Genomic DNA, 54098 nt, shown 5'->3' on the forward strand with positions numbered 1-54098 from the left:
GTTGTCGCGGCGCTCATCGAGCAGCGCCTCGTCGCTCACCGTTCCAGGGGTGATGATACGCACCACCTGACGCTCGACCGGACCCTTGCTGGTCGCCGGGTCGCCGATCTGCTCGCAGATCACCACCGACTCACCGAGCTTGACCAGCTTGGCCAGGTAGCCCTCTGCCGAGTGGAACGGTATCCCGCACATCGGGATCGACTGGCCGGCCGACTGGCCGCGCGCGGTCAGGGTGATGTCCAGCAGCTTGGCGGCTTTCTTCGCGTCTTCGTAGAAGATCTCGTAGAAATCGCCCATGCGGTAGAACATCAACTGGTCCGGGTGCTGATTTTTCAGCCGCCAGTACTGTTGCATCATTGGAGTGTGCGCGGAGAGGTCAGACATTCGGGGCCTTACAGCGTGATTCGGTGGGCGATTTTGAAACCGGCAATGTTACAGGCTTTTGCCCGGCGATGCAGGGACGATACGCCAATGGATTGCCGCGCTCTGCTGAGGCGCGGGCTTGTCTGTGCGCTTTCGCATCAATTGCATTTGCGCACAACTCGTTGCATTATGCGTCTTATGCAAAAACGCAACGTAGCCTCCGTACTCAAGACCTTGCTCGACCGCCACGGCCTGTCTCCGACGGAGCTGCACCGGCGCACGGGCGTTCCCCAATCCACGCTTTCGCGGATTCTCAGCGAAAAGATCGTTGATCCGTCGGACAAACACGTCTCCAAAATCGCCGAGTATTTCGGCGTCAGCACCGACCAGTTACGTGGCCGCGCCGAACTCGGCGAGTCGCGTGAAGCGGCGCAGCCAGCTCATGGTCATGCCGACATGAGCGATATCAGCCTGTGGGACGACGAAACCCCCGTCGAGGACGACGAGGTCAGCGTGCCCTTTCTTCGCGAGGTCGAGTTGGCAGCAGGATCAGGAAGATTCGTCATCGAAGAGAGCGAGCGTGCGCGGCTGCGTTTCGGCAAGCGCAGCCTGCGCCACAATGGCGTCCAGTTCGACAACGCCAAGTGCGTGACCGTGCGCGGCAACAGCATGCTGCCGGTGCTGCGCGATGGCGCCACGGTAGGGGTCAATACCGGTAAATGTGCGATCGGCGATATCGTCGACGGCGACCTCTATGCCATCAATCACAACGGCCAGTTGCGTGTGAAGCAGGTGTATCGCCTGCCAACCGGCATCCGCCTGCGCAGCTTCAACCGCGATGAGCACCCCGACGAGGATTACACTTTCCAGCAGATGCAGGATGAGCAGATCAGCCTGCTGGGCCACGTCTTCTGGTGGGGGATGTACGCCCGCTGAGTGAACATCGTCAGATCAAACCCGCTTCGGCGGGTTTTTTTTCGCCTGCAGAAAAGTCCTACAACCAGCGTCATGCATGGCCTTCATGCATATCAGCAAATCCTCATGGGAAAATCTATGAATAAATGCATTGACTGCATATGCATATGCGCATAACGTGTTTCTCAAGCCGGGCAGAAACCGGTTGTTGCAAAGGCAGCGATGAACAGGCCTCAACTGTTCAGAGGGTTGGCAACTGGCCCGGGTGTGCAGCGTAAAGCACCACGAACAGTTTTCCGGCGGGCAGGCGGCCGCGGTCGGAGTTAACAGTTTTGGACATGACCGCAGGTGTCACCAGCAGTGGCCTGCGGTTGACCACGCATTACTGAAAAGCCGGCGATGGCGGTCGAATAGATCGGTTATTGCCGTATGTACAGTGAGAAACGAGAGGGTTACTCCGAAGGGTGCGGACATCCCAGAGTAGTTGCCTGATCGCAGACTTTACCTGCAAGCCAGTGGGCCCTGACTGCTCGCGCAAGTGAGTGGGAGGGGGTGAGCAGGAACTCAATGGTTTTGCCGGCGTTAAAGGACTTGCGCTGCGGTAAATGCTGCAGAAGTCTTACCCCGTGAAGGCGCGCTCACTTGAGTTCCAGACAAAGCGTTCCCGCTGGGGGATTCTGAATTATGTAAAGGCTACGAGCCTTGAGTCATCGCCATTGAGCGGTTCAGTTCGGCATGCGCCGCATCAGTAAACCTCGTTCATTATCGATACCGAGTTATGCATATGAAATATTTGAAGACTACAATCCTTTCTGCTGCCTTGGCGGCCTCCGCTGTATCCTCCTCCGTTTGGGCAGCGACTGCTCAATCGTGGAATCTGGCGCGTGATATGTATCTGATGACTGAAGGTGCGCCCGCTGGCTCACCATGGTCGTTCATGCAGAATAAAGGGGCTTCGAACGTTCCAACGAGCTACACGCTGCTGCCAACGTTCGATGCCACCACTTGTAGCGATACTCCGATGACCTGTTGGCGTGAGGCGGCCAGCCGAGCTTACGTAGCAGTAGTGAAGCAGACCTACACTTTCACAGGTTCTGGCGGAAGTTTCGTGTTCAAGCAGGGTGACGTGGTTACCCACCCCGGCATTAACAGCCAGAGCATTATTCGCTGGACCAGTCCGGTGAGCGGAAATATCAATGTTTTAGGTAGTGTCAACGATCTACATGGTTCTTGTGGTGATGGCATTGCCTGGTCGCTAAATCTAGGAGACACCATTCTGCAGTCCGGTAATCTTGCCAATCGCGGCAGTTCCACTTTCAAGGCAAATGATGTAGCCGTAACCGACGGTGCTGCCCTCTATCTGGTAATCGACAAGAAGAGCAACTATTCCTGCGATGCCACCAGCCTAGATCTGATGATCACTAACTGACCCAATTGCCCATAGCTGGTTTAGGGGATACCCGTAACCACCTACAGTTTGGATGTAGAAGGCTACTGCTGGGACCGAAAAGTTCTGGTCCAAACAGCCAGAAATCTGTGCTTAAGCGCCTCAACTTCTCCATAACGGCATCTGGCAGTAACTAGGGCCGACACTCGACGTTGTAGTCCTGCACATATCTTTAGATCTCCCATGCACCAAAATCGCAGAGTGACATTGGCCCTTTCGAACTTGCCCAAGTTCATGTGCCGTCTATCTCTATCGCTCCAACCCACGTTGGCAAAGTCGGTGTTGTACGGCGAGATGGCTTGCTGGTTGGCATGGAAATGGCCTGGCTGTTTCTATCGATTTACTCTGTTACCAGCAGCAACCCTTAGCTTCGGTATTCACCACAGTGCTATTCACACAAGTATCTGAACGCAAGTCGCGCTAACTAGAGAATCCGTTATCAGCCTTCCTGGTATCGGGGTTTGTTGTGCACATTTAAACAATGCCGATGAAGGCAGCAGTCGGCATTGGCTAACGCCGCCTCGCCAGAACCTGTGCAACTACTCGTCTTGGCAGCGATCAGTCCCCTGTCAGCAACGGGCGGGAAGTGGGCTGCGCTACGCGCAGGTATCGGAGCGACGTTTCTGGATTACCGGCTAAAGCGTGATGGCCTCAGGGCATAGAAGATTTCTCAAACCCGGTATCCGGCGGATCGTAAGGCTGATCCGTCAACTGAAAAGCAACACGCGATGGCGGGCTTTTTGGAATGCCGAGTTGAAGCGTAAACCGACCTGTCGACAGTCGTCGGCGGGCATCACACAGGAGACAGGACAGTGACGAACGAGCAACAAGCGTTACTGGAAATGCCGCTCTGGCTGGTAATCGTCCTGGCGTTGCTGGGCGGTGTTTCCGGCGAAATGTGGCGGGCCGACAAGGCTGGAGCAAAAGGCTGGTCGCTGATGCGCCGGCTGGCGCTGCGTTCCGGGGCATGCATGATCTGTGGCGTGTCGACGGTGATGCTGCTGTACGCCAGCGGCATGTCGATCTGGAGCGCCAGCGCCTTTGGCTGCCTGACGGCGATGGCGGGAGCCGATGTTGCCATCGGCCTTTATGAACGCTGGGCAGCCAAGCGGCTTGGGCTGCGCGACGGCGTGCGGGCAGATGTGCGAGAGGAGCCCTGAGCATGAGCGAACTGACAACATTACATGCGGCAGTGACCGCAACCATCCGTGAGGCGATCCCGGAACTTGCGTCAGTCGATGCATATTCATCTGTAGGCAATAACACGGCATTACCCGCACTGCGCCATGGCGTGGTGCGCATGACGGCCGACCCAGCCCCTCGCGATGGGCGCTCGGTGCTGCTTGCCAGTTTCGAAGCGGACATTACCGCCGCGGATAGCGCCCAGGCCGAGGCGCGTCTGCAGGGCAGCCTGCTGGCTGCGCAATTGATCGACGTGCTGCGCCAGCAGTTCTGGGAGCTGGATTTCGTCGAAGCGAGCCGTAATGTCGAGGCGCAGTTTGATGGCAGTGGCTGGACGGTGCGCTGGGACCAGCCGGTGCTGCTTGGCGAGCCACGCTGGGACTGGCCCGACCAGCCGCCTGGGCAGTTGATGCTGGGGATCAGCCCGGAAACCGGCCCAGGCAACGAGGGCAATTACTTCCCGCCGCAGGATCTGTCATGAGTTATTCAAGTTCAATGCACGACCGTATGTTGGCCTGCCTGGTCATCCCTTGCCGCGTCGTGGCGGTGGATCCTGCCGCAGCTCGAGTGCGGGTCTCGGATGGCAGCGGCTGGAGCAGCGCCTGGGTGCGCTGGCATGCATTGGCCGCAGGCCAGGCCCGTCACTGGCGCGCGCCGAGCATCGACGAGCAGGGCGTGCTGTTGAGTCCCAGCGGCGAGCCGGCCCAGGGCACCTTCTTCCCTGGGCTGTATGGCAACGCGGGAAGCCCGCCAGATAACCGCGATCACCTCGAGGTGTGGCATTTCGCCGACGGCGGCTCACTGGCCTACGACTGGCAAGCGCGGCGCTACGACATCCACTTGCCGACCGGCAACGCCAGCATCCGGGTCGGGGCCAGCTCGCTGCAGGTCAGCGATGGCGCCATCAGCCTTGACGCAGCGGCGATAACCCTCACCGGTAGCGTCTCGATCAAGGGCCCGCTGGTGGTCAGCGGTGATATCCATGGCGGTGGCCAGATCATCGACACGGCCGGCAACACGGCCAATCACAAACATTAACAGACCCGCCGATGCGGGTTTTTTTCTGCCAGGAGACTGCTATGCAAACCTGCCCATGGGGCTCGGCCATCGCTGTCCGGCCCTCGCCTGGAGGTGCGCCATGATCGGTATGGACCGGCGCACCGGCCAGCCGTTGGCCGGCATCGCCCACCTGCGTCAATCGATTGAAGACATCCTTTCTACCCCCCTCGGCAGCCGTCGTATGCGCCCGGAATACGGCAGCCAACTGCGCCGCTACGTCGACCTGCCTGTCAACGAAGGTTGGAAAAGCGCCGTCCAGGCTGAAGTCGCCCGTGCTCTGGGACGTTGGGAACCGCGTTTGCAATTGGAGCGAGTCAAGGTGATTGCGGTGATCGGAGGTCAGGTCAGCATGAGTTTGCGGGGCCGCTATCTGGGGGCTGACGCCATGCTCGAGGTGCAGGTATGAGTCAAGTCGACCTGGCCCAATTGCCGGCCCCTCAACTGCTCGAAGACCTCGACTACGAGGCCCTGTACCAGGCTGATCTGCAGACCTTTCGTGCGCATCTGGGGGACGCTTGGACCGCACAGCTGGAAAGCGACCCGGTCTGCAAGCTGCTGGAAGTCGGGGCCTACCGCAAGTTGCTCAACCGGGCACGCATCAATGACGCGGCCAAGGCACTGCTGTTGGCTTACGCCCAAGGCAGCGACCTCGACCAGTTAGCGGCCAATGTCAGCCTGCAGCGTTTGCTGATCCAGGCTGAAGACCGGACTCAGGTACCGCCGCTCGAGGCACTGTTCGAATCTGACGCGGCGCTGCGTGAGCGGGTGCAGTTGGTCTACGAGGGGCTCACCACTGCCGGGCCGCGCAACAGTTACATCCTGCACGCTCGCAACGCCTCGGGCCTGGTCGCTGACGCAACCGCCGAGAGCCCGTCGCCTGCCGTCGTCGATGTCACTGTGTTGAGCCTGGAAGGCAACGGCGTGGCAGATGCGCAGTTGCTGGCCCAGGTCGCCGCTTACCTCAACGACGATGACATTCGCCCGGTAGCCGACCGCGTCACCGTGCGTAGCGCCGAGGTCTTGTCGTACCGCATTGATGCCACCCTTTACATCGCTGACAGCGGCCCTGAGTCGGAGGCGGTGCTCGCCGAGTGTCGTCGTCGCCTGCAAGCCTGGATCAACCCGCGCCGGCGCCTGGGCGTCGAAGTTGCACGCTCCGGGATCGATGCACAGCTGCACATCGGCGGGGTCAGTCGGGTCGAACTCAGCGGCTGGGCCGACATTCGTCCGAGCAAGTCCCAGGCGGCGTGGTGCACGGGCTTCGATCTGAAGCGAGGCGGCTGATATGGACAGCCTGCTGCCGCTCAACCGCACCGCGCTGGAATGTGCCATCGAAGCCGCAGGCGATGAAGACCTCAAGGTCGACTTGCGCCTGCTCTACAGCCCTGAAAATTGCCCGCCGCACTTGCTCTATCAACTCGCCTGGGCCTGGTCGGTCGACCGCTGGGACGACAGTTGGAGCGACGCGATCAAACGCTCGGTGATTCGCTCCTCGTTCTTCGTACATGCCCACAAAGGCACCCTTGGCGCGCTGCGGCGGGTGGTCGAGCCGTTTGGCTACCTGATCGAAGTGGAGGAGTGGTGGCAGGCCAAGCTGGCTGCTGTGCCGGGAACCTTTGCTTTGAAGATCGGCGTTTCTGATGCGGGCATCAGTGAGCAGACATATGCCGAGTTGTCGGCGCTGATCGATGACGCCAAGCCGCTCAGCCGCCACCTCACGGGGCTGGTGATAAGTCTGGAAAGCCGTGGCGCACTGCATCTGGGCTGCGCGATTCAGGACGGTGACGAGCTGGATATCTATCCGCTTGCGTCATCGGTCATTGCGGTCACAGGCGCCATTGGTCGCGGCGGTCGCGAACATTCAATTGATATCTTGGACATTGCACATGGTTGATCAGAATTCACAGTTCTACGCCATCCTCACTAACGTGGGTGCGGCGAAACAGGCCAATGCCGATGCATTGGGCATCGCTTGGAAGATTACGCAGATGGGGTTGGGAGATGCCAACGGCAGCGACCCGACTCCAAATGCCACTCAGGTCAGCCTGATCAACGAGTGGCGACGTGCGCCGTTGAATCAACTCAAGGTGGATGACAAGAACAGTGCTGTCATCGTTGCCGAACAGGTGATTCCTGCCGAGGTGGGTGGGCGCTGGATTCGCGAGATTGCGCTGTACGATGCGGACGGCGATATGGTCGCCGTGGCCAATTGTGCACCGACCTACAAGCCGCTCCTCAGCCAAGGCTCGGGACGTATCCAAGTGGTGCGGATGAACCTGGTGGTGAGTAGTGCCAGTAACGTCCAGTTGAAGATCGATCCTAGCGTGGTACTTGCCACTCGTGAGTGGGTCACCGAGGAGTTGGCGAGGCAGGATTTCAAGCATTCGGTGGTAACGGCCACCACGTCAAACATCGTCCTTGGCGGCTTGCAGACGGTCGACGGGGTGGCGTTGCTGCCCGGCAACCGAGTGCTCGTCAAGAATCAGACCGTGGCGAAGGACAACGGGCTGTATAGCGTGGCTGCCGGGGCCTGGACCCGAACTGCAGACGCGGACACCAGCGCCAAGGTGACGCCGGGCCTTTTGGTGCATGTTGAGAAAGGGACACTTAACAGCGACAGCATCTGGCAGTTGGTCACTGATGCGCTGATTTCCCTCGGCGTTTCGGGCTTGAGCTTCGAGATGGTGTTTGGCCGCACCGGCGTGGCTGCCGGTACTTACCGCAGCGTCACGGTCGACAAGAACGGTCACGTCACGGCGGCCACCACCCCGACCACGGTCGCCGGCTATGGTCTTACGGACGTGTACACCAAAGCTGAGGTCACTGCCGCGCTCGCGCTCAAGGCTGGGCTGGACAGCCCGCTCTTCACCGGAAACCCACGGGTGCCCACAGTTGCGCCTGAGTCCAATGACTACAGTTCGGTTAACACTTATTGGGCGCGCCGTATGGTGGCGCAATTCAACGCCCAATATGGTCTCGGCCATACCACCAGCGGCGCCATACCTGCGACTAAAGAGGAATTAAACAGCCTGCCGTCTGGCAACTACTACTATCCCTCAGTGATATCGCCATACCCGCTGCTCGTATTCGTACAGCGTATGGCGTATGCCACTAATCGTGGGTTCGAGATTGCCAACTATCCCTACCAAAAGCGGATTTTAGGGAGGGTAAGTAACAACGATGGCACCTGGCAGGAGCCGTTCGAGCTGGCGAATCTGGAAAGCCCTGGGTTTACAGGTATCCCGACAGGGCCAACTGCAGCCAAGGGTTCAAACACGCTGCAGATCGCCAACACCGCATTCGTCCAAACTGCTATTGCCGCTGTAGTCGATTCAGCACCGGGTGCGCTCGACACGCTAAAGAAACTAGCCGCGTCGTTGGCCAATGATCCCAACTTTGCCACCACGACGACAAGCGCACTGGCAGGCAAAGCAAACAAAAGCACCACGTTGGCAGGCTACGGCATCTCCGATGCGTTGGTGGTCAAGAACGATTACACAAGCAGGCAGCAGCCGCAATTGGCGTCACCTACCGCAGGGATAGGCTCGTTGGATGTGGGCCTTGTGATGCGCGAGGCTCAGGAGGTAGGTGCGGCCCAGATTACCGATGAGTACGCGCCGGGGATCGGGTTCTTCTGGGCCGCTCGCAAGGCGGGTCGATTGATCATGGACGCTGCCGGAGTCTTGAAGTGGAGCGGCAACCCGCTACTGACAGGAACGATTGCCACTCAAGCCGAGGTCAACCAAGGGGCTACTGAAATCGCGGTGGTGACGCCCAAGCGCATGCGTTTTGGCTTTGCCGCGAGCATGACGTCAAACGGTTACCTGATTTTGCCAACTTGGCTAGGTGGTATTGTTTTTCAATGGGGCACGGTGCCATCTTCTGCTGTTGCGGGTACTCAGAAAAACTTCGTGATCCCGTTTCCCACCAAGTGCCTAAGCATGGTGGGTTCGCCTTGGGGCAATCTTTCGTCAGCCTTTGAGGCAGCAGAGTTTTGGGCAGCCACTGAATCAACGTTCTTCAGCGCCAACTCGGCGGCCCAAACTAACTCCTACTTTGCAATCGGATATTGATCTATGAAACGGCTTTACAGCATGAGCACGGGTATGTGCTACCTCGTAGGCATTCATAAGGCCATTCCAGAAGATGCCGTGGAAATCTCCGATGACTGCTTTGATTCGGTGATCGGTAACCCTGAGCCTGGCAAGCTCCGAAGCCATGATGAACAGGGGCTGCCAATACTGATTGACCCGCCGCCGCTTACACAGGACCAGCAGGCAGAGCAAGAGCGGCAATGGCGCGATGCTGAGCTGGCTACGCGGCAATGGCTGCGCGACCGTCACCGCGATGAGCAAGATCTGCAGCGCGAAACGACCCTGTCAGCCAACCAGTTCGCCGATCTACTGGGCTACCTGCAGGACCTGCGCGACTGGCCTCAGTCCGAACATTTCCCCGTCGTCGAGCACAGGCCGATAGCACCGTCCTGGATCGCCGACCAATCCCAATAACGCCCCGCACCGACGGGGCGTTTTCTTTTCCGCTGTACCCCTAGGCCTCGCTGACGCGGGGCCTTTTCATATCTGGAGAGTCTATGTCTGGCTTCTTTCACGGCGTTACCGTAACAAACGTCGACACCGGCGCACGCACCATCGCTCTGCCGTCGTCCTCGATCATTGGTTTGGTCGATACCTTCACCCCGGCGCCAGCGCTCACCGCGCAGCCCAACGACCTGATACTGATCACCAGTGAGCGCGAGGCGATTGCGGCGTTCGGCGTTGACGCGGCAATCACCAAGGCTTGCCAAGCCGTGTTTACCCGCGCCAAGGCGGTGATTGTCGCCTGCGGCGTGGCCAAGCTCGAGGACGCTGCCGAGCAGACTTCGGCGATCATCGGCGGGACGTTGGTGGACGGCAAGCGTACCGGCCTGCAGGCGCTGCTCGACGGCAAAAGCCGCTTCAACGCCCAGCCGCGCCTGCTGGTCACCCCCAAGCACAGCGCGACCCAGGCGGTCGCGACTGCCCTGGTGGCACTGGCTGACAAGCTGCGCGCAATTGCCATCATCGACGGCCCCAACACCACCGATGAAGCGGTCATCGCCTACGCCGGCGAGTTCGGCGCCAAGCGCGCTTACATGGTCGATCCGGGTGTGCAGTACTGGGACACCAGCAAAAACGCCACGGTCGATGCACCTGGTTCGGCGTATGTGGCTGGGCTGTTTGCCTGGACTGACGCGGAGTACGGCTTCTGGGCCTCGCCATCGAACAAGGAGTTCGTCGGTATCACCGGCACCGGTCGCCCGATCGAATTCCTCGACGGTGACGAAACCTGCCGGGCCAACCTGCTCAACAACGCCAACATCGCCACCATCATTCGCGATGACGGCTTCCGCCTGTGGGGCAACCGCACCCTGTCGGCCGACGCGAAATGGGCCTTCGTCACCCGTGTGCGGACCATGGATATCGTCATGGACGCGATCCTCTATGGCCACAAATGGGCGGTCGATCGCGCCATTACCGCGACCTATGTCAAGGACGTCACCGAGGGCCTGCAGGCGTTCATGCGCGACCTGAAGAACCAGGGCGCGATCATCAATTTCGAGGTGTTCGCCGACCCTGAGCTGAACACTGCCAGCCAGCTGGAGCAAGGCAAGGTGTACTGGAACATCCGCTTCACCGACGTCCCACCTGCTGAAAACCCCAACTTCCGCGTTGAAGTCACCAACCAGTGGCTGACCGAAGTCCTCGATTCCGTCGCTTAAGGAGCGCATTTACATGGCAATGATTCCCGAAACCCTGGCCAACCTTAATCTGTTCGTCGATGGCGTCAGCTTCCAGGGCGATGTACCCAGCCTGACCCTGCCCAAGCTCACCCTGAAAATGGAAGAGCACCGCCCAGGCGGTATGGACATGCCGGTCGAAATGGACCAAGGCATGGAGAAACAGGAGGCGGCGTTCACCACCACCGGCGTGCGCCGCGACGCCCTGAAGTTCTTCGGTCTGGCTGATGGCAGCGGCTTCAACGGCACCTTCCGCGGCGCCTTCAAGGGCCTCAAGGGCAAGATCAACCCGGTGGTGGTAACCCTGCGCGGCGCCCTCAAGGAAGTCGACATGGGCGACTGGAAGTCCGGTGACAAAGCTGAAATCAAGCACAGCGTGGCCGTGACTTACTACAAGCTCGAAGTCGATGGCCGGTTGGTCTACGAGATCGATGCACTGGGCATGAAGCGCGTAATCAATGGTGTCGATCAGCTGACCGCGCAACGCATTGCGCTCGGCATTTAAGGAGAAGCCCATGGCTCAAGCAAAAAAACTGCCGCAATGGCTGACCCTGAGCGCTGAACGCGTCAGCGTGCAGCTGTCCCGGCCCAGCCAGGCCAATGGCGTCCAGGTCGATAGCCTGTCCCTGCGCGCACCCACCGTGCGCGATATTCGCAACGCCCAGGCGGGCGGCGCCAATGATGACGAACAGCGTGAACTGAACCTGTTCGCCTCGCTGGCCGAGGTCGGTGTGAAGGACCTCGAAGGCCTCGCTCTGAAGGACTACAGCCGTCTGCAGGCGGGCTATTTTCGCCTGGTGCAAGACGACGAACTTTGACCCGGCCCGGCACAAGGCCGCTGCCAAGCGGCTGGCCAAGGAGCTGAACTTTTCCGCAAGCGAGATCATGACCATGTCGTATGGCGACATGGTCTGGTGGCTTTCGGAGTGAGCAGGAGTAAGCCATGGCAGAGACTATAGGGCCATTCAAGCTGGGGCTCAGCGTTAACTTCAGCCCGCCGTTGGGGGTTGCGCTTGACGCACTGCGCATCAGCATCGATCTGTTACGCAAGCAAATGAATACCACGCGGCTCGGTTTGATCATTGGCGCTTGGGCCGGTGTCGGGCCTGTGCTTGAACCGGGGCGTCAAATCGGCCGCTCGACCGAGCCGGATCATTCGCAGGGGGCAGGCGCACAGCGTCTGGCGCTGGCTCCTGTGAACGATCAGCTGGGTCGTCTGCATCAAAACCTGACCCGGCTGAACCAGGTAATTTCTGGACTGGCTGTGGTCAATCAACAGACATCCAGCGCGGCGGCGAATGACTCATCCAGGTCGCAGCAGCGCTCCGCGGCGCCTACGGAGGAAGCTCCTGATAAATCCAAACTCACATGGTATGCGGCGGTCGCCACCCTGTTTGCTGGCTCGGGCTATGTAGCGAGCCGACGAGCTCCCGCCCATAGACGACGGGAGGGGCGCCAAGCCGGCAAAGAAGTTGCCAGTGAGGACTGGCTCGACGTTGTCCTTGATGTTGGCAAGGCATTGGCCACAGGCGAGGATGGCAAGGAGCAAGCCGAAGGGGCTGGCACGGCTGCTGGGGGATTTTTCGGGAAGGTAATCGGCACAGCATCGGGAATTTTCTTTTCAGACAATAAGCGTGTTCAAAAGCGTTCAGCGGCGATCGGTACCGCCTTGGGTGAAGTGATCGGTCATCGGGTAGGCGGCGAAGTGTTCGATGCTTCCCAGGGCCAGCCAAAGCCGGCTGCTGCCAAGGCATCTGCGGTCGCGCCTGCTGGGCAAGCAAATGACGCAGACACCGGGCAGCAGGAGCAACAGCCGCAGGTCGAGGAGGCCACGCAGAATGCGACGGCACCGATGACTAAGTTTGCCGCGGTAGTCGGCGTGTACAGTCGGGTGGCAACGACAGCGATTGATGCGGTCACAGGCAAAGATTGGCTCGCCATACCACCCGCCCTTTCAGACAAACAGTCTGCAGAGGCAAGCGTTTCAAGTGCTGCGCCAGATCTGTTGCAATTGATCTTTGCCAAGGTGGGTGCCAGTTCTGCTTTTTCGCAGCCAGGGAGGGGCTTGAAACGGCTGCCAGGTCTGGTACTGGCGGATACCACGCTTCAGCTCGCCAGCGCTTACAGCAGTGATGCGACACCTGCGCAGAAAGGTGAAGTCTTTGGCAGCGCTCTGGGCGGCCTCAGCGGAGGCCTCGCCGGTGTCGCAGCAGGCGCTGCACTCGGCTCGTTCGTGCCGGTGATCGGCACCGCAGTCGGCGGTCTGGTAGGCGGTGTGCTGGGGAGCCTGGGGGGCGAGCAGATTGGCGGTTGGCTGGCCAGGCTAGTGACCGCAGAGGCGCCTTCAGCAGAGCAGCCCAAGCCCGATCGCGAATCCGGCCCGGTAGCTCCCGTCCCGACTATCAATCAGCAAGTCACCTTCACCGCCAACATGCCGGTCACCTTCAACAACAGCCTCGACGACCCCGCCACGCTGCTCCAGCTGCAGGCGATAGCCCGCAGTCAGCTGGAAGAGCTGATGCGTCAGGCCCGCGCAGTGCAGATGTTTGAAATACCCCACGTTGGTTGAGGAGCACTCATGAGTTATCAGGAACAGCTGCAGGCCGGCCTGCACGCGCTGGTCAAGGCGGGTGAAGCGGGGCGTCGGCGTATCGACGCCATGCTCGAGCCGATGGATCAGGCCATCGACCATGTCCAAGGCGCCGTCGCCAGCCTGGAGGGCCTGCCGGTGGTGGGGCCGGCCATCGGTGCGCGCCTGCAACGCAGCATGCGCGCAATCACCACGGCCCAGGCCAAGGTGGCCAAGGTCATCGACAAATACGACCAGACCCTCAGCGTGGTGCGCCAGGTGCGTGATCGCCTCGGCACCTTCGCCGAGCAAGTGGACAAAGCCGGGGCCGCGGTGCGTCGGGTGGTGGGGGGAGTGCGCGCGGCAGTTACCGGCGCGCTCTCGACCCTGGGTTTTGCCCCCGACAGCACCCCGGCAGCGGAGGCGGTCACGCCGTTTGCGCACCTGCTTGTGCTGCAACCGCTCAAACCTGGTGCCGCAGCGTACTACTTCAATCTGGATACTGCCGCCTTCGACCAACTGCGGCGTCAGACTCGCTTTCGCTGGGCAGGTCAGGAGCGCCTCAGCCGCGCCAGCGCGCAACAGGCGGTGGGCCTCGGCGAAGAGACCATCAGTATCCGTGGGGCGATCTTCCCGACTTTCAAAGGCGGGCTCGGCCAGTTACAGGCCCTGCGCAGCATTGGCCGGCAATTGCTGCCGCTGTCGTTGATCAGCGGGTACGGCGAGGTGCTCGGCACCTGGTGCCTGACCAGCGTTGAAGAAGAGCAGAGCAGCCTGCTGGCCGGCGGGATCCCGCGTAAACAAACCTTCTCACTGGAGTTCATCAGCTATGGGCAAGACCTGCATGACGTCTGAGGGGGACGTGCTCGACAGCCTCTGCCAGCACTATTACGGCCACCTCAACGGCAGCGTCGAAGCAGTGCTGGCGGCCAACTACGGCCTGGCAGATGAGACCCAGCCGTTTGCCGGCGGGGTGCTGATCAGCTTGCCAGACCTCCCGCACGCCGCTGCCGGCACAACGGTCCAGTTGTGGGACTGACCCTGCTTTGGAGCCACCCCATGCAACCACAGTTTCGTATCGTTGCCGACGGCAACGACATCACCACCCTGATCAACCAGCGCCTGCTACTGCTGCGCACCAGCGACAAGCCGGGCATGCAGTCAGATGATTTCGAGCTGCGTATCGACGCTCGCGACGGCGCACTCGCATTACCTTCCCGAGGCGCCTCGATCGAGGTTCATCTCGGCTATGCCGGGCAACCGCTGACCCGGCTTGGACGCTTTACGGTCGATGAAGTGGAGCTGTCCGGCCCGCCTGACACCCTCGTCATCCGCGGCAAGGCCAGTGACCTTTGCGGCAGCGGCAAGACCACCCGCAGCGGCAGTTGGGAAGCGCTGCCGCTACAACGGATCGTCAATGAAATTGCTGCGCGTAACGGCTGGCAGGCGGTGTGCCCGCTGACCGCACTGGTCGCGCGGGTCGACCAGTACGCGGAGTCTGACCTGGCCTTCATCACGCGTCTGGCGCGGCTCTACGATTGCACCGCCAAACTTGCCAATGGCCAGTTGCTGGTGCTGCCTCGCCAGGCTGGCAAGAGCGCCAGCGGCAAGCCGCTGGGCGTGGTCACGCTTGACCGCAGCATGGTCAGTAAATGGCAGTTCCGCCTGGATGACCAGCAGACCCACAAGGCCGTGCGCACCCGCCACCAGGACCCTGCCAGCGGCGCGCTGCAGGTGGTCGAACTGGCCAACAGCGCGGTTTTGCCGGGCGATCAGCCGGTGCATACCGACCGCCACGTCTACCCCAATCGCGCCGCCGCCGAACAGGCCGCCAGGGCGCGGCTGGCCAGCTTCAATCGCGGCACTGCCAGCCTGCGCCTGGAGATGGCCGGGCGAACCGATCTGTTTGCCGAGCGCAGCATCGAAACCAGCGGCTTTTGTGCCGGGCTGGACGGGTTGTACCTGATCGATTCGGTTGAACAGCAGTTCACCAACAGCGGTTGGCAGACCACGGTGCATTGCAATGGAGGCAGCCAGGGCAAATCCAACAACAAGGGCGTCGCGCCGCGGGGAGGCACGGCTATCAAAGCCTGAGCAACGTGTGCGCGGCTCATCGTCGCGGCTCAAGCCCAGGACCGTGTCCTGGGCTTTTTTTGTTAAACAAGGAGGTGCAGCATGCTTACCGAAGGCCAACTCACCCAGATATTTCCCCTTGCCGGCCAGCGGGCCGGCACCTTTCTCGCAGCGCTCAACGGGGCTTTGCCGCGCTGGCAAATCGATCATCCCAGGCGCATCGCGGCGTTTCTCGCGCAGGTCGGCCATGAATCCGGCCAACTGCGCTATGTGAAGGAGCTGGGTGGCGATCGCTACCTCTCCCGTTACGACACCGGCAGCCTTGCGCGGCGTCTGGGTAATACACCGCAGGCCGACGGTGATGGCCAGCTGTACTGCGGTCGCGGCCTGATTCAGATCACCGGCCGCAACAGTTATCAGGCCTGCAGCCGGGCCCTGTTTGGCGACGAGCGCTTGCTAGCGCAGCCGCAGTTGCTCGAGCAACCGCGCTGGGCCTGCGAGTCGGCGGCCTGGTTCTGGCACTCACGCGGGCTCAACGCGTTGGCGGATCGCGGTGAGTTCAACCGCATCACCCGTCTTATCAATGGCGGCCTGAATGGCCTGGAAGATCGCCTGGCGCTGTGGGCCCGGGCACGCGAGGTGCTCTGTTGAGCCGCGCCTCGCTGGGGCTCTTTCTGCTGCTCATGCTGGCGTGCGCTGCGCTGGCCTGGCAGGTCCAGGGGTGGCGATATGGCCGGCAATTGGCCGACCAGGCGGCCAGCCATGCACAGCAGATGCGTCTGCAGGCCGAGACGCTTGCCGGCCAACTGCTGGCCACGCAAGCCTCACAGCGCGACCTGCAGCAGCGTCTGCAGGTTAGCGAATCTCGCTATTTCCAGGAGCTTACCAATGCCGAACAGACTCAGGCTCGCCTGCGTGATCGGATTGCCACTGCTGATCAGCGGTTGTCAGTCCTGGTCGAGCGCGACAGCGCTTGCACCACTGTGCCCACCGCCGGCGCCCCCGCCAGCGTGGATCATGGCGCCGTACGCGCCCGACTTGAGCCAGCGCATGCTCGACGAATTATCGCCATCACCGATACCGGCGACCGCGGATTGATCACGTTGCGTGCCTGCCAGGCCTACGTCCGCGAACTCACGCGCTGACCCCTTGTCTGACCCTCTCAGGGTGATAGGGTAGGGCGCATTCCCGTCAGGAGCCGACCATGGACCCAATCACCGTTCTTTCAACTCGTCTGGGCGAGCATCTGCAGCAACTCAATGCGCAGGTCACCACCGCCGAATCCTGCACCGGTGGCGGCATCGCCGAGGCCATCACGCGGGTTGCCGGCAGTTCGGCGTGGTTCGAGGCCGGCTACGTGACTTATTCCAACAGCCAGAAGACTCGCCAGTTGGGCGTGCCAGTGCAGTTGTTCGAGCAGGTCGGCGCGGTTAGCCGCGAGGTGGTCGAAGCCATGGTGCGGGGCGCGCAGGCCGGCAGTGGCGCGCGCTTTGCCGTGGCCGTCAGCGGTGTGGCCGGTCCTGGTGGCGGTTCAGCAGAGAAACCGGTTGGCACCGTCTGGCTGGCCTGGGCTGATGGCGACCGCGTCAGCAGTGTGCGCAAGCAGTTTGCCGGCGACCGTGAAGCGGTGCGCCGACAAACGGTGATAGCCGCGCTAGACGGCTTGTTACAGCTTGGCACCGAGTAAATTGCCAACAGGGGTTTGCTCAGGCGCGTTGCTGTGGAATAATACTGGCTACTTATACAGTTATTCGGGCCGTCAGGGCCAGTCGATCACGTGAGGATTTCAATGGACGACAACAAGAAGCGCGCCTTGGCTGCGGCCCTGGGTCAAATCGAACGTCAATTCGGTAAAGGCGCAGTCATGCGCATGGGCGATCAGGATCGCCAGGGCATGCCTGCTATTTCCACCGGCTCGCTGGGTCTGGACATCGCGCTGGGCATTGGCGGTCTGCCGAAAGGCCGTATCGTCGAAATCTACGGCCCAGAGTCTTCGGGTAAAACCACGCTGACCCTGTCGGTCATCGCTGAAGCACAAAAAGCCGGCGCCACCTGCGCCTTCGTCGATGCCGAGCATGCGCTGGATCCAGAGTACGCCGGCAAGCTGGGCGTCAACGTCGAAGACCTGCTGGTCTCGCAGCCGGACACCGGCGAGCAGGCGCTGGAAATCACCGACATGCTGGTGCGTTCCAACGCAGTAGACGTGATCATCATCGACTCCGTGGCAGCGCTGGTACCCAAGGCTGAAATCGAAGGCGAAATGGGTGACATGCACGTCGGTCTGCAGGCACGTCTGATGTCTCAGGCGCTGCGCAAGATCACCGGTAACATCAAGAACGCCAACTGCCTGGTCATCTTCATCAACCAGATCCGAATGAAGATTGGCGTGATGTTCGGCAGCCCGGAAACCACCACCGGTGGTAACGCGCTGAAGTTCTACGCTTCGGTACGTCTGGACATCCGCCGTACCGGCGCGGTCAAGGAAGGCGACGAAGTGGTCGGCAGCGAAACCCGCGTCAAGATCGTCAAGAACAAGGTTTCGCCGCCGTTCCGTCAGGCCGAATTCCAGATTCTGTACGGCAAGGGTATCTACCGTAACGGCGAGATCATCGACCTGGGCGTCGCCCACGGGATGATCGAAAAATCCGGTGCCTGGTACGCTTACCAGGGCAACAAGATCGGTCAGGGCAAGGCCAACGCCGCCAAGTACCTGCAAGATAACCCAGCCGTCGGTGCGGACCTCGAGAAGCAGATCCGCGACAAGCTGCTCAACCTGGGTGCTGTTGCCGCAGCCGGCAAAGCAGCCGCTGCTGCCGAGCCAGCGGGTGCCGACGCCGACGCAGAAGCTTGACCCATGCCCGCCGTACTCGACACCCCGGTTGCGGTTCGGCGGACAGCCATGGACCTGCTCGCGCGACGCGAGCATGGTCGCGTGGAGCTGACGCGCAAGTTGCGTCAGCGCGGAGCTACAGATGACCTGATCGAGCCTGCGCTCGATCGGCTCACCGAAGACGGCTTACTCAGTGAAGCCCGTTACCTCGAGAGTTTCATTGCCTATCGTTCCAACGCCGGTTATGGCCCTGCACGTATTCGTGAAGAGCTGACCCAGCGTGGCCTCAACCGTGCTGATGTCGAGCAGGCCCTGCGTGACAGCGGGGTGAACTGGGCTTCACGGTTGCAGGATGTCTGGCAGCGCAAGTTTGCCGGGCAGCTCCCTCATGATCCGCGCACTCGCGCACAGCAAACCCGTTTTCTGGTCTACCGTGGCTTTGCCATGGACATGGTCGGCCGCCTGTTGAACGGCCGAGACCTCGACGACTACTGAATCTCCATGATCAACTGGCTTTCAGCGCTTGGCGGGCTCGTTGAGTGGTTTGTATCGGCTCTGGCCTGGCCCAGTTCTCGCTCAGGTTGATAAAGTCGATCAACTCCCGCAAGCGTCCCTGGTCACGTCCGGTGAAGGCAAAAGTGAGCCGAGTCAGATGATCAAAGCGATCCATTTCATGTTCTGCGCTCGCATCGGCCTGCTGCTGGAAGCTGCCGCTCAGGCGTAGATCTGCAAATGCCTCCTGGGCGTCGAACAGTGCGGCTTCACTGAGCGGGTGATGCATGCGAATGACAAACTGATTCTTCAGCCAGCGGCTGGAGTGATAATTGTTGTAGAACTGGGTGATCTCTTCCACTGCCTCTTCAGCGCTGTGCACCAGCCGCATCAGCTTCAGGTCACGGGGGAGAATGTAGTGGTTTTCTTCCAGTTGCCGGCTGAGAAACGCCAGGCAATCTCGCCAGAAGGTCCCTCCGGGTGAGTCCAGTAGCACCACCGGCACCAATGGGCTTTTGCCAGTCTGGATCAAGGTCAGGACTTCAAGTGCCTCATCGAGCGTGCCGAAGCCGCCCGGGCAGAGCACCAGGCCGTCCGCTTCCTTGACGAAGAACAGCTTGCGGATGAAGAAAAAGTGGAACGGCAGCAGTTTGTCGGTGCCATCGACGGTGGCATTGGCGTGTTGCTCGAAGGGCAGGGTGATATTGAATCCCAGGCTGTTCTCGGTGCCGGCACCCTCGTGCGCCGCAGCCATAATGCCGCCCCCGGCACCGGTGATCACCATCAGTTTGTTGCGCGCCAGGCTGGCACCCAGCTCACGGGCGAGGGCATACAACGGATGCTCCAGCGGCGTACGCGCCGAGCCGAATACGGTGACTTTGCGCCGGCCGCGGTAGCGCTCGAGGGTGCGGAAGGCGTGGTCAAGTTCGCGCAGGGCCTGCAGGGTGATCTTGGCGTTCCAGCGGTTGCTGTCGTCATGTGCCATGCGCAGCACGGTCAGCATCATGTCGCGGTAGAGCGGCAGGTTGGCGCTGTTGGGCGCCACTTGTTGCAGTTGTAGATCGATGTTGCTCAGGTCGATGCCGCTGTCCTTGAAGTGGGTCAACAGCAGCTCGTTGGCTTGGTAGGGCATACAACTCCTCCTTGTGCAGCAGGACCTTCAGTGCCGGTTTCTGCCAGGCGGCGCGTGGGCCGGGCTTGGCAAAAAGGCACAAGGGCTGAATAACAATTTAGACGTTGTGACGTGATCGTGCTGGAGCCGTCCGCTGGTCGGGGCGCGAGCCACTGGCGGTGCGATCCTGTTCACTTGGAGTGCGGGGCAGTCACCTGCAACCAGCAGCACAGCGCCAGGCGCGGGAGGTGGCCGGATGCATCGTTTGGTTATCGAAGTCGACCAACAGCTATACCGGCTGCTGGAAAACGCTGCGCGCGCATCATTGGAGTCTGGAGGTCGAGTGTCGGCGCCGGTTGGGCGGCGCAGAAGGGCACTCGAGGTATCTGCAGGCGTTGCTGGCAGAGTTGCGCGCCGAAGATGAGCAGCGGCGCGCCAAGTGAGACCGTCAGCAGCAGGCGATCACTTCTTCTTGTTGCCGGCCGTGCAGCTGGCAGCATCAAAGGCCTGGTCCATAACCGGGCTGTTGCTCTTGTACACCGTGAAGCGGTAAACCAGCACCGCGCCTTTGGACAGCAACTGGCGGTAGCCATTGTTGCGGCAAACACTGTCACCCAGTTGGCTGCGCACTTGCTGCGGGTTGCTCTGCATGCGCTCGGCATGCTCCTGGCGTACGCTCAGGTGGTTGATCAGCGCTTTGCCTTCAACGGTGTAACCCTGATCGAGGATGTCTTCGTTGATAGCGCGAGGGGTGCCAACGCTGCTTTCCTTGGCGACCTTCTGCAGCAACTGGCTCAGCTCATACTCTTGCTTGGACGCGGCCTGAGCTGCGAGGGGCAACATGAGCAGCAGGCTCAAGGTCGGGACGATAACACGCAGCATGGATCTCTCCTGATTCAATGACTGGCGCTTTGACCGGCACCTGCGGCTGGCGTTCCGTTGGCGCCGGGTGATCGATTATAAGGCGCGCAGGCGCTGCACGGCAAAACAGCGCTGCTCTGATAGACTGGCGCCTTCGATTTGTGCCGAGTTGTTGAAGTGATCATCGTTAATCTGTCCTGCGGCGTGGCCTCGTGAGCCACGCGGTGGCGCGGCTGCGCGCCGAGCGCCTGGCCCGTAGCGTCAAACCCTTTGTAGCCCGTGGTTCGCGCGCGGTGCGCTGCGTCCATTGTCGGGTCATTGCCAGTCACTGCCTGTGTGCGCTGAAGCCTGCCGTCACGGCCGAAGCGGGCGTGTGCCTACTGATGCATGACACCGAGCCGTTGAAACCGACCAATACCGGTTGGTTGATCGCTGATTTGATCGAAGACACCTCGGCCTTTGGCTGGCAGCGCACGGCGGTCGATCCTGGCTTGTTGGCGCTGCTGGAACAGCCGCAGTGGCAACCGTACATCGTCTTCCCTGGCGAGTTCGTCGCCGAGCAGCGGGTGGTCAATGAGGTCAGCCTGCCGCCAGGTAAGCGTCCGCTGTTCATCCTGCTCGATGCGACCTGGACCGAAGCGCGCAAGATGTTCCGTAAAAGCCCATATCTGGACCGCTTCCCGGTGCTCAGCCTGGAAGCCGAACAGATGTCGCGCTACCGCCTGCGCCGCTCCAAGCGCGATGATCACTTCTGCACTGCCGAAGTGGCGGCGATGTGTCTGGAGCTGGCGGGTGACGTGCGTGCGGCGCAAGCACTGGATGCCTATCTGGACGTGTTCAGCCTACATTACCTGAGCGCCAAGCGGCATTTGCCACTGGACTTGCAGGATGAACCGCATCAGCGCTTGCATACCTTCCTATAGTCCAAGGGGCAGCCAGCCGGGTTTGCGTCATAATGACGAGCACCGTGCCCCGGCACAGAACAGGATCGATTGATCGATGGCCACTTACGAAATCCTCATCGCTGATGACCACCCGCTGTTTCGCAGCGCCTTGCGCCAGGCGGTCACGCTTGGCCTGGGCCCGGACGTGCGGCTGGTCGAGGTGGCGAGCATCGCCGAACTGGAAACCCACCTCAGCGATAAGGCCGACTGGGATCTGGTCCTGCTCGACCTGAACATGCCAGGCGCTTATGGCTTCTCCGGCCTGGTCCTGCTGCGCGGGCAGTATCCGCAGATTCCGGTTGTGATGGTCTCGGCCCAGGAAGAAGCGGCGGTGGTGGTCAAGTCGCGCGAGTTTGGCGCCAGTGGCTTCATTCCCAAGTCGAGCACCCTCGAGCAGATTCAGGATGCCGTGCAAAAGGTTCTCGACGGTGAGGTGTGGTGGCCGCCACAGGCTTTTGAGAAGGTCGATGTTTCGGCGGAAGCCAAAGCCGCCAGTGAAGGCCTGGCCAGCCTCACGCCGCAGCAGTTCAGGGTGCTGACCATGGTCTGCGAAGGTTTGCTGAACAAGCAGATTGCCTACGAGCTGAGCGTCTCCGAGGCGACCATCAAGGCCCATGTCACGGCGATCTTCCGCAAGCTCGGCGTGCGTACCCGGACCCAAGCCGCGCTGCTGCTGCAACAGCTTGAATCAGTTGCCAGCAATTAAAAGCTGCGGCTTCACGCTTTTTTGACCCGGCTCCGGCTAGCCTTCTGGCCTTTTTCTCGGTGAAGTGACACCCATGTCGCCATTCAAGGGCCAGACCGGCCTTAAACGTATCTTCAATGCCGCTGGCTATTCGCTGGACGGGCTGCGCGCAGCATTCAAAGGCGAAGCGGCCTTTCGCCAACTGGTGCTGCTCAATGTGGTACTGGTGCCAACTGCCTTCTGGCTACCGGTAAGCCGCGCCGAGCGGGCCATCATGATTGCCGTGTGCATGCTCGGGCTGATCGTCGAGCTGTTCAATTCGGCGATCGAAGCGGCCATCGACCGCATCTCGCTGGACCGCCACCCGCTGTCGAAAAACGCCAAGGACATGGGCAGCGCTGCACAGTTCGTGTCGCTGCTGATGGTGGCGCTGGTCTGGGGCGTGATTCTGCTCTAGGCAATCGGCGGCAGGACGATCTCGTCGCTGCGACGCACACCGGCGGTGAAGTTGCGGCACAGTTCAAGAAACTCGCGCATGGCTGAGGTCTGGTACTTCTGTTTGTGCCAGATGAAGTAGAACTGCCGTGACAGATCCAGCTCCGGTGTTTCCACGGCGACCAGGCTGCCACGGCGAAATGCATCGCGCAGGGCCAGCCGCGAGATACAGCCAATGCCCAGCCCCGACTCGACTGCGCGCTTGATCGCTTCGGTGTGCTCAAGCTCAAGGCGGATGTTCAGGTTGGCGCGGTGGTGGCGCATTTCCTGATCGAACGTCAGCCGCGTGCCCGAGCCCTGCTCACGCAGGATCCACGCCTCCTGGGACAGTGTGGCAATGTCTGCCCGGCCAGCTTTGGCCAGTGGATGCTGCGGTGCGCAGAACACCACCAGCTCGTCCTCGACCCACGGCTGCACCTCAAGGTCTGGGTGGTTGCAGTCGCCTTCGATCAGACCCAGGTCAATTTCGTAGTGTGCAACCTGTTGCACAATGTGCGCAGTGTTCTGTACATGCAGTTTGACCTGGCTCTCCGGGTGCATCTGCATGAAGCTGCCGATCAGCAGGGTCGCCAGGTAATTGCCGATGGTCAGGGTTGCGCCCACCGACAGCGAGCCGAAACCGGACTTGCCGTTGAGCAGGTCTTCGATTTCCTTGGCCTGGTCGAGCAGGGCCACTGCCTGGGGCAGCAATTGGTGGCCCAGTGCATTGAGGCTCAGGCGTTTGCCGGCGCGGTCGAACAGTTGGCAGCTGGACTGGCGCTCCAGTTCGGTCACCGAAGTACTGGCCGCCGACTGCGACAAGGCCAGCACGCCGGCGGCTCTGGACACGCTCTGGTGCTGGGCTACCGCGACAAAAACCTGCAGCTGACGAAGTGTAAATCGCATATCTATATAACCGATAAGACATATCTTGATAATCAACTTAACAGATATCGTCGCTGCCTCTAAACTATTGCGTAACTGTGCGCTTGGTCCGCGCTGCGTCTTTCTTCAGGAGCCACCTTAGATGAGCAACATGAACCACGAACGTGTCCTCAGTGTTCACCACTGGAACGACACCCTGTTCAGCTTCAAGTGCACCCGTGATCCGGGCCTGCGCTTCGAGAACGGTCAGTTCGTGATGATCGGTCTGCAGCAAGAAACCGGCCGTCCGCTCATGCGCGCCTATTCGATTGCTTCGCCGAACTGGGAAGAGCATCTCGAGTTCTTCAGCATCAAGGTGCCGGATGGCCCGCTGACCTCGCAGCTGCAGCACCTCAAGGAAGGCGATGAGATCATCATCAGCAAGAAGCCTACCGGCACGCTGGTACTGGATGACCTGAACCCAGGCAAGCACCTGTACCTGCTCAGCACCGGCACTGGCCTGGCGCCGTTCATGAGCGTTATTCAGGACCCGGAAACCTACGAGCGCTTTGAAAAGGTGATCCTGGTTCACGGTGTGCGTTACGTGAATGAGGTCGCCTATCGCGAGTTCATCACCGAGCACCTGCCGCAGAACGAGTTCTTCGGTGAGGCGGTACGTGAGAAGCTGATCTACTACCCAACCGTTACCCGCGAGCCGTTTGAAAACGAAGGCCGCCTGACTGATCTGATGCGCAGCGGCAAACTGTTCAGCGACATCGGTCTGCCACCGATCAACCCGCAGGACGACCGTGCGATGATCTGCGGTAGCCCAAGCATGCTCGACGAAACCAGCGAAGTGCTCGACAGCTTCGGTCTGAAGGTGTCGGCGCGGATGCGCGAGCCGGGTGACTACCTGATCGAGCGCGCTTTCGTCGAGAAGTAAGGCGAGCGCGACAAAAAAACGCAGACCGAGGTCTGCGTTTTTTTATGCCTGCGATTTGCCCGGTGGGCACCTGCGGTCAGCTGTCGAGGGTGACTTCCAGCACCTGGATACGGTCCGGCTGCGGGTAGTGCCAGCGCACCTGTACATCCCAGAACTTGACCCCGTAGACGCGCTCCGGTGGCGGTACCTGGTAGGCCGGGCGCGGGTCCTGGGCCAGACACTGCTCAATCAACTCAACCAGCGGCTCACCTAGGCGCAGCGCATGCTCAAGGGCTTGCAGCAAGGCCGCGTCAGCCCAGGCCACGCTGATCGGTGCAGGCGCCGCACTGGCCATCAGATTGCTCGCATCGCTGACGCAATCTGCGTAGGGCACGTACGGTTTGATATCCAGCACTGGCGTGCCGTCGAGCAGGTCGATCCCGGACAGCAACAAGCGCCCAGGCTCTACCCCTTCCAAGCGCACCACTGACTGGCCGATACCGTTGGGCCGATGCGTGGCGCGGGTGGCGAACACGCCCATGCTCTTGTTGCCGCCCAAGCGGGGAGGGCGGACCTTGAGCCGTGGCTTGTCTTCCAGCGCCTGGTGAAACAGAAACAGCAGCCAGACATGGCTGACCTGCTCCAGGCCGGCCACCGCATCACCCTGATCGAATGGCGGCAACAGCTCGAGCACGCCACGCGCCGCTGGTGCCAGCTGAGGCTGGCGGGGGATGGCGAACTTCTCCTTGAAGCAGGAGCGGACAATGCCAACCGGGGCAACGCTATGCTGCATGCTCACTCAGCCGTGCACGCGCTGGGTCAGGCCCTTGAGGAAATTGCGCAGCAGTTGGTCGCCGCACGGGCGGTAATTGTCATGGCCAGCCTTGCGGAACAGGGCGCTCAGCTCTGGCTTGGTCACCGGGAAGTCGACCGATTTCAGAATCGCATGCATGTCGTCTTCTTTAAGCTCGAAGGCGACCCGCAGTTTTTTCAGGACGGCGTTGTTGGTCACCGGTACTTCGATCGGCTGCGGTGGGCGCGACTCGTCACGGCCGCGGCGATGGATCACCAGGCCATCGAGGAAGTGCGCCATGACTACGTCCGGGCAACGCACATAGCCTTCCTCTTCTTCTTTCTTCATGTAGCTTGCGACTTCGTCGGCGGACACGGTCAGGCCGGACAGGCCGACGATCTCGATGATCTTGGCGTCATTGACCTTGAGCATGTAGCGCATGCTGCGCAGGACGTCATTGTGGTTCATTGTTGCAAATCCTGTTCAAAGCCACGCCGAGCTGGCGCGGCGGTATTCCTTAGAAACGTTCGGTTGCTGCTACGTAGCGCCATTGGCCCAGCGGCAGCTTGCCCATCGACACACCGCCGACGCGGATGCGGCGCATGCTGACGATCTCCAGCTTCAGACTGGCGCACAGATCGCTGATGTCGCCGCGCTGCGGGTTCTTCACAACCATGCGCAGGTGGGTTTCGTTCTGCCAGCTGGCTTTGGCCTTGGGCAGTTCGCGATCATTGCGCGACACGCCACGGGCAAGCCGCTCAAAGGCTTGTGGGGTGGCGTCACCGCGCACCTCGATGATGAACTCCTGCTCGAGCTTGCGCAGGTCGCGCTCGATCTTGCCGCTGACCTTCCAGTCCTGGGTGAACAGCTGCAGGCCGCTGACGCCGCGCTCCAGCGGCGCCATGCAGGTCAGCCGGGTGAAGTGGCTGTGCAACGGGCGCACATCCTGGCTGTGGGCTTGGCTGAGGGTGTCCATGACCATGCTTGCACGGGCGCTTTCCACGTCCATCCCGGCGGGTTGATTGAGCAGCAAGGTCACCAGTGCCGGCGCCTCGGCGCGGGCCCCCGGCAGCAGGGCGACCTGCTGGCCCTCAACCTTGAACTGGGGCTGCTCGACGACCACGCCATCCACCGTCACCCAGCCGCCTTCGATGTACTGCTCGGCCTCGCGGCGGGAGCAGCCGAGTTGCTCGATGAGGCGTTTGGACAGGCGTACGGGTTCAGACATGGAGACGATTCGCTAAAGGCAGATTAAGACCTGCCATTGTACCTGCCCGCGCGTTGTTGGGGGCCGGGAATATGCTGCTTTAACGGTGTTTGTCAGCACCGTGGTCGTTGCTGCGGTCGCGCAAACGAAGGTGCAGCAAGGGATACGGCTGGCCGAGACCGTCCTGCTCCGAACGTCCGATAACTGCAAAGCCCTCGTGCAGGTAGAAGCCCAGCGCCTGCGGGTTTTGCTCGTTGACGTCCAGATGGTCGGCGTTCAGCTCGCTGATGGCGTGGCGCAGCAGGCGCTTGCCGACACCCTTGCCGCGGTACTCGGGGCCGACGAAGAGCATGGCGACCTGGCCATTGGCGACCCCGGTGAAGCCGAGAATGCGCTGACGCGCGTCCTTGCAGCAGATCAGCATGACCGCATCGAGGTACTTGGCCAGGATGTGATCGCGCAGCAGCACGATGTAGGCATCCGGAAGAAAGTCGTGGGTGGCGCGAACCGAGGCTTCCCAGACGCGGATCAGTTCCGGGTAGTCGCTGGCGCGAGGGGTTTGCAGGGTGAACAGGGCGGGCATCGCGGCAGTCTCTGGTGCTGATCTCAGAAACATAGATGCTTGGCGGTAATTGTGCCTGCCAGGAACGCCTGACTCTTGGGTAGGAGCGGCCTTGCCGGAGCGCCGGACCGGTCGGAAAGGGCTGCGTAGCGGCCCCACGATTTACGCAACGCCGCAGAATTGCCGGGGCCGCTGCGCGACCCTTTCGCGACACAAGGCCGCTCCTACAGGGACCGCGTGCACTCGAGGTTGCTGCGGCGCTGACGCAGCCGCTAGCAATCGTCAGATTGGCTCGGCCCACATGTCGTACTCGTCGGCATCCACGATCCGGCAACGGACCTTGTCGCCCGGCTTGAAGCCATGGTCGCCATCGATGAACACGCTACCGTCGATTTCTGGCGCATCGAAGAAGCTGCGGCCAACCGAGCCTTGGTCCTCGACTTCGTCGATCAGCACTTCGATCTCACGACCGATGCGCAGTTGCAGGCGGGCGGCACTGATCGCTTGCTGATGGGCCATGAAACGGTCCCAGCGGTCCTGTTTGATGTCGTCCGGGACCTCATCCAGGCCCAGATCGTTGGCCGGCGCGCCTTCAACCGGCGAGTACTGGAAGCAGCCGACACGGTCGAGCTGGGCTTCGGTCAGCCAGTCGAGCAGGTACTGGAAGTCTTCTTCGGTTTCGCCTGGGAAGCCGACGATGAAGGTCGAGCGGATCACCAGCTCAGGACACTGCTCGCGCCAGTTCTTGATCCGCGCCAGGGTACGGTCTTCGAACGCCGGGCGCTTCATCGACTTGAGCACTTTCGGGCTGGCGTGCTGGAACGGGATATCCAGGTACGGCAGCAGCTTGCCAGCGGCCATCAGCGGAATAACGTCATCGACATTCGGGTATGGATACACGTAGTGCAGGCGCACCCAGACGCCCAGGCTGCTCAGCGCTTCGCACAGCTCGAGCATGCGCGTCTTGACCGGCCGGCCGTTCCAGAAGTCGGTCTTGTATTTGACGTCGACGCCGTAGGCGCTGGTGTCTTGGGAAATGACCAGCAGCTCCTTGACGCCGGCCTTCACCAGGCGCTCGGCCTCGCTCAGCACATCACCGACCGGGCGGCTGACCAGCTTGCCGCGCATCGACGGGATGATGCAGAAGCTGCAGCTGTGGTTGCAGCCTTCGGAGATCTTCAGGTAGGCGTAGTGACGCGGGGTCAGCTTGACGCCCTGCGGTGGCACCAGGTCGATCAGCGGGTTGTGGTCCTGGCGCGGCGGCACGACTTCGTGCACGGCGTTGACCACCTGCTCGTACTGCTGCGGCCCCGTGACCGACAGCACGCTTGGGTGCACGTCACGAATGTTGCCTTCGGCGACGCCCATGCAGCCGGTGACGATGACCTTGCCATTGGCTTTGATCGCTTCGCCGATCACTTCCAGCGACTCGGCCTTGGCGCTGTCGATGAAGCCGCAGGTGTTGACCACCACGACGTCGGCGTCCTCGTAGGTCGGCACGACTTCATAGCCTTCCATGCGCAGCTGGGTCAGGATGCGTTCGGAGTCGACCAGAGCCTTGGGGCAGCCGAGCGAAACGAATCCTACCTTGGGCACGGTAGAAGCAGGGGTGGTGGACATAGCTAACCTCGGTATTGAATGCGGCTGCAGCGCCGGTGGCGCAGCAATCGTGACGGGCGCTAGCGGCGCCTCTGATCAAAAAGTGCGCAATTCTAGCGAGCACAAGGTCGCTTGACCAGCAGAAATACGACGAACGCTGCGCTATGTTTCGCTATGGAACGTGATGGCCAAATTTCCTCGCCCGGCAGCGTCGCGGGTACTGCGGCTTTTGATTAGCTCAGCGCGGCAAGTACATGCTCTGGATCGTTGTGAATTGCTCGAAGCAAGGCGCGAGCGGGGCCTTCAGGCTCGCGACGACCTTGCTCCCAATTCCTGAGGGTTCCTATGGCGACGTCGATACGTTTCGCGAACGCAGCCTGAGAAAGGCCAGTGGCCTGACGTATTTTTTTGACTTGAACCGCATCGACATGGAATTCACGCGATGGCTGACGCTCACCGCGATCGATCTCATCCATCTGAGTCATGCTTTCTACAAGACGATCGAAGAGAAATTTTTCCATTATTTCCACCCTTTGTTAAGTGCGCGAAGCTGCGCTTTCTGGCTGCTGGTCAAGGTATCCAGGATGCCCTTGCGATAGATCAGGATCATCCTTATCTGATGCGCCGCAGTGACATGGTAATAGATGACACGCACGCCCCCACGCTTGCCTTTGCCCTTGGCAGCCCAGCGAATTTTCCTGAGCCCTCCGGTCTCCTCCATGAGAGCACCAGCTTCTGGATATTCGGCTAAATAGCTCTGCAACGTTCGGTATTCTTCATCTTCCAGATGCTCCTTCAGGTCGGAGGTGAAAACTGGGGTTTCGATGAAGATCATGCAATTCCTTGATGTACGTCATTGGCGTAGCTTGGATGATAGGGACTGCCTGTACTTTGCACAAGTCGCCATTTTCCTCCCGCTAGTAGGACATCGGATCGAAAGCGTGCAGTTCCAGTCAGCACAAGGTCGCTTGACCAGCAGAAATACGACGAACGCTGCGCTATGCTTCGCGCCATTGCAGCAGGGTCCATGTTGGACCTGGCTGCGGGTTCGAATTCTATCGGTCCGATGTGGCCGTCTGCGGGAGTGGTCGATGGTTCAGGCAAGCAGTCACGCCCAAGCGGGGCAAGGGGCAGCGCGCCCGATTGGCCTGCTGGTGGCAGCTGTTGGGGTGGTCTATGGCGATATCGGCACCAGCCCGTTGTATACGCTCAAGGAAGTGTTCTCCGGCGGCTACGGGGTGCCGGTCAATCATGATGGGGTGCTCGGCATCCTGTCGTTGATCTTCTGGTCGCTGATCTGGGTGGTGTCATTCAAGTATGTGACGTTCATTCTGCGCGCCGACAACCAGGGCGAGGGCGGCATCATGGCCCTGACCGCGTTGGCCACGCGGGCTTCAGCGGCTCATCCGAAACTGCGCCTCTTCATGATCGGCTGCGGCCTGGTCGGTGCCTCGTTGTTCTATGGCGACAGCCTGATCACCCCGGCGGTATCGGTGTTGTCGGCGGTCGAGGGCATGGGCCTGGCGTTCGACGGCATCGATCATTGGGTGGTTCCGATTGCCGTGGTGGTGCTGGTGGCGCTGTTTCTGGTGCAAAAGCACGGTACGGCCAAGATCGGCATCCTGTTCGGGCCGGTGATGGTGCTCTGGTTCGCGGTGCTGGCGCTGCTCGGTCTGCATGGCATCGTGCAGAGCCCGGAGGTGATCAAGGCGTTGAACCCGGCGTGGGCGGTCAACTTCTTCGTGGTGCATCCAGGCATGGGTGTGGCTATTCTCGGCGCGGTGGTGCTGGCGCTGACTGGCGCCGAGGCGCTGTATGCCGACATGGGCCACTTTGGCCGCAAACCGATTGCCCGCGCCTGGTTCATCCTGGTGCTGCCGGCTCTGGTGCTGAACTACTTCGGTCAGGGCGCATTGCTGCTGCAAGACCCGGAGGCGGCGCGCAACCCGTTCTATCTGCTGGCGCCGAGCTGGGCGCTGTTGCCGTTGGTCGCGTTGTCTACCCTGGCCACGGTGATCGCTTCGCAAGCCGTGATTTCCGGAGCCTTCTCGTTGACCCGCCAGGCGATTCAGCTCGGTTACATCCCGCGCATGCAGATCCAGCATACCTCCAGTGACGAGCAGGGCCAGATCTACATTGGTGCGGTGAACTGGGCGCTGATGATCGGCGTTGTGCTGCTGGTAATCGGTTTCGAGTCATCCGGCGCGCTGGCCGCGGCCTACGGCGTGGCGGTGACCGGTACCATGCTGATGACCACGCTGCTGGTGGCGACGGTGATGCTGCTGCTGTGGAAGTGGCCACCACTGCTGGCAGTGCCGATCCTGATCGGCTTCCTGTTGGTCGATGGGCTGTTCTTTGCCGCCAACCTGCCCAAGGTAGTGCAGGGCGGTGCCTTCCCGGTATTGGCAGCGATTGCCTTGCTGTTGTTGATGACCACCTGGAAGCGCGGCAAGCAGATCCTCGTCGAGCGCATTGACGAAGCCGCGCTACCGCTGCCGATCTTCATCAGCAGCATCCGCGTGCAGCCGCCGCATCGGGTCGAGGGCACCGCGGTGTTTTTGACCGCGCGGCCAGACGCCGTGCCTCATGCGCTGTTGCACAACATGCTGCACAACCAGGTTCTGCATCGTCAGGTGGTGTTGTTGACGGTAGTCAGCGAAGACCGGCCGCGGGTGCCGGAGCAAGAGCGCTTCGAGGTCGAAGCCTATGGCGATGGGTTCTTCCGGGTGCTGTTGCACTTTGGCTTCATGGACGAGCCGGATGTGCCGCAGGCACTGCGCTTATGCCATCTGGACGAGCTCGACTTCAGCCCGATGCGCACTACCTACTTCCTGAGTCGCGAGACGGTTATCGCCTCACGTCTGGAAGGCATGGCGCGCTGGCGCGGGGCGTTGTTCGCATTTTTGCTGAAGAACGCCAACGGCAACCTGCGCTTCTTCAACCTGCCGTTGAACCGGGTAATCGAACTGGGCACTCAGGTCGAGATATGAAGTAACCGGGACCGCAATGCGGCCCCGGTTACTACTCAGTTCTGTTCAGCTACGTTGGTTTTGCCCTGGCGCGTCTCGATCTCGCCGATCAGGCGCTTGGCCAGTGCCGGGTAGTTCTCATCGAAGTGGTGACCACCCGGCAGTTTCAGGCGCTCGCCAACGGCGGTGTGCTCGGTGCAGCCGCTCTCGTCGGCTTCTTCGACGCCATAGATACACACCACCTTGGCCGCAGGCATACGGGCCATTTCCGGGCCGGTCGGTGCTTCCTGACCTTCCTTGCCCAGCCAGCCTTCGACTTCGATCTCGAAACTGCCGCTGCGGGCGAACGCCAGCAGGATCACCGCATCGACGCGCTGCTGATCTTCTGCTGGTAGGCGGTTGTAGATCGCCGGCAGTACGTCGGCGCCGAACGAATAGCCGGTCAGGACAAAGCGCTTGGTGCCCCACTTTTGCCGGTAGTGCTGCATCAGTTCGGACAAGTCGATGGCGCTCTGTTCCGGGGTCTTGTGCTGCCAGTAATAGCGCAGCGTGTCGATACCGACTACCGGGTAGCCGAGTTTGGCCATTTCGCCCGCCACATCGCGGTCGAGGTCGCGCCAGCCACCGTCACCGGAGAGGAACAGAGTCACGGTATCAGTGGTTTGCCCGGCAGGTACTTCCACCACCGGGATGCTCAGTGCGTTGCCGTCGTGGCCGACCAGAACCTGGGTCAGCTGACCCTTGAGCACCTGCGGCAGATGGATGTCGTAGTCGCTGATGCTGGTTTCGGCGTTGCTTTGATCACGGACAAAGGCGGCGCTGGCGTCATCCGGGTTGTCGTTCCAGGCGACATTCCAGTGGCCATGGGCAGCGCTTTTCGGCAGTGCCGGGCAGCCGGGTTGCTCAAGCTTGAAGTCAACCGAGATGGCCCGGGCCTTGTCGTCGGTCTGGTTGGCCAGCCAGCGCCAGGCTTGCGCCGCGCCAGGGCCGATGCCGGCAACCACGGTCGGCGCACCGCTCAGATGGCTGATGGCCTGATCCAGCGCCTGTTGCTGCTTGGCGCAATCGGCAGGCGGCAGGATCACCTGGACCAGCTGCGCTTCGCCGGCCTGGCTCAGGTCGAGCAGTTGCTTGTCGCTGAGCGCCTGATCTTCAGGCACGCCAATCGCCACGCGGGTTTTGGCGGTGACTGCAGGTGTGGCGAGAACCAGGCTGCTGCCATCGGTCAGGGTCAGGTGCTCGACCTGAGCCTCCGGCGCCGGCCGGGTCCACAACCAGAACCACACGGCGGCACCCGCCAGGGCAAGCAACAAAGCGATCAACAGGTAGTGCCAATAGCGTCGAATCATCAGCGTTTCACCAATCCAGTCAGGCCGCCAGCGATCAGGGCGGCAGTGTCAGCCAATGCCACCAGCGGGTCCAGCCCGGCTGGCACGGCCATGTAACGAGGTTCCCAGTCTGGCTGGAACTTGTCCTTGAAGCGGCGCAGACCCTGGAAGTTGTACAGCTGCTCGCCGCGCTGGAACACCAGCGAACCCAGGCGCTGGGTTAGCGGTGCGCCACGTCGCGGCTGCAGGCCGGAGAGCGGCACCATGCCCAGGCTGAAACGCCCGTAGCCATGGTTTTTGTAGTGCAGGATCAAGCCGATCATCATGAACTCCATGGTCAGCTTCGGCGCTTCAGGGTGCGCGCGCATCAAGTCGAGGCTGGCCAGCTCCAGGCTGTGTGTCTCGAGCAGGTTGGCGAATGCCACCGGGCGGCCCTGGAAGCGGATCAGGGCAATGCGGAAGTGCTGCAGGTAGTCCGGGCTGAATCGGCCCAGCGAGAAGCCTTTCTCGCGCACGTTCTTGCCGCTGAGCCAGGCGTCCGAGATTTCCTTGAGCTCGTCCAGTGGGGCTTGGCCAGGTTCGTGAACTTCCAGGCTCAGGCCGTCGCGGCCGCCACGGTTCCAGGTGTAGCGCAGGTCCTTCATCTCCTTACCTTTGGCTTCCAGGTCGAAGCGGCGCAGATCAACTCGGGCTTCTTCGCCAAGCTTGAGCGCGGTCAGGCCGATGTCCATATAGAAGGGCAGGTTCTCGGCGCGCACCTGATAGAACACTGGGCGCGCATGGTGCACGTCGCACAGGTCACGGAACTGCCAGATCATCTCGGCGCGCTCCTGGGCAGGACCGATCGGGTCGTAAAGCGCGACCAGGCTACGGCCACGGCGGGCATACATGATGAAGGCGTTGTCGTTGGGGTGGAACAGCAGCGCCTTGTCGCCGGTCAGGGCCAGGCCGCCGTCGGGTTGATCAGATGCCAGCAGGATCTGCCGGGCCCGCTCCAGCTCATCGGCAGTCGGCAGATGGATCACCGGCCGCGCCGTGCGCAACAACCAGGTCAAGGCGACGAACACCAGCAGCACCGCGCTGCCCATGGCGGCGCGCAGGCCGCGTGGGGCGTCGGCATCGAGGGTGAACTGCCACCACAGCTGATGGCTATAGGGCACGTCCTGATAGGCGAACAGCAGCAGCCAGACCGATGCGCCGATAACGCAAGCACTGGCGACCAGATACACCGGCGAAAACGGCAGCTCGAGCAGGCGGCTCGGCCGGTAGAATGAGCGTCGGAACACCGCCAGCAGAACTGCAGTGAACGTCAGCACGCAGGCTTCCTCCCAGTCGAAGCCTTTCAGCAGCGACAGCAGCGCGCCCACCAACAGCAATACCGTGGTCAGCAACCAGGCAGCGGACAGACGTCGGCGCAGGCCTTGGGCCAGCAGCAGGCAGAGCACGCCGATCAGGCTGGCGCCGAAGTGCGAGGCGTCGATCAGCCGGTGTGGCACCAGAAAACCCATGTGCTCCAGGCGCGTGTCGATTTCTGGCGTGGCGCCAGAGAACAGCAGCACCACGCCGGACAGGAACACCAGAATCGCCAGCACTGGCGCGGCCAGGCCGGAGGCTGCCTTCAGTGCCTGCTGAGCGAACAGCAAGCGACGGGCTTCGTTGGCCAGCAGCAGGACGCAGGCCAGCAGCAGCGGTAATACCACATAGATCAAGCGGTACAACAATAAGGCTGCGGCCAGTGGGGCTGCGCCAAGCTGGTCGGCAAAAGCGGCCAACAGAATCGCTTCAAACACACCAACGCCACCCGGCACGTGGCTGAGCACGCCCGCTGCAAGCGCCAGCAGGTACACCAGCACAAATGCGCCAAACGGCGGCGCCTCCGGCAGCAGCAGATACAAAACAGTAGCGGCAGCCGCAACATCAAGTGCGGTGATCAGCAGTTGCAGGCCGGTCAGGCGCGCGCCGGGCAGGCGCAGTGTGCGCCGACCGAGCCCGACCAGCAGGCTGTCAGCCAGCGGCTGCTCGGTCAATCGGCGCCGATACAGACCGGCGACCAGGAGCGCGCTCAGCGCCAGTACTGCAAAGGCGATAGCCGCCAATACGCCGGCCGGCATGCGCAGAGCGGTTGCTGCCGCAGGCAAGTTGCTCAGTGTTGCCAATGCTGCCAAAGGGGGCAGGGCGCAGCCCAGCGACAGGCTGGCGAATACCGTCATCCGCGCCACTTCACCGGCCCCCAGACCATGGCGGGCATACAGCCGATAACGCACCGAGCCTCCCGACAGTATCGACAGGCCAATTGCATTACCAATGGCGAACGCACTGAAACCGCCCAGTACCAGAGTTGCTGTCGGCAGCTTAACGGCGGCGTAGCGGCTGGCAGACCATTCATAGCCAAGCAGGATCACGAAGCCGACCACAGTGGCCAACAGTGCGCCGAGCATGGACTGCTTCGGCACGCTGAGAATGGCATCGTGCAGGGCATAGATGTCCAGCTCACTGAGCAGGTGACGGCAGGCAATCAAGGCCATGCCGAACAACAGCAGCGTCAGTGCCAGGACTATCGGTTGCCGATACCGGCTCAACCGCTCGAGCCAAGGCAGACGTTGGGCAGCCACCGGCAGCGCCGCGGTGAGTGGCGTCTGGGGATCAGGGGTATGGGCGGTCATGAGTTACCTCGGGCCGACAGCGCGAGGTAGGAGAAAGGTGCGGCCAAGTGGAAGTCCCTTAGGAAAACGTATCCGGATATTACTCCTGCCAGAGGCGCTTGCAGCGATCTGACGGAGTTAAAGATAGTTCATCCACAAAGGTCTTGGCAGCAGGAGAGGGCAGCTGGCTTAGGGTTTTCAGAACCCCAGAAACAACAAACCCCGCACTGTTTAAAACAGGCGGGGCTTGTTCTGACGATTTGGTTGCGGGAGCCGGATTTGAACCGACGACCTTCGGGTTATGAGCCCGACGAGCTACCAGACTGCTCCATCCCGCGTCAGTGGGGCGCATTGTACGCATTACTGGCATGAGGTCAAGCCTTGAGCGCTGATGCAGCGTAAATAACTGAAAAAGCACAAGGCGCAGACGAAAAAAATGGCCGCTGTTTTCACAGTGGCCATTTTCTTTGTTTGGTTGCGGGAGCCGGATTTGAACCGACGACCTTCGGGTTATGAGCCCGACGAGCTACCAGACTGCTCCATCCCGCGTCTGTGGGGTGGACTATACCCTGATTTATTCTGATGTCAAGCTTACCCTTTGATTTAGAACACATTCTTCCAGGGCAGCTTTACTTGAAGCAAAGAAAAAGGCCACTGTTTGTACAGTGGCCTTTTCTATATTTGGTTGCGGGAGCCGGATTTGAACCGACGACCTTCGGGTTATGAGCCCGACGAGCTACCAGACTGCTCCATCCCGCGTCTGTGAGATGGATTCTACTCCCTGACGCTGCGCAGTCAAGCTATTTCTCAGGGAAATCCTTTTCTGTTCAATCTGTTAGCGTGCCATTTAAGCGGCGGGCTCAGCAACGGCGGGCATTCCAGGCCAATTGTCGAATAGCAGGGTGTACACGGTGCCAGCGCGTGGCGGTTACGGTAATATCTGTATGAATTTACAGTACTGACGGTCATCCATGTCTTTGCGCAAGATCATTCACGTCGACTGCGACTGCTTTTACGCTGCGATCGAAATGCGTGACGACCCGAGCCTGGCCGGGCGGCCGATGGCGGTGGGTGGCTCGGCGGAGCGGCGCGGGGTGATTGCTACTTGCAACTATGAGGCGCGTGCGTATGGGGTGCGCTCGGCGATGTCGTCGCGCCACGCACTTAAACTGTGCCCCGACCTGTTGATCGTCAAGCCGCGTTTCGAGGCCTACCGCGAAGCCTCACGCGAGATTCAGACCATCTTCCGCGATTACACCGAGCTGATCGAACCGCTGTCGCTGGATGAAGCCTATCTGGATGTCAGCGACAGCTCCTGGTACGGCGGCAGCGCCACGCGCATTGCCGAAGATATCCGCCAGCGTGTTGCCAAAACCTTGCACATCACGGTCTCGGCGGGGGTTGCGCCAAACAAGTTTCTGGCCAAGATCGCCAGTGACTGGCGCAAGCCCAACGGGCTGTTTGTGATCACCCCCGGCGAGGTGGAGGCGTTTGTTGCCGCGCTGCCGGTGGCTCGCCTGCATGGTGTGGGCAAGGTCACTGCCGACAAACTGACCCGCTTGGGTATCGAGACCTGCATGGACATGCGCGAATGGTCAAAGCTGGCGCTGGTGCGCGAGTTTGGCAGTTTTGGCGAGCGTTTATGGGGGCTGGCTCGTGGCCTGGATGAGCGCGCTGTGCAGAATGACAGCCGGCGTCAGTCGGTCAGTGTCGAAAACACCTACGATACCGATCTGCCTGACCTGAACAGTTGCCTGGCCAAATTGCCTGAGTTGCTCGATAGCCTGAACGAGCGGGTCGCGCGAATGGACAGCAGCTATAAAGCCGACAAGCCATTCGTCAAGGTCAAGTTCCATGACTTCACTCAGACGACCATGGAGCAAGCGGGGGCCGGGCGCGATCTGGAGAGTTATCGACAGTTGCTGAGCCAGGCATTTGCCCGAGGCGGCAAGCCGGTGCGGCTGCTTGGAGTAGGGGTGCGTTTGCGCGACCTGCGCGGGGCGCATGAGCAGTTGGAGTTGTTTGCGCCCGTGTGAGGGGCATAGAGGGTGCGTCAGCAAGGCCGCCAGGCGGCCCTGTGACGAAGGCGATTATTGTCCGCCTGGATCCGCTACCAGTCGCCCGGTCTGCTTGGTCAGTGCCTGCAAGAATTCCTGCTGCAATTCAGGATCATTGCGGGTCAGTTCAATCAGGCTCTGCTCAAGTTCACTGGCTTCTTCTTCCAGGCCCAGTTCGGACAGCCGCTTGACCCGGTGCACCCACTGGCTGACATCGTCGTCTTCAAGGTCATCGAAGATCAGGTGCCGTGCTTCCACCAGCTTGTTGCGCAGCGTGCCGCTGACCAGCAGGCTGGCGTCGCCGCGAATGCCGTTGTCCTCGTCGACCACCTGCAGGTGCAGGGTGCCTACGCGGCTGAGGTTCTGCTCGGAAAACGGCGCATCCAGCAGATTCAGCCGCAGTACGCCATTACGGTCGGTGGTCAGCTCATGGTTGAGCTTGCCAGCCTTGACTTCGACCAGACGCTCGCTCCAGGGCAGGTTGGTGGACTCCTCGCGCTTGGCTTTCTCCACCTCGCTGATGCCCGCCAGGTTCTGCTGGGCACGACCGTTGGATTGCACGTTCATGAATGGGTTGAGCCCGGCGACGCCATAGCTCAGCCAGTCATGGGTGACACTCTGCGGCAGGTTGCCCAAGGCAAACACATTGACCACATTGGCACCGACTCCAGCCACCACCGCGACCGCGCCCAGCGGGATCTCGTAGATCTCCCGCCAGGGCTGGTAAGGGGTGTAGCGGTCGTAGTGGCGGGTCACTTCGAATTCGGTTACCTCGAAGCGCTGCTGCTCGTGGACGCGCACGCGCCGTTGCGGAAGCTCCATTACCTTGGGCTCGCCAACGTCGATCTGCAGACTGTGCTCGAGCAATTTGCGCTCGACGCGTTCTTCATGCTCGCTGCGCTGGGACATCTGATTGGCGCAGCCGCTGACGAACAGGGCGCCGCAGAGTGCGGCGCCCCCCAGGGTAAAGGTACTTCGCTTGTACATGTTCACTCGCGCATTGGGCTATCAGCGACGGATGCGGGCTTGCAGGAAGGTCAGCACTTCGTTGACCGGCAGCGCCTGGGCGTCCTGCTCGGTGCGGTGCTTGTATTCCAGGTTGCCATCGGCCAGGCCGCGGTCACTGACCACGATCCGGTGCGGGATGCCGATCAGTTCCATATCGGCAAACTTGTTGCCTGGGCTGGTCTTCTTGTCACGGTCATCGAGCAGCACTTCGAAGCCTGCAGCGGTCAGTTCGGCGTACAGCTTGTCGGTCGCCTCGCGCACCACCTCGGTTTCATAGCGCAGCGGTACCAGAGCGATCTGGAACGGCGCCAGGGCGTCGTTCCAGATGATCCCCTTGTCGTCGTAGCTCTGCTCGATGGCAGCAGCAACCACGCGCGAAACGCCGATGCCGTAGCACCCCATCGACAGTACTACTGGCTTGCCGTTCTCGCCGAGTACCTGGCACTTGAGCGCCTCGCTGTACTTGGTGCCGAGCTGGAAGATATGCCCGACTTCGATACCGCGCTTGATCACCAGGGTACCCTGGCCATCCGGGCTTGGGTCACCGGCAACCACGTTGCGCAGGTCGGCTACTTCAGGCACTGGCAGGTCGCGCTCCCAGTTGACGCCGAAGTAGTGCTTGTCGTCGATGTTGGCGCCGATGCCGAAGTCGCTCATCAGGGCCACCGAACGGTCGATGATGATTTCCAGCGGCAGGTTCAGCGGGCCCAGCGAGCCTGCACCAGCACCAATGGCATCACGCAGCTCGGCGTCGCTGGCCATGACCAGCGGTTCGGCAACCTGAGGCAGCTTGGCGGCCTTGATTTCGTTGAGTTCGTGATCGCCGCGCACGATAAGGGCAATCAGCTTGCCTTCTTCGGCGCCGCGCACGATCAGGGTCTTGACCGTCTTCTCGATCGGCAGGCCGTGATTTTCGACCAGCTGGGCAATGGTCTTGGCGTGCGGAGTGTCTACCAGGCGCAGCTCTTCGGTTGGCGCAGGGCGCACGCTTTCGCGTGGGATGGCTTCGGCTTTTTCGATGTTGGCGGCGTAGTCGGAGCTGTCGCTGAAGATCACGTCGTCTTCACCGGTAGCGGCCAGGACGTGGAATTCGTGCGAGTAGTTGCCACCGATCGAGCCGGTATCAGCCTGCACCGGGCGGAAGTTCAGGCCCAGGCGGGTGAAGATGTTGCTGTACGCCTGGTGCATGCGGTCGTAGGTTTCCTGCAGGGAAGCCTGGTCGGCATGGAAGGAGTAGGCGTCCTTCATGATGAACTCGCGGCCACGCATCAAGCCGAAGCGCGGGCGGATCTCATCGCGGAATTTGGTCTGGATCTGGTACAGGTTGAGCGGCAGCTGTTTATAGCTGGACAGCTCGTTGCGGACCATGTCGGTGATCACTTCTTCGTGAGTCGGGCCAACGCAGAAGTCGCGGTTGTGCCGGTCTTTCAAGCGCAGCAGCTCTGGGCCGTACTGTTCCCAGCGGCCAGATTCCTGCCACAGCTCGGCCGGCTGGATGCTCGGCATCAGCACTTCAAGCGCGCCGGCGGCGTTCATTTCTTCGCGGACCACAGCTTCGACCTTGCGCATTACCCGCAGGCCCATCGGCAGCCAGGTGTACAGGCCGGAGGCCAGCTTGCGGATCATGCCGGCGCGCAGCATGAGCTGATGGCTGATGACCACTGCATCGGCAGGGGTTTCTTTTTGGGTGGCGAGCAAATATTGACTGGTGCGCATGGGGGGCCGTGTCGATTGCCTAAGACGTTGAAATGACCCCGCATTCTACGGGGGCGAAACGAAAGCGTACAGGATGCCGCAGCGCGGGCCAGTTGTCAGCCAAGAAAAAGCCCGGCGTGGTCGCCGGGCTTTTCAAGTGCGGGGCACTGCAAGCCAGGCTTACAGAATGCTCAGCGGGTACTCGACGATCAGACGCAGTTCGTCGATCGAGCTCGAACCGTAGTACACGCCATCCGAAGAGCGGTAGGTCGCTTGACGCACGCGGAAGCTCAGGTCCTTGGCCGGGCCTTGCTGCATGACGTACTTGACGTCGATGTCGCGTTCCCATTCCTTGCCGTTGTCGGTGGTGGCCGTAGTTGCGCCAGTGCCGCGGGCATAGCGGGTCATGAAGGTCAGGCCTGGGATGCCGAACTCGGCGAAGTTCAGGTCGTAGCGTGCCTGCCAGGACTTCTCGTCTTCGGCGTTGAAGTCGGAACGGGCGATGGAGTTGGCGAGGAACACGGTGCCGCCGCCATCGATGCCGTATGCGTAGTCACCGTCGCCGGTGACTTTCTGGTAGGCCAGGGTGAAGGTATGAGCGCCGATGTTGTACGCGCCGGACAGGCTGGCGGCGATGTTGTCGAGCTTGTTGCTGCCGTCGGCCTTGGCGACTGCTGCGCCTGTACGGTTTTCACCGATCGACTTGGTGTCATAGATGTTGAAGTCGAACACCAGGCCTTGGTTGTCGCTGATCGGCAGTGCCCAGTTGACGTTGCCGTAGAACTTGCGGAAGTGGTCTTCGACGCGCGAGTAGTACAGGCTGGTGCTGAGGCCGTCAGTGATGGAATAGGTGCCACCAAATACGTTGGCTTCGGTCAGGCCTGGGTTTTTCCGGCCGGTGACGCTGTTGCGACCGCCGATGCTGTCCTTGTAGGACTGGGCCTGGGCGTTCAGGCGGGTGAAGTGACCGGCGTTCAGCTCGAGGCCGTTGATTTCCTTGCTGGTCAGCATGAAGCCTTCGGCGACTTCAGGCAGCAGACGGCTGTCGTCGGTAGCGAAGACTGGCAGCGAAGTGAATTGGCCACCGTATTTGAGAGTGGTGTTGGAGATACGCGCTTTGACCGCACCGTGACCTTCGGAGAAGCTGTCCTGAGAGGCGCCGTCGGAGCCGGTTGGGAACAGGCCGGTACCGGAAGTGCCTTTACCGCCGTCCAGTTTCAAACCCAGCAGGCCGATGGCATCGAAACCAACGCCTACAGTGCCCTGGGTGAAGCCCGACTCGAACGTACCGATGAAGCCTTGGCCCCACTCTGCCGAACGGCTCTTGGGGCCTTCGTTGTTACGGAAGTCACGGCTGAAGTACAGGTTACGCAGTTTGACGCCGAGTTGGCTGTCTTCAACGAAACCCTTGGACTCATCTTGCGAAGAGGCGGTGGCCAGTTGCGAGGTGCTTGCCGCAACGGCCAGGGCGATCATGCTCCACTTCATCACGCGCATCGTGATTTGCTCCTTTGGTTTTTAGGAAGAGTACCGCTGCGCCCGGGTTTTAATTATATGGGGCAGCTCTTTCTTGTTGTGTCGGCGCGAAGGTATATCACGCTGACTCTTTATTTGGCGATATGCCTAAAGCAACTTTTCACAAACTTTATGACATGTCGCTTGTAACTAATTCCATGTCGCATATAACGCCCCGAACAGCAGGCATATATGCCTGCGCTTCGCTCCCGTCCCCCGTTGATACAGGCGCGGTACTCCTTGGTAGTGCCTCGGCGCTGTGTCTGTCGGCTGGTCTTGCTCACTGCAGGTGTCGTGCCGACTTGGCGTTGAAGGAATGCAACAAGCGTGCTCATTTTCACATCGAGTTGATGAATTTTTCACATTTGCCTGCTCGCCCCCAGGCAAACCGCTGTAAATACGGGCGTTGAGCTGTCTGATGGTGTGCCAGAACTCGGCGGTTGAACTGACTGTAAGGTTGCTAACTAAACCAATGTGTTACCGCCAATTGTTCATCCTGAGTATTTTTATTGGGAACCGGCGTTATGTGCCGTGACGACTGGCTCTATTTTGGTGCGAAAAGTAGCGCTCTGTTACCGCGGCGGTGCAGGGCAGCTGCGCAAGCAAGCTAAAGCGCGGCTGCAGCGCCCGATTTCATGCCTGTTGCGGCGAAGCAAGGTATCCTCCGCGCACCATGCCTGCGTTGCGCAGGCGAACTGATTGAAGGAGATTTGCCGTGTTCGTCCTGGATCCGCGTTTGCAGCAGGATTGCCTGGTGCTGGGAGATTTCCCGCTGTGTCGGCTGCTGTTGAGTAAAGACGCCAATTATCCGTGGTTCATTCTCGTGCCGCGGCAAGCCGACGTCAGCGAGCTGTTTGACCTCACGGCAGCCGACCAGCAGCAGCTGTGGCAAGAAACCACCTGCCTGGCCAATTCGCTCAAACAGGAATTTGCTGCCGACAAGATGAACGTGGCGACCTTGGGCAACGTGGTCAGCCAACTGCATATGCACGTGATCGTGCGCCACCGCAACGATGCTGCCTGGCCTGCGCCAGTGTGGGGCAAGGTTACGGCTGCGGAGTACAGCGAGGAGCAACTCGCACAGCTTCGCCAGCGCCTGCGCTCGGCGTTGAACAACAATGACTTCAAGGAGGCGTGAGCTGATGTCTCTGGAATCGCAAATCATCGACCTGGAAACCCGGCAGGCGTTTCAGGATGACGCGCTGCAGGAGCTCAATGATGTGGTGGTCGAACAGGGGCGGGTGATCAATCGTCTGCAGCTGCAGATGGCCGCGCTGATCAAGCGTTACGAGGAGATGGTCGGGCAGTATGGCAGCGAAGGTGAAGAAGCGCCGCCGCCTCATTACTGAGGGTGGGTACCTTGCGGGTGCATAGCGCCCGCAAGGCCTTTGCTGTCAGCGGCGCGAGACCGCGATCACGTCTTCGGCCTGCAGGCCCTTGTCGCGGTGCATGACCGAGAACTCCACGCGTTGGCCTTCGACCAGTACGCGGTGGCCGTCGCCACGGATGGCGCGAAAGTGCACGAAGATATCGTCGCCGGAGTCGCGCGAGATAAAGCCGAAGCCTTTCGAGGTATTAAACCACTTGACGGTGCCGGTATCGCGCTTGCTGCCTTCCTGGGCTGCGCCGCCAGTATTGCGCGAGCGACCGCTGCTGCGGCTGAAGCCGGCAACCAGGTGTGCCAGGACTGCCAGGGCAGCGCACAGCAGTGCAGGCAGGTTGCCCAACTCAGGCCGTACCAGCACGGTTACGGTTTGCAGGACAACCGCCAGCACTAGCAAGGCGCTGGCCAGGTATTGCAATTGCAAGCGCGCGCCGCGGTAATAAAGCGGCACGACCGGCGCCAGCAGCAGGTTGAGCAGGCCGAGCAAGGCCAGGTACACGGCCTCCGGTTGCTGCAGGAAGGGAATTGCCTCGGTGCGAAGGCTTGGTATGAGCGACAGCAGCAAGGCTGCTACGCCCGTCACCAGATGGACGATCTTGAACATTTGGGTTGGCTCACGTTTATAAGGTCAATCACAGGAAGAGCGGGCAGCACGGTGCGCATGAGAGAGAAAGCGCGGTCACGAAGCTGGCCTGCCTATGCATCCGGCATTAACAATCCGCACGGATGGCACCCTGCCTATTTAACAGCAAAGGCGCGGTGAGCTCAAACCGGGCGGATGGCGGGTGTGATCGATTGCCCTGGGTCACATGCAGGCGCAGGCAAGTCTTGATACAGTGACCCTTCATCCGCTTGACTACGCAAGCCATATGAAAAGGGGAGCTTCATGGCAATCGATATCGGTATCAGTGAAGAAGATCGCAAGTCCATCGTCGATGGGCTGTCCCGTTTGTTGTCGGACACCTATGTGCTGTATCTGAAAACCCATAACTTTCATTGGAACGTTACCGGTCCGGCGTTCCGTACCCTGCACCTGATGTTCGAAGAGCAGTACAACGAGCTGGCCCTGGCGGTTGACTCGATCGCCGAGCGAATCCGTGCGCTGGGCTTCCCGGCGCCTGGTTCCTACGCGTTCTATGCCCGCCACTCGTCGATCAAGGAAGAGGAGGGCGTGCCGCCTGCTGATGAGATGATCCGTCAGTTGGTCGACGGGCAGGAGGCGGTCACGCGCACCGCACGCAGTATTTTCCCGGTAGTCGACAAGGTCAGTGACGAGCCAACGGCGGACCTGCTGACCCAGCGTATGCAGGTGCACGAGAAAACCGCGTGGATGCTGCGCTCGTTGCTCGAAGGTAAATAAAATGTCCAAACCGCCCTGCGCCGTGAAGCGCAGGGCGGGTGTGAACTGCACGCGCAGGCGGAAAATTTTGCCGCTGCTCATGCTCCGCCTCGCGGCGCTTCATTACACGCCATGGTTCATGTCTCCAGCACATGAATGGATCCCCTTGGCGATGGAGTGGCAGCAGTGGATATCAGGGTGCAGAGCAGCAAGCGCAATGTGTGTCAGGGACATTGGCCGGGCAAGGCCTGTGTCGATCCCTTCGCGGCGGACTTCGACATGCTGCAGGTGCAGCCGGTGTCGCGGTCGGTCAGGCTCAATGGCTTTGCCACCTGCCTGCGCCTGGAGGATGTTTATTGGCAGATACTGCAGCGAATTGCCGAGGTCAATCAGTGCTCGGTCAGTGCGGTGTTGTCCTATATTGACCGCGAAGTTCACCTGCGCCACGGCGGGGTGCGCAACTTCAGCGGCCTGGTCCGAGTGATCTGCGTTGCCTGGCTACGCGATCCGCCAAGCGAGCGTTGAGTGCCGGGCGGGCTGCACTGACCTCTCTAACCATATATAATGCCGGTTTTTGCTGCCCCGGCAGCCAGCATTATGGTTTGCGAGAGATCCCCGTGCCCCTTTACGACTATCAATGTGCAGCCTGCAACCATCAGCTTGAGGCGTTGCAGAAGATCAGCGCCGCGCCGTTGACTGATTGTCCGGCCTGCCAGGCGCCGGAATTGAAGAAGCAATTGTCCGTTCCAGGTTTTCGCCTCAGTGGCACTGGCTGGTACGAAACCGACTTCAAAACCGGGGCAAAAAAGAATCTGGCAGGCGGCGACAAGGCCGACTGAGTTGAATTGCAATGTCCGGGTCTTGCAGTATTAGCCCTCTGGGCGGCCAAGGCCTCCATCGAATACACGAATCACGAGAAGCGAACCACCATCATGATGCGCAGCCAATATTGCGGCCAACTGAACGAGAGCCTGGACGGCCAGGAAGTCACCCTTTGCGGCTGGGTCCATCGTCGCCGCGACCACGGCGGGGTGATTTTCCTCGATATCCGTGACCGCGAAGGCATGGCCCAGGTCGTGTTCGACCCGGATCGCGCCGAAACCTTCGCCGCCGCCGACCGCGTGCGCAGCGAATACGTCGTGCAGATCACCGGTAAAGTACGCAAGCGCCCCGAAGGTGCAGTCAACGCCAACATGGCGTCGGGCGGCATCGAAGTACTGGGTTACGAGCTGACCGTACTCAACGAAGCTGAAACCCCGCCGTTCCCGTTGAACGAATACTCCGACGTCGGCGAAGAAACCCGCCTGCGTTATCGCTTCATCGACCTGCGTCGTCCGGAAATGGCCGAGAAGCTGCGTCTGCGTTCGCGCATCACCACCAGCATCCGCCGCTTCCTCGACGAAAACGGCTTCCTCGACGTTGAAACACCGATCCTGACCCGTGCCACCCCAGAAGGTGCACGCGACTACCTGGTGCCAAGCCGTACCCACGCCGGCAGCTTCTTCGCCCTGCCGCAATCACCGCAGCTGTTCAAGCAGTTGCTGATGGTGGCCGGCTTTGACCGTTACTACCAGATCGCCAAGTGCTTCCGCGACGAAGACTTGCGTGCCGACCGCCAGCCGGAATTCACCCAGATCGACATCGAGACCAGCTTCCTCGACGAGTCCGAGATCATGGGCCTCACCGAGAGCATGATCCGCAAGCTGTTCAAGGAGGTGCTGGACCTGGAGTTCGGCGAATTCCCGCACATGACCTTCGAAGAGGCCATGCGCCGCTACGGTTCCGACAAGCCAGACCTGCGTAACCCGCTGGAACTGGTCGACGTTGCCGACCAGCTGAAAGATGTCGACTTCAAGGTCTTCGCCGGCCCGGCCAACGACCCGAAGTGCCGCGTCACCGCCCTGCGTCTGCCAGGCGGCGCGAGCATGCCGCGCAGCAAGATCGACGAGTACACCAAGTTCGTTGGCATCTATGGTGCCAAGGGCCTGGCCTACATCAAGGTCAACGAGCGCGCCAAGGGCGTCGAGGGCCTGCAGTCGCCGATCGTCAAGAACATCCCTGAGGCCAATCTCAACGTGATCCTCGATCGCGTCGGTGCGGTTGATGGCGACATCGTGTTCTTCGGTGCCGACAAGTTCAAGGTGGTCAGCGAAGCCCTGGGTGCACTGCGGATCAAGGTCGGCAATGACTTCAACCTGCTCACCTGCGAATGGGCGCCTATGTGGGTCGTCGACTTCCCGATGTTCGACGAGAACGAAGACGGCAGCTTCAGCGCCTTGCACCATCCGTTCACTGCACCCAAGTGCACCCCGGAAGAGCTCGAGGCCAACCCGGCCACCGCCCTGTCGCGCGCCTATGACATGGTGCTCAACGGCACCGAACTGGGTGGCGGTTCGATCCGTATTCACCGCAAGGAGATGCAACAGGCGGTGTTCCGTCTGCTCGGTATCGAAGCTGCAGAACAGGAAGAGAAGTTCGGCTTTCTGCTCGACGCGCTGAAGTTCGGTGCACCGCCGCACGGCGGCCTGGCCTTCGGTCTGGACCGTCTGGTGATGCTGATGACCGGCGCTCAGTCGATTCGTGAAGTGATCGCCTTCCCGAAAACCCAGAGCGCTGCCTGCGTCATGACCCAGGCTCCGGGCCTGGTCGATGCCAAGGCGCTGCGTGAGCTGCACATCCGTCTGCGCGAGCAGACCAAGGTCGAGTAAAACCGACCCGGGTGCGCCCGTGAGGTCGCGCCCTCGAATTTATCGCGTTCCGCCCTTCGGGGCGGAACCTGTTTGTGGATCAAGGATTCGGAGTCGATATGGCTGGTCATTCCAAGTGGGCGAACATCAAGCACCGCAAAGAGCGCCAGGATGCCAAGAGAGGCAAGGTCTTCACCAAGTGGATCCGCGAGCTGACGGTCGCGGCCAAGCAGGGCGGCGCCGATCCAGCGTCCAACCCGCGCTTGCGACTGGCGCTGGACAAGGCCCTCGGTGCCAACATGAGCCGCGACATCATTGATCGGGCAGTTGCCCGCGGCGCCGGCACCAACGAAAGCGACAACGTCGAAGAACTCAGCTACGAGGGTTACGGCCCCGGCGGCGTGGCGATCATGGTCGAAACCATGACCGACAACCGCAACCGTACTGCAGCGGCTGTGCGTCATGCCTTCACCAAATGCGGCGGCAACCTGGGTACCGACGGTTCAGTGGCCTATCTGTTCGAGCGCAAGGGCCAGATCAGCTTCGCCCCAGGCGTCGACGAAGATGCCCTGATGGAAGCGGCCATGGAAGCCGACGCCGATGACGTGGTCAGCAATGACGACGGCTCGTTCGAGGTGTTCACCTCGTTCAACAGCTTTTATGCCGTGCGCAACGCGCTGGAAGAAGCCGGGTTCAAGGCCGCCGACGCCGAAATCGTGATGCAGCCGACCACCAGTGCCGAGCTCGATCGCGATGGCGCTGAAAAAGTCCTCAAGCTGATCGACATGCTCGAAGACCTGGACGACGTGCAGAACGTCTATTCCAATGCGCAGATCTCCGATGAGGTCCTCGAGCAGCTAGGCTGATGCAGGCGTTTCAAGCCAGCAGGGCCTGACTGCGCCAAGCGTGTTTTCATTTTCAACTTGCAGGCCCTATGACTCTGATTCTTGGTATCGACCCCGGTTCGCGCATCACCGGTTTTGGCGTGGTCCGCCAGACCGCCCGGGGCTGCGAGTATGTGGCGTCGGGGTGTATTCGTACGGGCGCCGGCGAGTTGTCCGAGCGACTGCAGATCATCTTCCGTGGTGTCAGCGAGATCATTCGCCAGCACGGCCCGGTTACCATGGGCATCGAACGGGTGTTCATGGCGCGCAATCCGGATTCGGCGCTCAAGCTCGGCCAGGCCCGTGGTGCAGCCATCGTGGCCGGTGCCGAGGCTGGCCTTGAGATCGCCGAATACAGCGCCACCCAGGTCAAGCAGGCGGTGGCAGGGACCGGCGCGGCCAACAAAGACCAGGTCATGTTGATGGTCATGCACTTGCTCAAGCTGACGCAAAAGCCGCAGATCGACGCCTCTGACGCCCTGGCTATCGCCCTCTGTCATGCGCACACCCGCTCCAGCCTGATCCCCCACGGCTTGACCACTGCGCGCAAGCGCGGCGGACGCTTGCGTCTGTAACCGCTTCATGCGCTGATACACATTTTGGCCGGGTGAAACGTTCACTCGACGCATTTGCTGATAGGGTTGACCGGTCTGTGGCCGGCGCTCGAAAGGAAGGATCGAAACGTGATTGGACGTTTGCGCGGCACCCTGGCGGAAAAACAACCGCCGCATCTGATTATCGACGTCAACGGCCTGGGCTATGAACTCGAAGTGCCGATGACCACCCTGTATCGCCTGCCCAAGGTTGGCGAGCCGGTGACCCTGCATACCCACCTGGTGGTGCGTGAAGACGCCCATCTGCTCTACGGCTTTGGCGAAAAGCGCGAGCGCGAGCTGTTCCGTGAGCTGATCCGTCTCAACGGCGTCGGCCCCAAGCTGGCGCTGGCGCTGATGTCCGGGCTGGAAATCGACGAGTTGGTGCGCTGCGTGCAGGCGCAGGATGCCTCGGTGCTGGTGCGCGTGCCTGGGGTTGGCAAAAAGACTGCCGAGCGCCTGCTGGTCGAGCTCAAGGACCGCTTCAAGGCCTGGGAGACTTCCTCGTCGATGTTCACTCTGGTGTCCGACGGCCCGGCGCCGGTCGGTGGCGCGTCCACCGCCGAAGCCGATGCGGTCAGTGCGCTGGTGTCGCTGGGCTACAAGCCTCAGGAAGCCAGCAAGGCTATCTCGCTGATCAAAGACAAGGCCGGCCTGAGCAGCGAAGACCTGATCCGCCGCAGCCTGCAAGGGATGATTAGCAAGTGATCGAAACCGACCGCCTGATCGCCGCTTCCGGACGCGACCGCGAAGAAGTCCAGGACCGCGCGATTCGCCCGCTGAGCCTTGATGAATACATCGGCCAGCCGGTGGTGCGCGACCAGATGGGCCTGTTCATCCAGGCAGCCCGTGGCCGCAACGAGTCGCTTGATCACACCCTGATCTTCGGTCCGCCGGGCCTGGGTAAGACCACCCTGGCCAACATCATCGCGCACGAGATGGGTGTTTCGGTGAAGAGCACTTCAGGGCCTATTCTCGAGCGGCCCGGTGATCTGGCGGCTATGCTGACCAATCTCGAGCCGCACGATGTGCTGTTCATCGACGAAATTCACCGGCTCTCGCCGATTGTCGAAGAAGTGCTGTACCCGGCGATGGAAGACTTCCAGCTCGACATCATGATCGGTGAGGGCCCCGCCGCGCGCTCGATCAAGCTTGATCTGCCGCCGTTCACCCTGGTCGGCGCGACCACCCGAGCGGGCATGCTGACCAACCCCTTGCGCGACCGCTTCGGCATTGTTCAGCGCCTGGAGTTCTACAGCGACAAGGACCTGGCCACCATCGTTACCCGTTCGGCGGGCATTCTTGGCCTGGTCATCGATGATCTGGGCGCCTTCGAGATTGCTCGGCGTGCCCGCGGTACGCCGCGGATTGCCAACCGCCTGCTGCGCCGGGTGCGCGACTACGCCCAGGTACGCGGCAAGGGCGAGATCACCAAGGCGGTGGCGGACCTGGCGCTGAATCTGCTTGATGTCGACGAGCGTGGCTTCGATCACTCCGACCGGCGTCTGCTGCTGACCATGATCGAGAAGTTCGATGGCGGCCCGGTCGGGGTCGATAACCTGGCCGCTGCCATCAGCGAAGAGCGCCATACCATCGAAGACGTGCTCGAGCCGTACCTGATCCAGCAGGGCTACATCATGCGTACGCCGCGTGGCCGCGTGGTCACGCGACATGCCTACCTGCACTTTGGCCTGAACCTGCCCGGGCGGTTGGCCGACCCGGCGGATTTTTCCGATGTAGTCGATGAATGACAGATCAAAAGGCGGTTTCCGTGGTCCTACCGCTGGCATGCCCATGGCGCGCTGGCACCAAGACATTACCGAATGCAAAAACACTTGCCGGGCGGATTGGCAAGCCGAGGAGTAAGCACTAGAGTATGCGCGCGCAAAATGGGCTTGAATCGTTCGCACACCGCTGTCGCGTCTATTACGAAGATACCGACGCAGGCGGCGTGGTGTATTACGTCAACTACCTGAAATTCATGGAGCGTGCGCGCACCGAGCGGTTGCGTCACCTGGGTTTCTCCCAGCATCAACTGGCCGGGGAGAATCTGCTGTTCGTGGTTCACTCCACCGAGGCGCGCTACCACGCGCCGGCGCGCCTGGATGACGAGTTGCGGGTCACCGCAGAAGTCGTCGAGGTGAACCGCGCCAGCCTGCGCTTCGTGCAGCAGGTGTGGCGAGAACAAGATGCAAAGCTGCTCTGTGAGGGGCAGTTCCTGGTGGCCGCTGTGCGCGCCGACACTTTCAAACCCCGAGCCATCCCCCCAGCGCTGCGCGACGCCTTCCTGGCGGGCGGCACGGGTACTCAATCGAATGCAGGAGAATAAGCGTGGAAGCTAACGTCGTCGACCATACCTCCATGTGGAGTCTGGTCAGCAATGCCAGCATCGTGGTGCAGCTGGTAATGCTGATTCTGGTGGCCGCCTCGGTCACTTCATGGATCATGATCTTTCAGCGCAGCACAATGCTGCGCGCCGGTCGTCGTGCGCTGGATGCCTTCGAGGAGCGCTTCTGGTCGGGCATTGATTTGTCCAAGCTGTACCGTCAGGCAGGTAGCAACCCGGACCCGGATTCGGGTGTGGAGCAGGTGTTCCGTGCCGGCTTCAAGGAATTCTCGCGTCTGCGTCAGCAGCCGGGGGTCGACCCGGATGCGGTCATGGAAGGCGTTGGCCGAGCCATGCGCGTAGCCATCTCGCGTGAAGAAGAGAAGCTCGAGCAGAGCCTGCCATTCCTTGCCACCGTCGGTTCCACCAGCCCGTACATCGGCCTGTTCGGTACTGTATGGGGCATCATGAACTCGTTCCGCGGCCTGGCTTCTGCCCAGCAGGCGACCCTGGCCACCGTAGCGCCGGGCATCGCCGAGGCATTGATTGCCACAGCGATCGGCCTGTTCGCCGCGATCCCGGCCGTTATCGCCTACAACCGTTTCGCCGCACGCAGCGAAACGCTGATCGGCCGTTACTACACCTTCGCCGACGAGTTCCAGGCGATCCTGCACCGCAAAGTGCACACCAGCGAAGAGTAATCAGGTAGAAACCCATGGCCCGAGTTCGCCACAAACGCAAGCCCGTCGCCGAGATGAACGTGGTGCCCTACATCGACGTGATGCTGGTGCTGCTGGTCATCTTCATGGTGACGGCCCCGATGCTCAACCAGGGGGTCAAGGTCGACCTGCCCAAGGTTTCCAGCGAAGCCTTGCCGCAGGACAACAACGTCCAGATCCTTACCATCTCGATCAAGGCCGACAAGACCTATTACTGGAACCTTGGCAGCGAGGTCGATACCGACAAACAGATGGACAAGGCCATGACCTTGCCGGACATGACCAACGCTGTGACCAAGATCATTGCTGCTGGTCGCGACCAGGGCAAGCAAACCCAGGTCTTCATCCGTGGCGACAAGTCCGTCGATTACGGCTCGGTCATGGGCGCCATGGGCGGGTTGCAGAAGGCCGGTGTCGGTAACGTTGGCCTGATTACCGAGGCGCCCTGATGCAACAGCGAGAGCCATCTGCCTCGGAAAGCTACTTCTGGCCCAGTGTCTGGGCCATCGGCTTGCATGTCGTGGTGTTTGCGATGCTGTTCGTCAGCTTTGCCATGACCCCTGAGCTGCCGCCGTCCAAGCCGATCGTTCAGGCTACGCTGTACCAGCTCAAGTCCAAGAGTCAGGCCACTACCCAGACCAATCAGAAGATTGCCGGGGAGGCGAAGAAAACCGCTTCGCGCCAGACTGAAGTCGAACAGCTGGAACAGAAGAAGGTCGAACAGGAGGCCGTGAAGGCCGCGGAACAAAAGAAAGCCGACGCGGATCAAAAAGCCGAAGCTGCTCGCGAAGCGGCAGAAGCCAAAAAAGCCGAAGAAGCTGCCAAGACTGCTGAAGCCAAGAAGGCCGCCGAGGCCAAGAAAGCTGAAGAGGCGAAAAAAGCCGCTGAAAAACAGCAGGCCGACATCGCCAAGAAGAAGGCGGAAGAAGAGGCCAAGAAAAAGGCCGACGAAGAAGCCAAGAAAGACGCAGCTGAAGAGGCGAAGAAGAAAGCCGCCGAAGAAGCCAAGAAAAAAGCCGCCGAGGATGCCAAGAAGAAAACGGCAGCCGAGGAGGCGAAGAAGAAAGCAGCTGAAGAGGCCAAGAAAAAGGCCGCTGCAGATGCCCAGAAGAAAAAAGCCCAGGATGCAGCTCGCAAGGCGGCAGAAGACAAGAAAGCCCAGGCCCTGGCCGAGCTGTTGTCCGATACCACCGAGCGCCAGCAGGCACTGGCTGACGAGCAGGGCGACCAGGTAGCCGGTGATTTCGACGACCTGATCCGCATGCGCGCTGCAGAAGGTTGGGCCCGTCCCCCTTCGGCACGCAAAGGCATGACGGTCGTGCTGCAGATCAACATGCTGCCTGATGGCACCATCACCAACGTCAGTGTGGCCCGCGCCAGTGGCGACGGTCCGTTTGATGCTTCGGCGGTGGCAGCGGTGAAGAACATTGGTCGACTGACCGAAATGCAGGGCTTGAAGCCGAGTGATTTCAATGCGTATCGCTCGTTCAAGATGACATTTACACCTGAGGATCTAGCGCTGTGATTAAACTCTTTCGAGGGCTGCTGGTCATGCTCTGCTGCGTGGCAGGTATGGCCGTAGCAGAGGAAAAGAACATCCTGGTCACCAGCGGTAGCGATCGGGCCACGCCCATCGCGGTAGTACCGTTCGGCCTGCAGGGTGGCAGCGTGCTGCCAGAAGACATGGCCGACATCATCGGCAATGACCTGCGCAACTCTGGCTACTACTCGCCGATTCCAAAGCAGAACATGATCAGCCAGCCAAGCCAGGCCAGCGAAGTCATCTTCCGCGACTGGAAAGCCCTGGGCGCCCAGTACGTCATGGTTGGCAGCATCGTGCCGTCCGGCGGCCGTCTGCAGGTGCAGTACGCCCTGTTCAACGTAGCCACCGAGCAGCAAGTGCTGACCGGTAGCGTTGCCGGTACTGTCGACCAACTGCGCGACATGTCGCACTACATCGCTGACCAGTCGTTCGAGAAGCTCACCGGCATCAAGGGTGCGTTCTCCACTCGTATGCTGTACGTGACTGCCGAGCGCTTCTCTGCCAACAATACCCGCTACACCCTGCAGCGTTCGGATTACGACGGGGCCCGTGCAGTGACCCTGCTGCAGTCGCGTGAGCCGATTCTGTCGCCACGCTTCGCGCCGGATGGCAAGCGCATCGCCTATGTGTCGTTCGAGCAGCGTCGCCCACGTATCTTTGTCCAGCACATCGATACCGGTC

At 61.0% G+C, this 54098-nt stretch carries 60 protein-coding genes, 3 tRNA genes and 1 pseudogene (2 of these 64 only partly in view); 44 read left to right on the forward strand and 20 right to left on the reverse strand.

Annotation, left to right across the window (positions count from 1 at the left end; all coding sequences use genetic code 11):
• Window positions 1-384 carry the 5' portion of a DNA mismatch repair protein MutS gene (mutS, locus tag ACQZ2L_RS04445; RefSeq protein ID WP_430324823.1) on the reverse strand. It extends 2193 nt beyond the left edge of the window, so only the first 384 of its 2577 coding nucleotides appear in the window; the start codon lies at window positions 382-384; its stop codon lies beyond the left edge, outside the window.
• Window positions 385-561: 177 nt separating this feature from the next.
• Between mutS and ACQZ2L_RS04450 the strand changes: the two genes are divergently transcribed.
• The 22 genes from ACQZ2L_RS04450 (at window position 562) to recX (ending at window position 18709) form a co-directional block, all read left to right on the forward strand.
• Window positions 562-1299 carry a LexA family transcriptional regulator gene (locus tag ACQZ2L_RS04450; protein WP_430324824.1) on the forward strand — a complete coding sequence of 246 codons (738 nt, stop codon included), beginning with the start codon at window positions 562-564 and terminating at the stop codon, window positions 1297-1299.
• A gap of 763 nt (window positions 1300-2062) precedes the next feature.
• Window positions 2063-2707: a hypothetical protein gene (locus tag ACQZ2L_RS04455; protein WP_430324825.1), complete on the forward strand. Its 645-nt coding sequence runs from the start codon at window positions 2063-2065 to the stop codon at window positions 2705-2707.
• 830 nt (window positions 2708-3537) lie between these two features.
• Window positions 3538-3885 carry a phage holin family protein gene (locus tag ACQZ2L_RS04460; protein ID WP_430324826.1) on the forward strand — a complete coding sequence of 116 codons (348 nt, stop codon included), beginning with the start codon at window positions 3538-3540 and terminating at the stop codon, window positions 3883-3885.
• A gap of 2 nt (window positions 3886-3887) precedes the next feature.
• Complete coding sequence (locus tag ACQZ2L_RS04465; protein WP_430324827.1) at window positions 3888-4388, forward strand: hypothetical protein; 501 nt, start codon at window positions 3888-3890, stop codon at window positions 4386-4388.
• Window positions 4385-4945, forward strand: coding sequence for a phage baseplate assembly protein V (locus tag ACQZ2L_RS04470; RefSeq protein ID WP_430324828.1), 561 nt, complete (start codon window positions 4385-4387; stop codon window positions 4943-4945). Before ACQZ2L_RS04465 ends, ACQZ2L_RS04470 begins: the two co-directional genes overlap by 4 nt.
• Before the next feature lie 100 nt (window positions 4946-5045).
• Window positions 5046-5372 (forward strand): GPW/gp25 family protein, encoded by a 327-nt coding sequence (locus ACQZ2L_RS04475; protein WP_430324829.1) that lies wholly within the window; start codon window positions 5046-5048, stop codon window positions 5370-5372.
• Window positions 5369-6250, forward strand: coding sequence for a baseplate assembly protein (locus tag ACQZ2L_RS04480; protein WP_430324830.1), 882 nt, complete (start codon window positions 5369-5371; stop codon window positions 6248-6250). Before ACQZ2L_RS04475 ends, ACQZ2L_RS04480 begins: the two co-directional genes overlap by 4 nt.
• Before the next feature lies 1 nt (window position 6251).
• Complete coding sequence (locus tag ACQZ2L_RS04485) at window positions 6252-6860, forward strand: phage tail protein I (protein ID WP_430324831.1); 609 nt, start codon at window positions 6252-6254, stop codon at window positions 6858-6860.
• Window positions 6853-9039 carry a phage tail protein gene (locus ACQZ2L_RS04490; protein WP_430324832.1) on the forward strand — a complete coding sequence of 729 codons (2187 nt, stop codon included), beginning with the start codon at window positions 6853-6855 and terminating at the stop codon, window positions 9037-9039. Before ACQZ2L_RS04485 ends, ACQZ2L_RS04490 begins: the two co-directional genes overlap by 8 nt.
• Before the next feature lie 3 nt (window positions 9040-9042).
• The gene (locus tag ACQZ2L_RS04495) at window positions 9043-9474 is read left to right on the forward strand and encodes a phage tail protein (RefSeq protein ID WP_430324833.1); all 432 of its coding nucleotides are present in this window, start codon (window positions 9043-9045) and stop codon (window positions 9472-9474) included.
• Window positions 9475-9557: 83 nt separating this feature from the next.
• A complete protein-coding gene (locus tag ACQZ2L_RS04500) occupies window positions 9558-10724 on the forward strand; it encodes a phage tail sheath subtilisin-like domain-containing protein (RefSeq protein ID WP_430324834.1) in 1167 nt (388 codons plus the stop codon).
• Window positions 10725-10737: 13 nt separating this feature from the next.
• Entirely contained in the window at window positions 10738-11247 is a 510-nt protein-coding gene (locus tag ACQZ2L_RS04505; RefSeq protein ID WP_430324836.1) for a phage major tail tube protein, read from the forward strand.
• A 10-nt stretch (window positions 11248-11257) separates the two neighbouring features.
• Window positions 11258-11560 carry a phage tail assembly protein gene (locus ACQZ2L_RS04510; protein ID WP_430324837.1) on the forward strand — a complete coding sequence of 101 codons (303 nt, stop codon included), beginning with the start codon at window positions 11258-11260 and terminating at the stop codon, window positions 11558-11560.
• Window positions 11561-11685: 125 nt separating this feature from the next.
• The gene (locus ACQZ2L_RS04515; protein ID WP_430324838.1) at window positions 11686-13311 is read left to right on the forward strand and encodes a hypothetical protein; all 1626 of its coding nucleotides are present in this window, start codon (window positions 11686-11688) and stop codon (window positions 13309-13311) included.
• A gap of 9 nt (window positions 13312-13320) precedes the next feature.
• The gene (locus ACQZ2L_RS04520; RefSeq protein ID WP_430324839.1) at window positions 13321-14166 is read left to right on the forward strand and encodes a phage tail protein; all 846 of its coding nucleotides are present in this window, start codon (window positions 13321-13323) and stop codon (window positions 14164-14166) included.
• Window positions 14141-14350, forward strand: a complete 210-nt coding sequence (locus ACQZ2L_RS04525; protein WP_430324840.1) for a tail protein X — start codon at window positions 14141-14143, stop codon at window positions 14348-14350. The genes ACQZ2L_RS04520 and ACQZ2L_RS04525 overlap by 26 nt, the downstream gene beginning before the upstream one ends.
• A 20-nt stretch (window positions 14351-14370) precedes the next feature.
• The gene (locus tag ACQZ2L_RS04530; RefSeq protein WP_430324841.1) at window positions 14371-15405 is read left to right on the forward strand and encodes a phage late control D family protein; all 1035 of its coding nucleotides are present in this window, start codon (window positions 14371-14373) and stop codon (window positions 15403-15405) included.
• Window positions 15406-15486: 81 nt separating this feature from the next.
• A complete protein-coding gene (locus ACQZ2L_RS04535; RefSeq protein WP_430324842.1) occupies window positions 15487-16035 on the forward strand; it encodes a glycoside hydrolase family 19 protein in 549 nt (182 codons plus the stop codon).
• 32 nt (window positions 16036-16067) lie between these two features.
• Window positions 16068-16529, forward strand: a complete 462-nt coding sequence (locus ACQZ2L_RS04540; protein WP_430325155.1) for a lysis system i-spanin subunit Rz — start codon at window positions 16068-16070, stop codon at window positions 16527-16529.
• A gap of 59 nt (window positions 16530-16588) precedes the next feature.
• A complete protein-coding gene (locus ACQZ2L_RS04545; RefSeq protein ID WP_430324843.1) occupies window positions 16589-17071 on the forward strand; it encodes a CinA family protein in 483 nt (160 codons plus the stop codon).
• Between the two features lie 102 nt (window positions 17072-17173).
• Window positions 17174-18235: a recombinase RecA gene (gene recA / locus ACQZ2L_RS04550; RefSeq protein WP_101317346.1), complete on the forward strand. Its 1062-nt coding sequence runs from the start codon at window positions 17174-17176 to the stop codon at window positions 18233-18235.
• Between the two features lie 3 nt (window positions 18236-18238).
• Complete coding sequence (gene recX, locus ACQZ2L_RS04555) at window positions 18239-18709, forward strand: recombination regulator RecX (RefSeq protein WP_101317349.1); 471 nt, start codon at window positions 18239-18241, stop codon at window positions 18707-18709.
• A 10-nt stretch (window positions 18710-18719) separates the two neighbouring features.
• On the opposite strand, the gene ACQZ2L_RS04560 is transcribed toward recX, so the two are convergent.
• Complete coding sequence (locus ACQZ2L_RS04560; RefSeq protein ID WP_430324844.1) at window positions 18720-19838, reverse strand: LOG family protein; 1119 nt, start codon at window positions 19836-19838, stop codon at window positions 18720-18722.
• Between the two features lie 235 nt (window positions 19839-20073).
• Here ACQZ2L_RS04560 and ACQZ2L_RS04565 point away from each other — a divergent pair.
• A pseudogene (locus ACQZ2L_RS04565) lies at window positions 20074-20260 on the forward strand (hypothetical protein).
• A 19-nt stretch (window positions 20261-20279) separates the two neighbouring features.
• Here the strand turns inward: ACQZ2L_RS04565 and ACQZ2L_RS04570 are convergent.
• Window positions 20280-20699: a quorum-sensing-regulated virulence factor family protein gene (locus ACQZ2L_RS04570; protein ID WP_430324845.1), complete on the reverse strand. Its 420-nt coding sequence runs from the start codon at window positions 20697-20699 to the stop codon at window positions 20280-20282.
• Window positions 20700-20890: 191 nt separating this feature from the next.
• Here ACQZ2L_RS04570 and ACQZ2L_RS04575 point away from each other — a divergent pair, with 191 nt between their 5' ends.
• The 3 genes from ACQZ2L_RS04575 (at window position 20891) to ACQZ2L_RS04585 (ending at window position 22764) form a co-directional block, all read left to right on the forward strand.
• The gene (locus ACQZ2L_RS04575) at window positions 20891-21601 is read left to right on the forward strand and encodes a tRNA-uridine aminocarboxypropyltransferase (protein ID WP_430324847.1); all 711 of its coding nucleotides are present in this window, start codon (window positions 20891-20893) and stop codon (window positions 21599-21601) included.
• Window positions 21602-21677: 76 nt separating this feature from the next.
• On the forward strand, window positions 21678-22328 hold the full coding sequence (gene erdR / locus ACQZ2L_RS04580; RefSeq protein WP_430324848.1) for a response regulator transcription factor ErdR: 651 nt from the start codon (window positions 21678-21680) through the stop codon (window positions 22326-22328).
• A gap of 73 nt (window positions 22329-22401) precedes the next feature.
• Entirely contained in the window at window positions 22402-22764 is a 363-nt protein-coding gene (locus ACQZ2L_RS04585) for a diacylglycerol kinase (RefSeq protein WP_101317361.1), read from the forward strand.
• Here the strand turns inward: ACQZ2L_RS04585 and finR are convergent.
• Window positions 22761-23687 carry a LysR family transcriptional regulator FinR gene (gene finR / locus ACQZ2L_RS04590; protein ID WP_430324849.1) on the reverse strand — a complete coding sequence of 309 codons (927 nt, stop codon included), beginning with the start codon at window positions 23685-23687 and terminating at the stop codon, window positions 22761-22763. The genes ACQZ2L_RS04585 and finR overlap by 4 nt on opposite strands.
• Before the next feature lie 121 nt (window positions 23688-23808).
• Here finR and fpr point away from each other — a divergent pair, with 121 nt between their 5' ends.
• On the forward strand, window positions 23809-24588 hold the full coding sequence (fpr, locus tag ACQZ2L_RS04595) for a ferredoxin-NADP reductase (RefSeq protein ID WP_103436354.1): 780 nt from the start codon (window positions 23809-23811) through the stop codon (window positions 24586-24588).
• 76 nt (window positions 24589-24664) lie between these two features.
• Here the strand turns inward: fpr and tsaA are convergent, their stop codons facing one another.
• The 7 genes from tsaA to ACQZ2L_RS04630 form a co-directional block, all read right to left on the reverse strand.
• Window positions 24665-25360: a tRNA (N6-threonylcarbamoyladenosine(37)-N6)-methyltransferase TrmO gene (gene tsaA, locus ACQZ2L_RS04600; RefSeq protein WP_430324850.1), complete on the reverse strand. Its 696-nt coding sequence runs from the start codon at window positions 25358-25360 to the stop codon at window positions 24665-24667.
• A gap of 6 nt (window positions 25361-25366) precedes the next feature.
• Complete coding sequence (locus tag ACQZ2L_RS04605; RefSeq protein WP_430324851.1) at window positions 25367-25828, reverse strand: DUF1456 family protein; 462 nt, start codon at window positions 25826-25828, stop codon at window positions 25367-25369.
• 49 nt (window positions 25829-25877) lie between these two features.
• Window positions 25878-26588 carry an rRNA pseudouridine synthase gene (locus ACQZ2L_RS04610; RefSeq protein ID WP_430324852.1) on the reverse strand — a complete coding sequence of 237 codons (711 nt, stop codon included), beginning with the start codon at window positions 26586-26588 and terminating at the stop codon, window positions 25878-25880.
• Window positions 26589-26667: 79 nt separating this feature from the next.
• Window positions 26668-27150, reverse strand: coding sequence for a GNAT family N-acetyltransferase (locus ACQZ2L_RS04615; protein WP_430324853.1), 483 nt, complete (start codon window positions 27148-27150; stop codon window positions 26668-26670).
• A gap of 261 nt (window positions 27151-27411) precedes the next feature.
• Window positions 27412-28749, reverse strand: coding sequence for a 30S ribosomal protein S12 methylthiotransferase RimO (gene rimO / locus ACQZ2L_RS04620; protein ID WP_430324854.1), 1338 nt, complete (start codon window positions 28747-28749; stop codon window positions 27412-27414).
• A gap of 212 nt (window positions 28750-28961) precedes the next feature.
• On the reverse strand, window positions 28962-29249 hold the full coding sequence (locus ACQZ2L_RS04625) for a helix-turn-helix domain-containing protein (RefSeq protein ID WP_430324856.1): 288 nt from the start codon (window positions 29247-29249) through the stop codon (window positions 28962-28964).
• Window positions 29249-29563: a hypothetical protein gene (locus ACQZ2L_RS04630; protein ID WP_207072547.1), complete on the reverse strand. Its 315-nt coding sequence runs from the start codon at window positions 29561-29563 to the stop codon at window positions 29249-29251. The genes ACQZ2L_RS04625 and ACQZ2L_RS04630 overlap by 1 nt, the downstream gene beginning before the upstream one ends.
• 256 nt (window positions 29564-29819) lie before the next feature.
• Between ACQZ2L_RS04630 and ACQZ2L_RS04635 the strand changes: the two genes are divergently transcribed.
• On the forward strand, window positions 29820-31718 hold the full coding sequence (locus tag ACQZ2L_RS04635) for a potassium transporter Kup (protein ID WP_430324857.1): 1899 nt from the start codon (window positions 29820-29822) through the stop codon (window positions 31716-31718).
• Window positions 31719-31753: 35 nt separating this feature from the next.
• Here ACQZ2L_RS04635 and ACQZ2L_RS04640 read toward each other — a convergent pair whose 3' ends face one another.
• The 5 genes from ACQZ2L_RS04640 to ACQZ2L_RS04660 form a co-directional block, all read right to left on the reverse strand.
• Complete coding sequence (locus tag ACQZ2L_RS04640; RefSeq protein ID WP_430324859.1) at window positions 31754-33046, reverse strand: virulence factor family protein; 1293 nt, start codon at window positions 33044-33046, stop codon at window positions 31754-31756.
• Complete coding sequence (gene mprF / locus ACQZ2L_RS04645; protein WP_430324860.1) at window positions 33046-35688, reverse strand: bifunctional lysylphosphatidylglycerol flippase/synthetase MprF; 2643 nt, start codon at window positions 35686-35688, stop codon at window positions 33046-33048. The genes ACQZ2L_RS04640 and mprF overlap by 1 nt, the downstream gene beginning before the upstream one ends.
• A 240-nt stretch (window positions 35689-35928) precedes the next feature.
• Window positions 35929-36005, reverse strand: a tRNA-Met gene (locus ACQZ2L_RS04650).
• 134 nt (window positions 36006-36139) lie between these two features.
• A tRNA-Met gene (locus ACQZ2L_RS04655) sits at window positions 36140-36216 on the reverse strand.
• 133 nt (window positions 36217-36349) lie between these two features.
• Window positions 36350-36426: transfer RNA gene (locus ACQZ2L_RS04660), tRNA-Met, on the reverse strand.
• Window positions 36427-36644: 218 nt separating this feature from the next.
• Here ACQZ2L_RS04660 and dinB point away from each other — a divergent pair.
• The gene (gene dinB / locus ACQZ2L_RS04665; protein WP_430325156.1) at window positions 36645-37703 is read left to right on the forward strand and encodes a DNA polymerase IV; all 1059 of its coding nucleotides are present in this window, start codon (window positions 36645-36647) and stop codon (window positions 37701-37703) included.
• Between the two features lie 54 nt (window positions 37704-37757).
• Here the strand turns inward: dinB and ACQZ2L_RS04670 are convergent, their stop codons facing one another.
• From ACQZ2L_RS04670 to ACQZ2L_RS04680, 3 genes are all read right to left on the reverse strand, one after another.
• Window positions 37758-38711 carry a hypothetical protein gene (locus tag ACQZ2L_RS04670; protein WP_314878069.1) on the reverse strand — a complete coding sequence of 318 codons (954 nt, stop codon included), beginning with the start codon at window positions 38709-38711 and terminating at the stop codon, window positions 37758-37760.
• 21 nt (window positions 38712-38732) lie between these two features.
• Window positions 38733-40448: a proline--tRNA ligase gene (locus ACQZ2L_RS04675; protein WP_101317387.1), complete on the reverse strand. Its 1716-nt coding sequence runs from the start codon at window positions 40446-40448 to the stop codon at window positions 38733-38735.
• A 159-nt stretch (window positions 40449-40607) separates the two neighbouring features.
• Window positions 40608-41924, reverse strand: a complete 1317-nt coding sequence (locus ACQZ2L_RS04680; RefSeq protein ID WP_430324861.1) for an OprD family porin — start codon at window positions 41922-41924, stop codon at window positions 40608-40610.
• A 733-nt stretch (window positions 41925-42657) separates the two neighbouring features.
• Here ACQZ2L_RS04680 and ACQZ2L_RS04685 point away from each other — a divergent pair.
• Together ACQZ2L_RS04685 and ACQZ2L_RS04690 are read left to right on the forward strand one after the other, a co-directional pair.
• Window positions 42658-43080 carry an HIT family protein gene (locus ACQZ2L_RS04685; RefSeq protein ID WP_430324862.1) on the forward strand — a complete coding sequence of 141 codons (423 nt, stop codon included), beginning with the start codon at window positions 42658-42660 and terminating at the stop codon, window positions 43078-43080.
• Between the two features lie 4 nt (window positions 43081-43084).
• Window positions 43085-43291, forward strand: coding sequence for a SlyX family protein (locus ACQZ2L_RS04690; protein ID WP_430324863.1), 207 nt, complete (start codon window positions 43085-43087; stop codon window positions 43289-43291).
• Between the two features lie 45 nt (window positions 43292-43336).
• On the opposite strand, the gene ACQZ2L_RS04695 is transcribed toward ACQZ2L_RS04690, so the two are convergent.
• Window positions 43337-43930 carry a cold shock domain-containing protein gene (locus tag ACQZ2L_RS04695; RefSeq protein WP_181088281.1) on the reverse strand — a complete coding sequence of 198 codons (594 nt, stop codon included), beginning with the start codon at window positions 43928-43930 and terminating at the stop codon, window positions 43337-43339.
• A 282-nt stretch (window positions 43931-44212) separates the two neighbouring features.
• Here ACQZ2L_RS04695 and ACQZ2L_RS04700 point away from each other — a divergent pair, with 282 nt between their 5' ends.
• From ACQZ2L_RS04700 to tolB, 13 genes are all read left to right on the forward strand, one after another.
• Complete coding sequence (locus ACQZ2L_RS04700) at window positions 44213-44686, forward strand: Dps family protein (protein WP_181088280.1); 474 nt, start codon at window positions 44213-44215, stop codon at window positions 44684-44686.
• Between the two features lie 258 nt (window positions 44687-44944).
• A complete protein-coding gene (locus ACQZ2L_RS04705) occupies window positions 44945-45190 on the forward strand; it encodes a ribbon-helix-helix domain-containing protein (protein ID WP_430325157.1) in 246 nt (81 codons plus the stop codon).
• A 92-nt stretch (window positions 45191-45282) separates the two neighbouring features.
• Complete coding sequence (locus ACQZ2L_RS04710) at window positions 45283-45504, forward strand: FmdB family zinc ribbon protein (protein WP_101317401.1); 222 nt, start codon at window positions 45283-45285, stop codon at window positions 45502-45504.
• 93 nt (window positions 45505-45597) lie between these two features.
• Complete coding sequence (gene aspS, locus ACQZ2L_RS04715) at window positions 45598-47373, forward strand: aspartate--tRNA ligase (protein WP_103436368.1); 1776 nt, start codon at window positions 45598-45600, stop codon at window positions 47371-47373.
• 98 nt (window positions 47374-47471) lie between these two features.
• Window positions 47472-48218: a YebC/PmpR family DNA-binding transcriptional regulator gene (locus tag ACQZ2L_RS04720; protein ID WP_101317405.1), complete on the forward strand. Its 747-nt coding sequence runs from the start codon at window positions 47472-47474 to the stop codon at window positions 48216-48218.
• A 68-nt stretch (window positions 48219-48286) separates the two neighbouring features.
• A complete protein-coding gene (gene ruvC, locus ACQZ2L_RS04725; RefSeq protein WP_101317407.1) occupies window positions 48287-48811 on the forward strand; it encodes a crossover junction endodeoxyribonuclease RuvC in 525 nt (174 codons plus the stop codon).
• A 108-nt stretch (window positions 48812-48919) separates the two neighbouring features.
• Window positions 48920-49537 carry a Holliday junction branch migration protein RuvA gene (ruvA, locus tag ACQZ2L_RS04730; RefSeq protein ID WP_101317410.1) on the forward strand — a complete coding sequence of 206 codons (618 nt, stop codon included), beginning with the start codon at window positions 48920-48922 and terminating at the stop codon, window positions 49535-49537.
• Window positions 49534-50580, forward strand: coding sequence for a Holliday junction branch migration DNA helicase RuvB (gene ruvB, locus ACQZ2L_RS04735; RefSeq protein WP_103436370.1), 1047 nt, complete (start codon window positions 49534-49536; stop codon window positions 50578-50580). The genes ruvA and ruvB overlap by 4 nt, the downstream gene beginning before the upstream one ends.
• A 125-nt stretch (window positions 50581-50705) precedes the next feature.
• The gene (ybgC, locus tag ACQZ2L_RS04740; protein WP_430324864.1) at window positions 50706-51158 is read left to right on the forward strand and encodes a tol-pal system-associated acyl-CoA thioesterase; all 453 of its coding nucleotides are present in this window, start codon (window positions 50706-50708) and stop codon (window positions 51156-51158) included.
• Between the two features lie 2 nt (window positions 51159-51160).
• Window positions 51161-51856 (forward strand): protein TolQ, encoded by a 696-nt coding sequence (gene tolQ / locus ACQZ2L_RS04745; protein WP_430324865.1) that lies wholly within the window; start codon window positions 51161-51163, stop codon window positions 51854-51856.
• 14 nt (window positions 51857-51870) lie between these two features.
• Entirely contained in the window at window positions 51871-52323 is a 453-nt protein-coding gene (tolR, locus tag ACQZ2L_RS04750; RefSeq protein WP_101317418.1) for a protein TolR, read from the forward strand.
• Window positions 52323-53399 carry a cell envelope integrity protein TolA gene (tolA, locus tag ACQZ2L_RS04755; RefSeq protein ID WP_430324866.1) on the forward strand — a complete coding sequence of 359 codons (1077 nt, stop codon included), beginning with the start codon at window positions 52323-52325 and terminating at the stop codon, window positions 53397-53399. The genes tolR and tolA overlap by 1 nt, the downstream gene beginning before the upstream one ends.
• Window positions 53400-53425: 26 nt before the next feature.
• Window positions 53426-54098, forward strand: partial view of a Tol-Pal system beta propeller repeat protein TolB gene (gene tolB, locus ACQZ2L_RS04760; protein ID WP_189691595.1) — the 5' portion only. Its footprint extends 599 nt past the window's final position; the window shows 673 of its 1272 coding nt (coding positions 1-673); it begins with the start codon at window positions 53426-53428; its stop codon lies beyond the right edge, outside the window.

The organism is Pseudomonas shirazensis, assembly GCF_050496565.1.
Lineage (GTDB): Bacteria > Pseudomonadota > Gammaproteobacteria > Pseudomonadales > Pseudomonadaceae > Aquipseudomonas > Aquipseudomonas shirazensis_A.

What these genes read in the sequence shown, in the direction of transcription:
- ACQZ2L_RS04455 (WP_430324825.1), top strand. Translation starts at nt 2,063, where the DNA reads ATGAAATATTTGAAGACTACAATCCTTTCTGCTGCCTTGGCGGCCTCC.
- ACQZ2L_RS04545 (WP_430324843.1), top strand. Translation starts at nt 16,589, where the DNA reads ATGGACCCAATCACCGTTCTTTCAACTCGTCTGGGCGAGCATCTGCAG.
- ACQZ2L_RS04630 (WP_207072547.1), bottom strand. Translation starts at nt 29,563, where the DNA reads ATGATCTTCATCGAAACCCCAGTTTTCACCTCCGACCTGAAGGAGCAT.
- tolR (WP_101317418.1), top strand. Translation starts at nt 51,871, where the DNA reads ATGGCCCGAGTTCGCCACAAACGCAAGCCCGTCGCCGAGATGAACGTG.
- ACQZ2L_RS04690 (WP_430324863.1), top strand. Translation starts at nt 43,085, where the DNA reads ATGTCTCTGGAATCGCAAATCATCGACCTGGAAACCCGGCAGGCGTTT.
- ACQZ2L_RS04585 (WP_101317361.1), top strand. Translation starts at nt 22,402, where the DNA reads ATGTCGCCATTCAAGGGCCAGACCGGCCTTAAACGTATCTTCAATGCC.
- ACQZ2L_RS04500 (WP_430324834.1), top strand. Translation starts at nt 9,558, where the DNA reads ATGTCTGGCTTCTTTCACGGCGTTACCGTAACAAACGTCGACACCGGC.
- ACQZ2L_RS04530 (WP_430324841.1), top strand. Translation starts at nt 14,371, where the DNA reads ATGCAACCACAGTTTCGTATCGTTGCCGACGGCAACGACATCACCACC.
- ruvC (WP_101317407.1), top strand. Translation starts at nt 48,287, where the DNA reads ATGACTCTGATTCTTGGTATCGACCCCGGTTCGCGCATCACCGGTTTT.
- ACQZ2L_RS04560 (WP_430324844.1), bottom strand. Translation starts at nt 19,838, where the DNA reads ATGCCCTACCAAGCCAACGAGCTGCTGTTGACCCACTTCAAGGACAGC.
- aspS (WP_103436368.1), top strand. Translation starts at nt 45,598, where the DNA reads ATGATGCGCAGCCAATATTGCGGCCAACTGAACGAGAGCCTGGACGGC.
- ACQZ2L_RS04535 (WP_430324842.1), top strand. Translation starts at nt 15,487, where the DNA reads ATGCTTACCGAAGGCCAACTCACCCAGATATTTCCCCTTGCCGGCCAG.
- ACQZ2L_RS04475 (WP_430324829.1), top strand. Translation starts at nt 5,046, where the DNA reads ATGATCGGTATGGACCGGCGCACCGGCCAGCCGTTGGCCGGCATCGCC.
- ACQZ2L_RS04570 (WP_430324845.1), bottom strand. Translation starts at nt 20,699, where the DNA reads ATGCTGCGTGTTATCGTCCCGACCTTGAGCCTGCTGCTCATGTTGCCC.
- ACQZ2L_RS04705 (WP_430325157.1), top strand. Translation starts at nt 44,945, where the DNA reads ATGCTGCAGGTGCAGCCGGTGTCGCGGTCGGTCAGGCTCAATGGCTTT.
- ACQZ2L_RS04680 (WP_430324861.1), bottom strand. Translation starts at nt 41,924, where the DNA reads ATGCGCGTGATGAAGTGGAGCATGATCGCCCTGGCCGTTGCGGCAAGC.
- recA (WP_101317346.1), top strand. Translation starts at nt 17,174, where the DNA reads ATGGACGACAACAAGAAGCGCGCCTTGGCTGCGGCCCTGGGTCAAATC.
- ACQZ2L_RS04525 (WP_430324840.1), top strand. Translation starts at nt 14,141, where the DNA reads ATGGGCAAGACCTGCATGACGTCTGAGGGGGACGTGCTCGACAGCCTC.
- ACQZ2L_RS04625 (WP_430324856.1), bottom strand. Translation starts at nt 29,249, where the DNA reads ATGGAAAAATTTCTCTTCGATCGTCTTGTAGAAAGCATGACTCAGATG.
- tsaA (WP_430324850.1), bottom strand. Translation starts at nt 25,360, where the DNA reads ATGCAGCATAGCGTTGCCCCGGTTGGCATTGTCCGCTCCTGCTTCAAG.
- ybgC (WP_430324864.1), top strand. Translation starts at nt 50,706, where the DNA reads ATGCGCGCGCAAAATGGGCTTGAATCGTTCGCACACCGCTGTCGCGTC.
- ACQZ2L_RS04465 (WP_430324827.1), top strand. Translation starts at nt 3,888, where the DNA reads ATGAGCGAACTGACAACATTACATGCGGCAGTGACCGCAACCATCCGT.
- ACQZ2L_RS04510 (WP_430324837.1), top strand. Translation starts at nt 11,258, where the DNA reads ATGGCTCAAGCAAAAAAACTGCCGCAATGGCTGACCCTGAGCGCTGAA.
- ACQZ2L_RS04505 (WP_430324836.1), top strand. Translation starts at nt 10,738, where the DNA reads ATGGCAATGATTCCCGAAACCCTGGCCAACCTTAATCTGTTCGTCGAT.
- ACQZ2L_RS04640 (WP_430324859.1), bottom strand. Translation starts at nt 33,046, where the DNA reads ATGATTCGACGCTATTGGCACTACCTGTTGATCGCTTTGTTGCTTGCC.
- finR (WP_430324849.1), bottom strand. Translation starts at nt 23,687, where the DNA reads ATGCGATTTACACTTCGTCAGCTGCAGGTTTTTGTCGCGGTAGCCCAG.
- ACQZ2L_RS04610 (WP_430324852.1), bottom strand. Translation starts at nt 26,588, where the DNA reads ATGTCTGAACCCGTACGCCTGTCCAAACGCCTCATCGAGCAACTCGGC.
- rimO (WP_430324854.1), bottom strand. Translation starts at nt 28,749, where the DNA reads ATGTCCACCACCCCTGCTTCTACCGTGCCCAAGGTAGGATTCGTTTCG.
- ACQZ2L_RS04520 (WP_430324839.1), top strand. Translation starts at nt 13,321, where the DNA reads ATGAGTTATCAGGAACAGCTGCAGGCCGGCCTGCACGCGCTGGTCAAG.
- ACQZ2L_RS04490 (WP_430324832.1), top strand. Translation starts at nt 6,853, where the DNA reads ATGGTTGATCAGAATTCACAGTTCTACGCCATCCTCACTAACGTGGGT.
- ACQZ2L_RS04635 (WP_430324857.1), top strand. Translation starts at nt 29,820, where the DNA reads ATGGTTCAGGCAAGCAGTCACGCCCAAGCGGGGCAAGGGGCAGCGCGC.
- mprF (WP_430324860.1), bottom strand. Translation starts at nt 35,688, where the DNA reads ATGACCGCCCATACCCCTGATCCCCAGACGCCACTCACCGCGGCGCTG.
- fpr (WP_103436354.1), top strand. Translation starts at nt 23,809, where the DNA reads ATGAGCAACATGAACCACGAACGTGTCCTCAGTGTTCACCACTGGAAC.
- ACQZ2L_RS04470 (WP_430324828.1), top strand. Translation starts at nt 4,385, where the DNA reads ATGAGTTATTCAAGTTCAATGCACGACCGTATGTTGGCCTGCCTGGTC.
- ACQZ2L_RS04720 (WP_101317405.1), top strand. Translation starts at nt 47,472, where the DNA reads ATGGCTGGTCATTCCAAGTGGGCGAACATCAAGCACCGCAAAGAGCGC.
- ACQZ2L_RS04695 (WP_181088281.1), bottom strand. Translation starts at nt 43,930, where the DNA reads ATGTTCAAGATCGTCCATCTGGTGACGGGCGTAGCAGCCTTGCTGCTG.
- ACQZ2L_RS04675 (WP_101317387.1), bottom strand. Translation starts at nt 40,448, where the DNA reads ATGCGCACCAGTCAATATTTGCTCGCCACCCAAAAAGAAACCCCTGCC.
- ACQZ2L_RS04540 (WP_430325155.1), top strand. Translation starts at nt 16,068, where the DNA reads ATGCTGGCGTGCGCTGCGCTGGCCTGGCAGGTCCAGGGGTGGCGATAT.
- recX (WP_101317349.1), top strand. Translation starts at nt 18,239, where the DNA reads ATGCCCGCCGTACTCGACACCCCGGTTGCGGTTCGGCGGACAGCCATG.
- erdR (WP_430324848.1), top strand. Translation starts at nt 21,678, where the DNA reads ATGGCCACTTACGAAATCCTCATCGCTGATGACCACCCGCTGTTTCGC.
- ACQZ2L_RS04515 (WP_430324838.1), top strand. Translation starts at nt 11,686, where the DNA reads ATGGCAGAGACTATAGGGCCATTCAAGCTGGGGCTCAGCGTTAACTTC.
- ACQZ2L_RS04480 (WP_430324830.1), top strand. Translation starts at nt 5,369, where the DNA reads ATGAGTCAAGTCGACCTGGCCCAATTGCCGGCCCCTCAACTGCTCGAA.
- ACQZ2L_RS04450 (WP_430324824.1), top strand. Translation starts at nt 562, where the DNA reads ATGCAAAAACGCAACGTAGCCTCCGTACTCAAGACCTTGCTCGACCGC.
- ACQZ2L_RS04485 (WP_430324831.1), top strand. Translation starts at nt 6,252, where the DNA reads ATGGACAGCCTGCTGCCGCTCAACCGCACCGCGCTGGAATGTGCCATC.
- ACQZ2L_RS04615 (WP_430324853.1), bottom strand. Translation starts at nt 27,150, where the DNA reads ATGCCCGCCCTGTTCACCCTGCAAACCCCTCGCGCCAGCGACTACCCG.
- tolA (WP_430324866.1), top strand. Translation starts at nt 52,323, where the DNA reads ATGCAACAGCGAGAGCCATCTGCCTCGGAAAGCTACTTCTGGCCCAGT.
- ACQZ2L_RS04700 (WP_181088280.1), top strand. Translation starts at nt 44,213, where the DNA reads ATGGCAATCGATATCGGTATCAGTGAAGAAGATCGCAAGTCCATCGTC.
- ACQZ2L_RS04670 (WP_314878069.1), bottom strand. Translation starts at nt 38,711, where the DNA reads ATGTACAAGCGAAGTACCTTTACCCTGGGGGGCGCCGCACTCTGCGGC.
- ACQZ2L_RS04495 (WP_430324833.1), top strand. Translation starts at nt 9,043, where the DNA reads ATGAAACGGCTTTACAGCATGAGCACGGGTATGTGCTACCTCGTAGGC.
- ACQZ2L_RS04605 (WP_430324851.1), bottom strand. Translation starts at nt 25,828, where the DNA reads ATGAACCACAATGACGTCCTGCGCAGCATGCGCTACATGCTCAAGGTC.